Here is a 57,671-nt window from a genome sequence, read left to right as displayed (position 1 = left end):
CGGTGGCGCTCGCGCAGCACCGCGCGCTCCGCCGGGGAGGGGATGCCCTTGACCACGGTTCCGACGAAGCGCTGCGATGCCGGATGCCGGGGCGCCGAGAACACCTCGAACACATCCCCCTGCTCGATCACCCGCCCCCGGTCCATGACGGCGACCTTCGTCGCGATCGTCTGGATCACATCCATCTCGTGCGTGATGACCACGATGGTGACGCCCTGCTCCTCGTTGACCCGTTTGAGCAGGGCGAGCACCTCGTGCGTGGTCTCGGGGTCGAGCGCGCTGGTGGCCTCGTCGGCGAGCAGGATGGCGGGTCGGGTCGCGAGGGCGCGGGCGATCCCGACACGCTGCTTCTGACCGCCCGAGAGCTGCTCGGGGTACGAGCGCGCCTTGTCGCTGAGGCCGACGAACGAGAGCAGCTCGGCGACGCGGGCGTCGATGTCGGCCTTGGACCAGCCGGCGAGCTTCAGCGGATACGCGATGTTGGCGCGCACGGTCTTGGCCGAGAAGAGGTTGAACTGCTGGAAGATCATGCCGATGCCGGTGCGGACCGCTCGCAGCTCCCGCTCGGAGAGCGCGGTGACCTCGACGTCGTCGACCGTGATGCGCCCCTCGGTCGCCGGCTCGAGGGCGTTGATGAGTCGCACGAGGGTGGACTTGCCTGCCCCCGAATAGCCGATGATGCCGTAGACGTCTCCCTTCTCGATGTGCAGGGTGACGTCGTCGACCGCGGTGACCTGGTCTCCCGCGCGCTGCGGGGACGGGTATCGCTTCGACACGTTCTCGAGCGAGACGATCGGCATGGGTGCACTCCGGCTTCGGGTGGGAGGAAGGGGCGGGCGCAGCGCCCGGAAACGGAGAATCGGGCAGCGCGCCTCGCACTGCCCGATTCTCTCAGGAGATCAGCTGTTGTCCGCGACGTCTTTCTGGACGGTCGTGAGCGTCTTCGCCAGCTCCTCCTGGGAGAGCTGCACGGTCACACCGGTTCCGCCCGACGACTCGGCGAGGCCCTTCTGCACGGCCTCGTCGGTCTGGAAGATCTCGATGAGCTTCAGGTAGGTCTCGTTGTCGACGTCTTCCGCACGGGAGGCGAAGATGTTCACGTAGGGGGCGGCGGCCGGGTCGGACGCGTCGTCGGTGAACAGCGCGTCGTCGAACTTCAGACCCGCCTCCTCGACGAAGTCGTTGTTGATGATGGCCGCGGCGACATCGGGCAGAGCCTCCGGAGTCAGCGCCGCCTCCAGCGCGGTCACCTTGACCTTGGACTTCGCCTCGTCGATGTCGGAGAGATCGGAGAACGGCGAGCCGCCGTCCTTGAGCTCGATGAGTCCGGCCGATTGCAGAACGAGCAGACCGCGCGCCTGGTTGGAGGCGTCGTCGGGCACGGCGACGGTGTCGCCCTCCGCGATGTCGTCGACGTCGTCGTACTTCGACGAGTACAGGCCGAGCGGGTATGTCTGCGTGGATCCGATGGCCGCCAGATCCTCGCCGGACGCCTCGTTGTACTGGGCGAGGTAGATCACGTGCTGGAACTGGTTGAGGTCGATCTCGCCCTCGGTGAGCGCCGGGTTGGGAAGCTCGTAGGACCCGAAGTCGACGAGCTCGATGTCGATGCCCTCCGCCTTCGCCGCCTTCTCGAACGCGGCCCACTGCGGGTCGCTCTTGCCGACCACGCCGATCTTGACGGTGTCGTCGGCGCCGGCGGATCCGGCGTCTCCCGCGTCGGCGGAGGCGCAGCCGGCGAGACCGGTGACGAGGACGGGCCCCGCGGCGGCCGCGGCGGCGGCCGCGGCGAGGGTGGTGAAGCGGCGGGACATTTTCGGGTTCTTCCTCTCGTGGGGGACTCCGAAAACGTACGCGGCCGCCGGCGCCCACTCAGAATCGGCTCGTCACACAGCGTCACGCTCGGCGGTGGCCGCCATGGCGTCGAAGAAGTCGGCCACCGTGCGGCGCTGCTCCGGGCTGAGCGCGGCGATGACATCGAAGCGCCTGGCGTGCTCGCGACCGACCGTCGCGCGCGCGGCATGGCGGGTCTCCTCGGTCACCTCGATGACCAGGCTGCGGCGGTCGTCGGGGTGCGCGCGACGCACGACATGGCCGCCGCGTTCCAGACGGTCGAGCAGTTTGGTCGTGGAGGCGGCGGAGATGCCGAGCTGCCCCGCCATCGCGCTCGGCGTCATCGGCAGCTTCTGGTTTCCCGCGGCGATCAGCATGCGCAGCGCCCTCATGTCGCTCGCCCCCAGCCGCATGTACCGCTGCGACGCCTCGCTGTTCTCGCGCTCGGCCTGGCGCCAGCGGCGCATGGACTCGAGCACCTCGAGGACGCTCTCCAGGTCCGCCGGGGCGAGATCGCCGGTGCGCACGAGTTCCTGCGCCGGGTCGTTGAGGCGCGGGTCGTGCAGAACCGGAGCCGGCGAACCGGACCGCGTGAGTTTCGGCATGGTGTCGATTTTACGTCCGGATGTGGATATCTCGTGAGTTGAAAGCTAGCCTGTCTAGCGAATACACAGGAGGCCGAAGTGACCCAGTCCCCCGAGCGCGTGATCCTTCTCGACGACGACGGAAATCCCAGCGGCGTCGCCCGCAAGGACGAAGTGCACCATGAGGCGACCCCGCTGCACCTCGCATTCTCCTGCCATGTGCGCGACGACGACGGGCGCCTGCTGCTGACCCGACGGGCGCTGACCAAGCGCGCCTGGCCCGGCACATGGACCAACGCGTTCTGCGGGCACCCGGCGCCGTTCGAGGCGATTCCCGACGCGGTCCAGCGTCGCGCGCAGGAAGAACTGGGTCTGCGCATCGCCGACGTGGAGCTCGAGCTGCCGGACTTCCGCTACCGGGCGGTGGATGCCTCGGGCATCGTCGAGAACGAGATCTGCCCTGTCTACACCGCGCGCGCCGTCGGCGAGCCGGAGCTGAACCCCGCCGAGGTGATGGACGTCCGCTGGGTGAGCCCGGAGGATCTCGCCGCAGCGCTGACCGCGGCACCGTGGGCGTTCAGCCCCTGGCTCGTCCTGCAGGCGCAGCAGCTGTCGGCCACCGCCGGAACCATCCACGCCGCCGCCTGGCGGAGCGTCGCATGAGACTCGAGACGGCCGTGGATCCGCGACTCGACGAGATCATCGACAGATTCTTCGCCGACCGGATCACCCGCGCCGATGACATGGGTGGGCGATACGGCGACCTGTGGCGTCGCGCGGCGGACGCGACCCAGGGCGGCAAGCGCCTGCGGCCCCGGCTGCTGCTGCTCGCCCACGAGAGCCTCGGCGGTGTGGAGGAGGACTCGGCGCTGCGCGCCGCGGCGGCCTTCGAGGTGCTGCACACCGCTCTTCTCCTTCACGACGACGTGCTCGACCGCGACCTCGTGCGCCGCGGGAAGCCGAATCTCGCCGGCAGGTTCGCGGCCGCCGCGCTCGACGACGGCCACGATCCGGACACCGCGATGGCCTGGGGTGAGGCATCAGCCGTGCTGGCCGGCGATCTGCTGATCAGCGGTGCGCACGTGCTCGTCGCCGACATCGCGCATCCGGTGGCCGCGACCCTGCACCGGGTGATCGACGACGCGCTGATCCTGACCGCGGCGGGAGAGCACGCCGATGTGGGTTACGCGAAGGGCGTCATGCGCGCCGAGCAGGCCGACATCCTGAAGATGATCGAGCAGAAGACCGCCGCGTACTCGTTCGCCGCCCCGCTGCGGGTGGGGGCGCTGCTCGCCGGCGCCACCGACCAGGTCGTGGACGCCCTGGACTGGATCGGATCCCGGCTGGGGCTGCTGTACCAGCTGCGCGATGACGCTCTGGGCGTCTTCGGCGCCGAGAGCAGCACGGGCAAGAGCGTCATCGGAGACCTGCGCGAGGGCAAGCGCACCCTGCTCGTCGCGTTCGCGGAGGGCACCGCCGAATGGGAGGCCGTGCGCCCGCTGTTCGGCCGGGCGCCGCTCGACGCGTCCGACGCAGACCGGCTTCGCGCCGCGCTGATCGCCTGCGGCGCGGTCGAGCGGATGCAGCGGGTCATCGACGGAGTGCTGCACGACGTCCTGCATGCGATCGCCATCGCGCCGCTGCCCACGGGGCTGCGCACAGAGCTGGCGCAGATCGCCGAACGCTGCGCGGAGCGGCAGTCGTGAGGGCGGCGAGCGCACTCGACCTCTACACCCGCACGGCGCACGCGGCCTCGGCGCACGTGATCAGCGGGTACTCCACCTCGTTCGGCTACGCGAGCCGCCTGCTGCCGCGCGAGGTGCGCGGCGGCATCGCCGACGTGTATGCGCTCGTCCGCGTGGCGGACGAGATCGTCGACGGCCCGGCCGCGGAGGCGGGACTGCAGCGCCCTGAGGTGCTCGCGATCCTCGACGCCCTGGAACAGGACACCCTGCGCGCCATGGCCTGCGGGTTCAGCGCGAACCTCGTCGTGCACGCGTTCGCCACCACGGCGCGACGGACCGGGATCGGCGCCGACCTCGTGCGGCCGTTCTTCGAGTCGATGCGCATGGACGCCACCGAGCACGCGCGCTTCGATCACGAGCAGTACCGTCGCTACATCCACGGTTCGGCCGAGGTGGTGGGCTCGATGTGCCTTCGGGTGTTCGCCCTCGAGCAGCCGGGATTCACACTCGACGACCGGCTCGAGGAGGGCGCGCGGCGCCTGGGCGCGGCGTTCCAGAAGGTGAACTTCCTGCGCGATCTGGCCGACGACGCGGGGCGGCTGGGCCGCTCGTACATCCCGGGACTGGACCCGCAGACCTTCACCGACCGCGACAAGGCGGCAGTGGTCGACGAGATCGCCGAGGATCTCGCCGTCGCACGCGAGGCGATCGCGCGGCTGCCGCGCGGGTCCCGCCGGGCGACGACAGCAGCGGCCGCGCTCTTCGGTCGCCTCAACGAGCAGCTGCGCGAGACTCCGGCAGCAGCGCTCCGCACCACTCGCGTCTCCGTGCCGCTGGGCCGCAAGCTCGGCATCCTGGCGAACGCGGCAGCAGGAAGGACCACAGTATGAGACGCGCCGTCGTCATCGGCGGAGGCATCTCCGGCCTCGCCACCGCCGCACTGCTCGCTCGGGAGGGCGCGTCGGTCACACTCGTCGAGGCGCGGGACGACCTCGGCGGCCGCGCCGGCAGCTGGGAGTCCGGCGGGTTCCGCTTCGACACCGGCCCCTCGTGGTACCTGATGCCCGAGGTGTTCGATCACTTCTTCCGTCTGCTCGGCACCTCGTCGGCCGAGCAGCTCGACCTCGTGCGACTCGACCCGGCCTACCGGGTCTACTTCGAAGACGACCACGACCCGTTCGACCTGCCCGCCGAGGGCGCACGAGACGCTCTCGTCGCTCTCGATCCGGATGCCGAGCAGCGCCTCGACCGCTACCTCGCCTCCGCGGCGGACACCTACGATCTCGCGACCTCGACGTTCCTGTACAGCACGTACGAGTCGCTGCGTCCGCTGCTCACGCCGCGCACGCTGCGCGGACTCCCGACCCTGACGCGACTGCTCGCGGAGCCCCTCGACCGACGCATCCGGCGCCACAGCCGCGAGCCGCGCGTGCAGCAGGTGCTCGGGTATCCGGCGGTCTTCCTCGGCACCTCGCCCGCCAAGGCGCCAGGCATGTACCACCTGATGAGCCACCTCGACATCGGTCAGGGCGTGCTCTACCCGCGCGGCGGCTTCGCCGCCGTGATCGAGGCCATCGCCCGCGTGGCGAGAGCCGAGGGCGTCGACATCCGCACCGGATGCCGTGCCCGCCGCATCGCGGTCGACGGCGGCGCAGCCACGGGGGTCGACGTCGAGCTCTCGGACGGCACCCGCGAGCACCTGCCCGCGGACGTCGTCGTGTCGACCGCCGACCTGCACGTCACCGAGCAGCAGCTGCTCGACCCCGAGCACCGCACGAGATCGGACCGGTGGTGGGAGGGGCGCGACCCTGGCCCCGGTGCGGTGCTCGCACTGCTCGGCGTGCGCGGAGAGCTGCCGCAGCTGGCGCACCACACGCTGCTGTTCACCAAGGAGTGGGAAGAGGGATTCGACGCGATCTACGGCAGGGGCCGCCGCGGCGAAGGCAAGCGCATCCCCGATCCCGCATCGCTGTACGTCTGCAAGCCGAGCGCGACCGACCGGGTCGCGCCCGACGGTCACGAGAACCTCTTCGTGCTCATCCCCGTGCCCGCGGACACGTCGATCGGCGCCGGGGGCGTCGACGGCGCCGGTGACGAGCGCGTCGAGCGCGCGGCGGACGCGGCGATCGACCAGATCGCCGCCTGGTGCGACATCCCCGACCTCCGGGAGCGCATCGTCGTGCGCCGCACGATCGGCCCCGCCGACTTCGAGAGCGACTTCGGGGCGTGGCGCGGTGGCGCGCTGGGGCCCGCGCACACGCTGCGACAGAGTGCATTCCTGCGCGGCGCCAACACGTCGTCGAAGGTCGACGGGCTGCTGTACGCCGGCGCCACGACCATCCCCGGCATCGGCCTGCCGATGTGCCTGATCAGCGCCGAGCTGGTCGTCAAGCGTCTGCGCGGAGACGTCTCGGCCGGTCCGCTGGCGGAGCCGCTGTGAGCGCGGGCTACCTGATCGCGCTGCTCGTGTCGCTCGCCGGAATGGTGCTGCTCGATGTGCGCCACCGGCTCTTCCTCGGCCGCGATCCGGGACGGGCGGTGCTCGTGCTGCTCATCGGCACCGTGTTCTTCCTGCTCTGGGATCTGGCCGGGATCGGCCTCGGGATCTTCTTCCGTGACGAGGGCGAGTTCGCCACCGGCATCCTGCTCGCCCCCGAGCTGCCGATCGAGGAGCCGATCTTCCTGCTGTTCCTGTGCGAGCTGACCATGGTGCTCGTCTGCGGCGCCCAGAAGGTGCTCGCCGCGCGTCGGAAGGCGGACGCATGAGCTACGTGCTGCTGTGCGCGGGCTTCCTCCTCGCGGCCGGCGCGATCGCGCTGGTGGTGCGCAGGCGCGACCGGATGCCGTCCGCCGCGTCGCTGCTCATCGCGGTGGCCGCTCTCGTGCTGCTCACCGCGGTGTTCGACAATCTGATGATCGCCGTCGGCCTGTTCGACTACTCGAGCGCGCACATCTCGGGCATCCGGATCGGCGAAGCCCCGCTCGAGGACTTCGCCTATCCGCTCGCCGCGGTGATCCTGCTGCCCGCGCTGTGGTCGCGGCTGCGAAGGGAGCGTGCCGATGATCGGTGATCTGCTGGCCGCATCGCGGCCGCTCAGCTGGATCAACACGGCCTACCCGTTCGCGGCCGCGTACCTGCTCGTCGCGGGCACGCTGGACGCCCGCTGGGTGATCGGCACGCTGTTCTTCCTCGTGCCGTACAACCTCGCGATGTACGGGATCAACGACGTGTTCGACTACGCCTCCGACCTCGCGAACCCCCGCAAGGGCGGAGTCGAGGGGGCGCTGCTGTCGCCGCAGCGGCACCGCACGGTCCTGGTGAGCTCAATCGTGCTCAGCGCGCCGTTCGTCGTCGCGCTGATCGTGCTCGGCTCGCCCCTGTCGTGGCTGATCCTGGCGATCAGTCTGTTCGCCGTCGTCGCGTACTCGGCGCCGCCGTTCCGCTTCAAAGAGGTGCCGGTGCTCGACTCGATCACCTCCAGCATCCACTTCGTGAGCCCGGCGGTGTACGGATTCGCGCTCGCCGGCGGGACGGCCACCCCGGGCCTCGTCGCGGTGCTGACCGCCTTCTTCCTCTGGGGTGTGGCGAGCCACGCGTTCGGTGCCGTGCAGGACGTGGTGCCCGACCGCGAGGGGGGCATCTCGTCGATCGCGACGGCTCTGGGCGCCGCTCGCACCGTGCGGCTGGCGCTGGCCTGCTGGGCGGTAGCGGGAGTGCTCATGCTCTTCACCGGGTTGCCCGGTGCGCTCGCCGCCGTGCTGGCGCTGCCGTACCTGTGGGCGGCAGCGCCGTACCATTCGGTGTCGGATGCCGAATCCGGTGCGGCGAACCGCGGCTGGCGGCACTTCCTGTGGATCAACTACGCCTGCGGCTTCGTCGTCACGATGCTGCTGATCTGGTACGCGATCGCGCGGTGATCCAGACCGCGGGCAGAGCTCAGCCGAGCTCTTCGGTGAGCTCGAACCAGCGCAGCTCGAGCTCCTCGACCTCGCCCTGCTGAGCCTGGATCTGCTGCATCCGCTCCCCCAGACCCGTGTAGTCCGCCTGATCGTGATCGGCGAGCGCGTGCCGGGCGCGATCGATCTGGTCGTTGAGCTTCTGCATGCGTCGCTCGAGTGCGGCGATCTCCTTCTCGGCCGCACGGCGCGCGGCCCCGTCCAGTCCGGATGCCTTCGCCGCGGCGCCCGGTGCGCCGGATCCGCCGGTTCCCCCGGCGGATGAGCCCGCCTGCTCCCGCCTCTCCAGATCGCGCAGCCGCAGGTACTCGTCGATCCCGCCGGGGAGGTGCCGCAGCCGTCCGCGCAGCACGGCGTACTGCTGATCGGTGACCCGCTCGAGGAAGTACCTGTCATGGCTGACCACGAGCAGCGTGCCGGGCCACGAGTCGAGGAGGTCCTCGATGGCGGCGAGCATGTCGGTGTCCATGTCGTTGGTCGGCTCGTCGAGGATGAGCACGTTCGGCTGGTCGAGCAGCACGAGCAGCAGCTGCAGTCGGCGCTGCTGGCCGCCCGAGAGATCCCGCACCGGCGTCGACAGCTGCGCCGACGTGAAGCCGAGGCGCTCGAGCAGCTGCCCGGGCGTGAGCTCTGCCGCCTTCGATCCGCTGCCGAACGTGTACGAGGTGCGCAGACCCTCGATGACCGTGCGCACGGGGTCGTTCCAGTGCTGCTCGAGCTCGGAGGTGCGCTGGGTGAGGGTGCGCACCTGCACGGTCTTGCCTCGCTTGACCCGTCCGCTGGTGGGCTCGACGTCACCCGAGACGAGTCCGAGGAGAGTGGACTTGCCGGCGCCGTTGACACCGAGGATGCCGGTGCGCTCACCGGGCGCGATGCGCCACTCGACGTCCTGCAGAACGGTCTTCTCGCCGTACGAGACCCCGGCGTCGAGCAGATCGACCACGTCCTTGCCCAGACGTGACACGGCCAGCGACTGCAGTGAGACGGAGTCGCGGATGGGCGGCACGTCGGCGATCAGGGCGTTCGCGGCATCGATGCGGAACTTCGGCTTGCTCGTGCGCGCGGGTGCTCCGCGGCGCAGCCAGGCGAGCTCCTTGCGGGCGAGGTTCTGCCGCTTCGCCTCGGATGCCGCGGCCATCCGGTCGCGCTCGACGCGCTGCAGGATGTATGCGGCGTAGCCGCCTTCGAACGGCTCGACGATGCGGTCGTGCACCTCCCACGTCGCCGTGCAGATCTCATCGAGGAACCAGCGGTCGTGCGTGACGACCAGCAGCGCGCCGGCGTTCTTCGGCCAGCGGCCCTTGAGGTGCGCCGCGAGCCAGGTGATCGCCTCGACGTCGAGGTGGTTGGTGGGCTCGTCGGCGAAGATCAGATCCCAGTCCTGGATGAGCAGCTGCGCGAGCTGCACACGACGCCGCTGACCGCCCGAGAGCGATCCGATCCGCGCCTCCCATGGCAGGTCGGTCAGGAGCCCCGCGATCACGTCACGGGTGCGGGCGTCGCCGGCCCATTCGTGCTCCAGCCGATCGCCGACGACCGCCTGCCCGATGCTCATGTCGTCGTCGAGGCTGTCCTGCTGCTCCAGCACACCCACACGCAGGCCACCGCGGCGGGTCACCCGTCCCGAATCCGGCACGAGGACACCGGCGAGCAGCTTCATGAGGGTCGACTTGCCGTCGCCGTTGCGACCGACGATGCCGATGCGATCGCCCTCGTCGATTCCGACCGTCACCGCATCGAGGACGACCTTGGTCGGATACTCCAGGTGCAGGGCCTCGGCCCCAAGTAGATGTGCCATCACCTCAAGGCTATGCGGTACCCGTGCCCCCGTCGCCCATCGTCGACGAGCGCGACGGCCTGGAGTCGGATCAAAGGCGCGCTGACGGGTGCGGATGCTCGGGACTGGCGCTCAGGCGCTCGACGAGCGGCATGTGCGATGCGGGAAAGCCCGCCGCCCGGTGCAGCCAGACGAAGGCCATCAGCGCCATGAAGCCGGTCAGGACCTTGTCGATCACCGAGGTCAGGATGTTCGAGGAGAAGGCCGCGGCGATCAACGGCAGCCCCATCGTCACGATCGATTCGGTGACCGTGTCGGAGCCGTGTCCGCTGAGGCCGCCGAAGAGGAAGACGCCGAGAGGGGCGCCGACCAGAGAGCATGCGGTGGCGGCGAGGAGGTTCAGGGCGAAGAAGCGCCCGATCCCGTCGCCCATCCGCCAGCGCCGGACCCCGTATCCCCAGACGAGTGCTCCCGCCAGATTCACGAGGGCGTAGGGGGCGGCACCGGGAGCGCCGACGGCGAAGCCGAGGAGGTTGCCCGCCGTCGCGACGACGGCTCCGTGCCACGGGCCGAGGATGATCGAGGCGGTGGCGGTGCCCGCCATGTCGAGATAGATCGGCAGGTGGAGGGCCTGCACGACCATGATCCCCAGGAGGTTCAAGACGATGCATCCGAGCAGGAGCACGTAAGGGCTCCACCAGCGCGGCTGCTGCGCGCCCGGGAACCGGTCGATGTCAGCCGGTGCGGGCAACGCGACGGGCCGCGCCGTCGGCGCCACGCGCTGTCTGGCGGTCGGCTCCGTCGGCCGTCTGAGCTGCCGGGCGCGCTGCGCCCACCGCTCCACCTCGGCCTCGTCCCCTCCGAGGGCGGTCACGATGTCGCGCAGCAGGTCGGGGTCGATCCGGGTGCGGCCGGCGCGGAACACGTCGTAGACCGTGCTGCGCGCCGGATAGGCGGCCGCCGCGGGAACGCCGCGGGCGACCCGCTGCTCGCCGATCCGCCGTCCGATCTCGGCGTAGGAGATCGGATTCGCCTCTTTGAGGGCGAGAAGGTCGGCGGCGATGCGGTCGAGGGAATCGGGGCCGGCTCCGGTGGCGTCGCTCACGGGTTCCTCCTCGTCGCCGCGATGGGGCGGAAGCCAGCATATCGGCGTCCGCCCCCGCGGCTCCGCGCACGACTCTGCACCTGCGACTCGTCGCCGGCGACTCGACGCCCGCGGCTAGCGGATGCGCCCGCGGCGGCGCACGACACTCTGCAGCGTGTCGCGCACGGGCGCGCCGAGGACGAGGCCGAGGGACGCACCGGATGCCAGGGCCAGTCCCACCGCGCCCGCCTGCAGCAGGTCGGCGAAGCCGAGGATCAGCGAGATCGGGTCGTCCTGCGCCTCGACGATCCCCAGCAGTCCGCGGTACACGACAGAGCCGGGGACCATGGGGACGATGGCGGCGGTGGTCACTGCGATGGACGGCACGTGCAGTCGGTGCGCGATGAGCGTGCCCACGAAACTCGCGATCAGCGCGCCGGCCGCACTGGCGATGGGCACGCCGAACCCGCCGGCCGCGCCCGCGCTGAACCCGCCCCACGCGATCGCGCCGAGCACCGCCGAGACGAGGATCGTGCGCGTCGTCGCGCCGTTCCACACCGCCACGGTCACGGCGATCAGCACGACGCCCGCTACCTGCATCGAGCCGGGGCCGAGTGCCGGCGGCTCGGTCGAGAGCGTGAAGCCGATCCCCAGCCGCTGCGCGAGGGCCACTCCGCCCACGATACCCACGACGACGCCGAGGGTGAGCAGCGCCAGATCCAGGATGCGCCCGCCCGCGGTGAGCGCGAAGCCGTCGATCGCGTCCTGCGCGGCTCCGACGACCGACATCCCGGCGAGCATGAGCACGATCCCGGCGGCGACGATCACGGCGACGCCGGCCTGGTCGAAGGGTGCGACGCCCTGGCTGCGCAGCACGTTCGCGGCTGCGGCGAACGCCGTGACCACCAGCGCCCCTGCCGCCTGCGAGAAGAAGAACGGCACGTGCATCCGGGCCATCCACCGCTGCGTGAGCGCAGCCCCGCACGCGGCGAGGAACGCGATGAGCGTGGTGATCCACGACGCTCCGTAGAGCAGGCAGACGCCGACGGCGAGCAGCCCCTGCGCGAGCACGATCACGGTCGGGCGGTATCGGAAGGGCATGCGCCGGATGGCATGGAAGCGCACCCGCGCCTCGGGCAGGGCCAGCCCCGCCTCGATGTCGACCACGAGCGCCTGCAGCTGCTGCAGCTTCGCGTGGTCGGGAACGGGCGCGCGCACCACGCGGATCGCCGTGAAGGGCGGATCGGACTCGCCGCCCTGGTACGACACGGCGATCGAGTTGAAGGTGATGTCGACATGCACCGGGCGGATGCCGAGCGCGGCTGCCACTCGCGTGGCGGAGAGCACGACCTCGTTCGCTGCCGCGCCGACGGCGATGAGCGACTCCGCGATGCGCATCGCGAGCTCGATCACGCGCCGGGCGTACATCTCGTCGACCGAGAGGATCGCCTGGGTCTCCGGTCGCGATGCGGCGTCGACGCGGATCGCCTCGACCAGACGCATACGCCAGTTCTTCTGGGCAGCCATCACTCCATCCTCACACGCGGCGAAGCCGGCGGGCCTCCAGGATCAGAGCTGCGACGTCGCGGCGGACGGATCGTTCAGCACGGCCTCGAAGGCCAGCTCGGCGGGCGCGATCTGCATGAGGTGCGAGCGCATGCGGGCGCGCTCGAGTCGCACAGTGCGACCCTCCGACCCCACCGGATGCAGGCGCACCGCCTCGGAGAGCCGCTCGCGGCTGGTGGCCAGCAGCACGCCCAGGTAGCCGGAGAGCACGACCATCTCGGGAGCGAACGCGTTGACGAAGTTCGTCAGCGCCACCGAGAGCACATCGACCTGCCTGGCGACCTCGGCGAGCACGACCGGGTCGCGCGCGACGCTCAGCTCGATGTCGAGCTCGTCCTCGTCGAGTCCCCGGCGGCCGAGAAGCGCGAGCACGGTGGCGGGGTTCACCTCCACCTGCAGGCATCCGCGCCGCCCGCAGCTACACAGGGCGCTGGAGGGGTTGACCACGGTGTGACCGAATTCGCCGGCGAAGCCGGAGGTGCCCCGCAGCAGTGATCCATCGATCACGAGGCCGCCGCCGATGCCGCTCATCGACCCGCTCAGGTAGAGCACGTTGCGCACCCCGCGGGCCACACCGAAGCGCGTCTCGGCCATCGCGCCCACGCTCGCATCGTTGCCCACGGCCACGGGCATCCGAAGCACGTCGCTGAGACGATGCGCGAGCTGCTCGCGCCGCCAGCTCAGCGGCGGCGAGAGCAGCACCGTGCCCCGCGAGTCGACGAGCCCCGGCACCGCGACCCCGGCGCCGACCAGCCGGTAGTGACGATCGATGTCGGCCCGCATCCCGTCGACGAGCGAGGCCACCACGTGCGCGAACCGCCGCGGGCTCGGCGGGGATGCCAGATCGTGCCGCACCCGCGAGTGCACCGCCGATCCGAGCCCGACCAGCGCCACGGAGATCGCGCGTGGATCGACGACGATGCTCAGCGCCACGACGTCGTCGTCGGCGGCGACGCCGAGGGACGGACGCCCGACGCGCCCGGTGGGTTTGACCGACTCCTCCCGCACCAGGCGCAGATCCAGCAGCTCCTGCACGAGAGCGGTCACCGTCGAGCGGTTCAGCCCCGTGACGGCACCGATCTCGGATCGCGACTGCGCACCGGCGGCATGCACGAGGTGCAGCACCGCGGAGAGGTTCTGCGCCCGCACGTCCTCGTTCGTCGTGCGCGTCACGGCGACAGGTGCGGGCGATGCTCCGCGGCCGACCGCGGGGAGGTCGTCGATCATGCTCGTTCGACCGCCATGTGCGACATGAGCAGCTCCTGGGTGGCATCGCGTCGCGCGATCTCGGCGGTGATCCGCCCATGCGCGAGGGTGTAGATGCGGTCGGAGAGCCCGATGACCTCGGGCAGCTCCGACGAGATGACGATGATCGCCTTGCCCTGCGCCGCCAGCTCGTTGATGAACCCGTAGATCTCGTACTTCGCGCCCACGTCGATCCCTCGGGTCGGCTCGTCGAGGATGAGGACGTCCGGGTTGGTGAAGATCCACTTCGACAGGACGATCTTCTGCTGGTTCCCGCCGGAGAGCACTCCCGTCCGCGACGCGACGCTCGGCGCCTTGATGTTGAGCTTGTACCGGTACGCCTCGGCGACCTTGCGCTCGCGCACGTCGTCCACGAGTCCGTGCTCGGAGAGTCGTCCCAGCGCTGCCGCGGACACGTTCGACTGCACGCTGGCGAGCAGGTTGAGCCCGTCGCGTCGACGGTCCTCAGGGGCGTAGACGATGCCGTTGCGGATCGCCTCGCGCACCGAGCGCAGCTCGATGGGCTGCCCGCGCTTGTATGCCGCTCCGGTGATGACCGAGCCGTACGATCTGCCGAACACGCTCATCGCAAGCTCCGTGCGCCCTGCTCCCATGAGCCCCGCGATCCCGATGATCTCCCCGGAGCGCACGGTCAGATGCACGTCGTCGACGACGACGCGGGTGGGGTCGGCCGGATGGTGGACGGTCCAGTTCTCGAGCCGGAAGAGCTCTTCGCCGATGTCGGGCTCGCGCGGCGGGAACAGGTCGTCCAGCGGCCGACCCACCATCGCGCGGATGATCCGCCGCTCGTCTGTCTCCGGATCGTCGGTGCGCATCGTCTCGATCGTCGCCCCGTCACGGATGACGGTGATGCGGTCAGCGACCCGCAGCACCTCGTGGAGTCGATGCGAGATGAGCACGCAGGTGATGCCCTGGGCGCTCAGCTGCTGCACGAGCGCCAGCAGCCGGTCGGAATCGTCCCGGCCGAGCGCCGCAGTGGGCTCGTCGAGGATCAGCAGGCGCACGTCCTTGGCGAGCGCCTTCGCGATCTCGACGAGCTGCTGCTTGCCGATGCCGAGGTCGCCGGTGCGCGCGGCGGGGCTCTCGTCCAGGCCGACGCGCGCCATCACCGCGGCCGCGCGCCGATTCGCGGCATCCCGGTCGAGCAGCCCGTGGCGGGTGACCTCGTTGCCGAGGAAGATGTTCTCGGCGACTGTGAGCTGCGGCACGACCGCCAGCTCCTGGTGCACGATGACGATCCCCTCGGCTTCGCTGTCGGCGAGGGAGCGGAACGCGACCTGGCGGCCCTCGAGCTCGATCGTCCCCTCGAAGCTGCCGTGCGGGTGGACGCCGCTGATGATCTCCATCAGCGTGGACTTGCCGGCGCCGTTCTCGCCGCAGATCGCGTGCACCTCGCCACGGTGGACGTCGATGGAGACGCCGGAGAGCGCGACGACGCCGCGGAATCGCTTCGTCACGCCCGTCATCCGCAGAAGCGGTTCAGCCATCGAGATCACCTCTGCGTTGCTCGGCTTCCGGAATGATATCGAATCGGTTAATTTGTTCGCAGGCGCCACAGATTTATTTGTCCGCAGGCACCTCAATATGCAATGCTCCGAGAGCGGCGTCAGCGCCTCCCGGAGACGACAGTGCAGTCCGCCGCATCAAGCCACCTTTCGAGGAAGAGAGATCGCAATGAGAAACACCGTCCTGCGCACCTTCGCGGCCACCGGCGCCTTCGCCCTGGCTCTGGGTCTTGCCGCATGCTCCAGCAGCGCCGAGCCGGGCTCCGGCTCCGGCGGTGACGGCGCCGCAGAGGACATCCTCGTCGGCGTCGCCATGCCGACCGAGACCTCCGAGCGCTGGATCGCCGACGGCGACGCCGTCAAGTCCCAGCTCGAGGAGCTCGGCTACGAGGTCGACCTCCAGTTCGCGAACGACGACATCCCGCGTCAGCAGCAGCAGCTCGACCAGATGATCACCAACGGCGCCGACATCCTCATCGTCGCGTCGATCGACGGCACCGCGCTGGCGACCCAGCTCGACAACGCCGCCAGCAAGGGCATCCCGGTCATCGCCTACGACCGGCTGATCAACGGCACCAAGAACGTCGACTTCTACGTCACGTTCGACAACTACAACGTCGGCGTGCAGCAGGCGCAGAGCCTGCTGCAGGGTCTCGGATACCTCGACGCCGACGGCAAGGAGACCGACCTCGCCGACAAGAAGATCATCGAGGTGTTCGCCGGTTCGCCCGACGACAACAACGCCGGATTCTTCTTCGACGGCGCGATGGACACCCTGAAGCCCTACCTCGACGACGGTCGCCTGACCATCGGCTCGGGCCAGAAGGACTTCGACACCGTGTCGACGCTGCGCTGGGACCCGGCCGTCGCGCAGAAGCGCATGGAGGACCTGCTGACCAGCACCTACGACGGCGGCTCGAAGCAGCTCGACGGTGTGCTCTCCCCCTACGACGGACTGTCGCGCGGCATCATCACCGCCCTCGAGAACGCGGGCTACGGCTCGACCATCGAGGCGGGCCTGCCGGTCGTCTCCGGTCAGGATGCGGAGATCGCCTCGGTGAAGATGATCGCCGACGGCGTGCAGTACGCCACCATCTTCAAGGACACCCGCAAGCTGGCCTCCCAGGCCGTGACCGCTGCGGAGTCCTTCGCCGACGGTGACAAGCCCGAGGCGAACGACACCGAGACCTACGACAACGGCGAGAAGGTCGTCCCGTCGTTCCTGCTCGAGTCCGACATCGTCGTCAGCGACAACATCCAGTCCCTGCTGATCGACTCGGGCTACTGGACCGAGGCCGAGGTCGCAGCCGGCGTCGCCGAGTAATCACTCGCACGAATACCACGGGGTTCGCCGCGCACCATGAGCGGCGCGGCGGACCCCGTGGGTCCGCGCTTCCAGAGACAGGAGCACCGATGTCCGACGTCATCCTCGAGATGCGCAACATCACCAAGAACTTCCCCGGCGTCAAGGTTCTCAAGAGCGTGAACCTCAGCGTCGAGCGTGGCCGGATCCACGCCATCTGCGGCGAGAACGGCGCCGGCAAGTCCACCCTCATGAAGGTGCTGTCGGGCGTCTACCCGCACGGCACGTACGAGGGCGACATCATCTTCGACGGCGCCCCACAGGAATTCGGAGCCATCAAGGACTCCGAGCGCGCCGGCATCGTCATCATCCACCAGGAGCTGGCTCTCGTGCCCTACCTCTCGGTGGCCGAGAACATCTTCCTCGGCAACGAGATCCTCGGTCGCGGCGGCCTCATCGACTGGCACGAGGTCAACGCCCAGGCCGCCGAGCTGCTGGCTCGCGTGGGCCTGAACGAGAACCCGACGACGATCGTCGGGCAGCTCGGTGTCGGCAAGCAGCAGCTCATCGAGATCGCCAAGGCGCTCACGAAGGACGTCAGCCTGCTCATCCTCGACGAGCCGACAGCCGCACTGAACGACACCGACTCCGAGCACCTGCTGAGCCTGCTGCGCGACCTGCGCGATCAGGGCATCACCAGCATCATCATCAGCCACAAGCTGGGCGAGATCGTCGACATCGCCGATTCGACGACCATCATCCGCGACGGCGAGACGATCGAGACGATCGACATGCACGGGCCGGACGCCACCCAGGACCGCATCATCCGCGGCATGGTCGGGCGCTCCCTCGACAGCCGCTTCCCGGAGCGCACGCCCGACATCCACGAGGAGATCTTCCGCGTCGAGAACTGGTCTGTCATGCATCCGACGCAGGCCGGTCGCGTCGTCGTCGACAAGGCGTCGCTGTCGGTGCGCGCGGGCGAGATCGTCGGCATCGCCGGGCTGATGGGCGCCGGACGCACCGAGTTCATGATGAGCGTCTTCGGCCGCAGCTACGGCCGAGACGCCTCGGGCAAGGTGTTCATGCGAGGCAGGGAGATCTCCACCCGGACCGTGCGCGAGGCGATCGACAACGGACTCGCCTACGTGTCGGAGGATCGCAAGCAGTACGGCCTCAACCTGATCACGGACATCAAGACGAACATCTCGTCCTCGGCTCTGGGCAAGCTCGTCACCGGCGGCGTCTTCGTCGACGGCAACGAGGAGATCAAGGTCGCCGACCAGTATCGTCGCGACCTGAACATCAAGTCGCCGACAGTCGCGCAGGTCGTCGGCAATCTGTCCGGCGGCAACCAGCAGAAGGTCGTCCTCGCGAAGTGGCTGTACACCGACCCGGACGTCCTGATCCTCGACGAGCCCACCCGCGGCATCGACGTGGGCGCCAAGTACGAGATCTACGAGATCATCAACGCGCTCGCCGCCGCGGGCAAGGCCGTGATCGTGGTCTCGAGCGAGCTTCCCGAGCTCCTCGGCCTCTCGGACCGCGTTTACACCCTCGCCTACGGGCGCATCACCGGTGAGCTTCCCGTCGCCGAGGCGACCCAGGAGAAGCTCATGTCGCTCATGACCATCGAACCCAACTCCACGAAGGAGGCAGCAGCGTGAACAACGTCTTCACCGAGGTGAAGGACCTGCTGACGCAGAACCTGCGCACGTCCGGCATCTACATCGCGTTCATCGCGATCGTCGCGATCTTCACGATCACCACCGGCGGCAAGCTGCTCTCGCCCGAGAACGTGACGAACATCGTCCTGCAGAACGCTCACATCCTGATCATGGCCCTCGGCATGATCCTCGTGATCGTCGGCGGCCACATCGACCTGTCGGTCGGCTCGGTGCTCGCGTTCGCCTCAGCGGTCTCGGCCGTGCTCGTCATCAAGAACGGCATGCCCTGGTGGGTCGGCATCATCGCCGCCATCGTCGTCGGCATCATCGTCGGCGTCTGGCAGGGCTTCTGGGTGGCGATCGTCGGCATCCCGGCGTTCATCGTCACGCTGGCCGGCATGCTGCTGTTCCGCGGCCTGACCTGGCTGGTGCTGAACAACGTGTCCCTCTCGCCGTTCTCGCAGGAGTACCGCAACGTCGCCAGCGGCTTCCTCGACAGCCTGTTCGGCTCGATCACCATCGGACAGGGCCAGGGGCTCAAGGCTTTGCCGCAGACCGTCGACATCTTCACGCTGGTCATCGGGCTCGTCGCCGTGGTCGGACTCGTCGTCAGCTCGCTGCGCACCCGTCGTGCACGTCAGGGATACAACCAGCCGGTCGAGTCCGCGTTCCTGTTCATCCTCAAGCTCGTCGTCGTGTCGGCCGTGCTGCTCGCCTTCGCCTGGGCGCTCGCGTACAACCGCGGCTTCCCGATCGTGCTGATCATCGTGGCGGTGCTGATCCTCGTGTACCAGGTCGTCACCAACCGCACCGTGTTCGGTCGTCACGTCTACGCCGTCGGCGGCAACCTCTCGGCGGCGCGCCTGTCGGGCGTGAACGTCAAGAGCGTGAACTTCTGGATCTTCGTGAACATGGGCTTCCTCACCGGCATCGCCGCCGCGGTGTTCTCGTCGCGCTCCAACGGCGCCCAGCCGGGCATGGGGAACATGTTCGAGCTCGACGTGATCGCGGCCTGCTTCATCGGCGGCGCCTCGACCATGGGCGGTGTCGGCCGGGTGGGCGGCGCGCTCGTCGGCGGTCTGGTGATGGCCGTGATGTCCAACGGCATGCAGCTGATGGGCGTGCCGCAGGCCGCTCAGCAGATCGTCAAGGGTCTCGTGCTGCTGCTCGCGGTCGCGTTCGACATCTACAACAAGCGTCGCGCCGGCACCGTCCGCTGACCTGCCGCATGAGAGAGGGATCCGTCCGATCGGGCGGATCCCTCTTCGCGTCTCACCCCACGGGTTCGCGTCACCCCACGAGTCGGGCGCCGGGCACCGGACCGTGCACGTGCAGGGCGCGCCGGCCGGTGCCGAGCAGCTGATCCTGCACCGCACGCGCGTGCTCCGGGCTCTCGCACAGCAGGGCGATGGTCGGTCCGGAGCCGGAGACGAGGCCGCCGAGCGCGCCGAAGCGGATGCCGTCGATGAGCGTGGCCCCGAGATCGGGTCGGTCGATCACGGCCGCGGCCTCGAGGTCGTTGAGCAGGGCAGGTGCCAGCTCCCTGGCGTCACCGGCCCGCAGCGCGTGCAGCACGGCGAGCGGCACGTCGAGCGACATCGGCGGGTCGTCGGCCACGGCGCCCTCCTGCGCGCGCAGCTGGTCGAGCCGGCCGTACACCTCCGGGGTGGACAGGCCCTGCTCGCTGAGCACGAGCACCCAGTCGAAGCGTCCCCTGGCGAGCGCCGGGGTCAGCTCGTCGCCGCGGCCCGCTCCCACGGCGGTGCCGCCGTGCAGGGCGAACGGCACGTCGGCGCCGAGACGCGCGGCGAGGGCGTGCAGGCGATGCGCACCCAGCTCGGTGCCCCACAGGGCGTCGCACGCGACGAGTGCGGCGGCCGCATCCGCAGAGCCGCCGCCCATGCCCCCGGCCACGGGCACGCCCTTGCGGATGCGCAGGTGCACCCCGGCATCCACCCCCGCGGTCTGCGCGAGCAGCTTGGCCGCCCTCATCGCGAGATTGCGGTCGTCGAGGGGGACGCCCGAGACGTCCACCTCGCCGTCGACCTCGAGGGTGAAGCCGGCAGCCGCCGATGCGTACACGTCCTCGTACAGCGACACGGCCTGGAAGACGGTGGCCAGGGAGTGATAGCCGTCGTCATGCCGCGGACCGACGCCCAGGTAGACGTTGATCTTGCCGGGAGCCCTGACGTGCACGGCATCCGGCCTCTGCCCCATCACAGCTCCGACGACACGGACCAGAGGTTGACGTCGATGCCGTGCGCGATCGCGTCGATCGACGTGAGCTCGTCATCGGTGAATGCCGGGCCGTCGACGGCCGCGATGTTCTCGTCGATCTGCTCGGGCCGCGAGGCGCCGATCAGCGCCGAGACGACGACGGGATCGCGCAGGGTCCACTGCAGCGCCATCTGAGCGAGCGTCTGTCCGCGGTCGGCGGCGATGTCGTTGAGCCCGCGCAGCACCGCGAGTCCCTCGTCGGACACCGGACGGTCCGGCATCGAGCGGCGCTTCTGCGCACGGTCGGCGGTGCCGTCGCCGAGGTACTTGTCGGTGAGCAGCCCCTGGGCCAGCGGCGTGAAGGCGATCGCGCCCATGCCGGCCGCTCTCAGGGTGTCGGTCAGGCCGTCCTCCACCCAGCGGTTGAGGATCGAGTACGACGGCTGGTGGATCACCAGGGGGGTGCCGAGATCGCGTGCCACGGCGAGCGCGGCCTCGGTGCGCTCGGCGCTGTACGACGAGATGCCGACGTAGAGCGCCTTGCCCTGTCGCACCAGCGTGTCGAGTGCGCCGATGGTCTCCTCGACCGGGGTGACCGGGTCGACGCGGTGCGAGTAGAAGATGTCGACGTAGTCCAGGCGCATGCTCGTGAGCGATCGCTCCGCGCTGGCGAGGATGTACTTGCGGCTGCCGAGATCGCCGTACGGGCCCGGCCACATGTCCCAGCCCGCCTTCGACGAGATGATCAGCTCGTCCCGGTACGGTGCGAGATCCTCCGACATGATGCGGCCGAAGTTCTTCTCGGCCGAGCCGTAGGGAGGTCCGTAGTTGTTGGCGAGGTCGAAGTGCGTGATCCCGCTGTCGAAGGCGTGACGCAGCAGCGCGCGCTGGTTGTCGAGCGGGATGTTGTCGCCGAAGTTCCACCACAGGCCGAGCGAGATCGGCGGCAGGTAGAGGCCGCTCGCTCCGACCTGACGGTAGGCGAAGCGCTGGTACCGCTCAGCGGCCGCAGCATACGGTCGGTGGATCTCAGGAACGTCGGGGTTGAAGCGCGGTTCGGTCACGCTGTCAGGCTATCGGCACCGGTGTCTGTTCGGGCTGCACCAGCGCGATGCGGTGGTAATCGTCGACGGTGAGATCCTCCCCGCGTGCGGTGGGGGCGACGCCCGCGGCCTCCAGGACGGCGGATGCCGCAGCGGAGCCCCCGTAGAGACCGGACAGCGCCTGGCGCAGCATCTTCCGACGCTGGTTGAAGGCTGCGTCGACGATCTGGAAGGTGCGCCGACGCTCGCCGCCGTCGCCGCGGGGCGTCTCGTCGCGCTCGAAGCCGACGAGCAGACTGTCGACGTTCGGCACCGGCCAGAACACCTGCCGCGACACCGTGCCGCACAGCCGCCACGGGCCGTACCAGGCGGCCTTCACGCTCGGCGCGCCGTAGATCTTCGACCCCGGCTTCGCGGCCAGACGCTCGGCGACCTCCGCCTGCACCATCACGACACCGCGCTCGAGGTACGCGAACGTCTCGAGGAAGTGCAGCAGCACCGGCACCGAGACGTTGTAGGGAAGATTGGCGACGAGCACCGTGGGCTCTCCGGGCAGCTCGGTGACGCGCATGGCGTCGGCATCCACCACCGTCAGCGAGTCGTCCGCCGCGCCGCGCTCGCGCGCCGTCTGCGGCAGCCGCTCGGCGAGGCGGTGATCGATCTCGACGGCGGTGACCGAGGCGCCCGCCTCGAGGATCGCCAGGGTCAGCGACCCGAGACCCGGGCCGATCTCGACCACCCGCTCCCCCGCCTGCACCTTCGCCGCGTGCACGATCTTGCGCACCGTGTTGGCGTCGACGACGAAGTTCTGCCCGAGCTTCTTCGTGGGGGTGACGTCGAGCTCGGCGGCAAGACGGCGGATCTCGGTGGCGCCGAGCAGGGAGACGGTCATGGATCCATTCTCGCGCATCCGGCCCGGCCCCTAAGATCAAGCGGGTGACCGCACTCGGGGAGCTCATCGCGCCGCGCCGCCTGGGCCGGGACTTCCGGTGGCTGATGTCGGCGGCGTGGACGAGCAACATCGGCGACGGCATCGCGCTGGCCGCCTCTCCCCTGCTGATCGCGTCGATGACCTCGTCTCCGGTGCTGGTCGCCTCGGGTGCGATGCTGCAGTTCCTGCCGTGGCTTCTCTTCGGGCTGCACGCCGGTGCGATCGCGGACCGTGTCGAGCGGCGGATGCTCGTGATGCTCGCCCACGGCATCCGGGCCGTCATCGTCGCCGCTCTCGTGGTGCTGCTCGTGACCGGCACCGCGAACATCGCGATCGTGCTGATCGTGTCGTTCCTGTACGGCACGGCCGAGGTGTTCGCCGACACGAGCACGAGCACCCTGCTGCCGATGATGGTCGAGCCCGCCGACCTCGGCGTCGGCAACGCGCGACTGCAAGCGGGCTTCCTCGTGGCCAACCAGCTCGCCGGCCCTCCCCTGGGTGCGTTCCTGTTCGCGGTGGGATCGTTCTGGCCGTTCCTCGCTCAGGTGCTCGCGGTGACCGTGGGGCTCGTCCTCGTGTCTCGGATCGCCCGGCAGCCCGTGCCGCCGCGTGCGGATCCGACCAGGGTCCGCCACGACATCGGGCAGGGGCTGCGCTGGGCGTGGCACACCGAGCCGGTGCGCACCCTGATCGTGATCATCCTCGCCTTCAACGTCACGTGGGCGGCCCCGTGGGGCGTCCTCGTGCTCTACGCCACCGAGCACCTCGGGATGGGGCCGGTCGGCTTCGGCGCGCTGACCACCGCGTCCGCCGTCGGCGGGCTGCTCGGCACCCTCAGCTTCGGATGGCTGGAGCGGCACATCTCGTTCGCCACCATCATGAAGGTGTGCCTCACGCTCGAGGTGCTCATGCACCTCGCCTTCGCGCTGACGACGAGCGGTGTCGTCGCGCTGGTGATCATGTTCGGATTCGGCGCCTACGCCTTCGTGTGGGGCACGATCTCGACCACGGTGCGCCAGCGACTGGTTCCGCACGAGCTGCAGGGCCGGGTGGGCTCCGTGAACATGGTCGGCGTCTTCGGCGGCATGGTCATCGGCCATGCTCTCGGCGGACTCATCGCGCAGGCATGGGGGCTGACCGCACCGTGGTGGTTCGCGTTCGCCGGATCGGCGCTGACCCTGCTGCTGATGTGGCGGCAGATCTCCCACATCGCCGCCGCGAAGCCGGCCCTCGACGACGGCGCTGCAACGCGGTAGCGGCCGAAGGGGTCAGGCGAAGGCGCCGTACACCGCGAGCGTGTTCGCCGCGATCTGCGCGCACAGCTCGTCGACGTCGACGTCGAGCTCCGCGGCCATGAACCGCACGGTGAGCGGCACGAGATACGGCGCATTGGGCCGTCCGCGCAGCGGCACCGGCGTGAGGAACGGCGCGTCCGTCTCGACGAGGATGCGATCCAACGGCGTGACCGCGAGGGCATCCCTCAGGTTCTGCGCGTTCTTGAACGTGATGTTGCCGGCGAACGAGAGCCAGTACCCGGCATCCGCCGCGATCCGCGCCATCGCGTCGTCACCCGAGAAGCAGTGGAAGACGGTCTTCTCGGGGGCACCGACGCGCGTCAGCGTCTCGAGCACATCGTCGTGCGCATCGCGATCGTGGATCTGCATGGCGATGCCGTGCTTCTTGGCCAGCGCGATGTGCGCCTCGAACGACTCGTGCTGCGCGGGCCGGCCCGCCTCGTCGGTGCGGAAGTAGTCCAAACCGGTCTCGCCGATCGCACGCGTGCGCGGGTGCGCCGCGAGCTCGTCGATCACCGCGATCGCCTCGTCGAGGCGCCCCTCGGCAGCGTAACTCGGTGCGTCGTTGGGGTGGATGGCGACGGCGGCGAGCACACGAGGGTCGGATGCCGCGGCTTCCACCGCCCAACGCGACGATTCGATGTCACCGGAGGCCTGGACGACACCGGCGATGCCGACCTCGGCGGCCCGGTCGAGCTGCTCCTCCAGGCTCAGCGGCTCGACGCCGTCGGTGATCTCGAGATGCGCATGGTTGTCGTACACCGGCACCGACAGCGGCTCGGGAGCCGCCGGGTACCGGAGGTCTCCGCGCCCCTCGGCGTCGCGCGCCCGGACGTAGGTGTTCGCCATGCGTTTCGCCTCGCTTCGCTCGATCGACGACCGGAGGGCCTCAGGCGGTCTGCTCCACGCGCGGGAACAGGGGCGCGAGAGTCGTCACGGCGGTGCCAGGCTGCAGCGCACCCCACGCACCCGCCTCGCGGATCGGCTGCGCGGTGAGCGCGCCGAGCGAGCCCTCGACGCCGAGGGCGTCCCACAGCTTCGCGGTCGACTGCGGCATCACCGGCGACAGCAGCACGGCGAGCGCGCGCAGGCCCTCCGCGCAGGTGTACAGCACGGTGCCGAGGCGGCCGCGCTGCTGCTCATCACGCGCGAGCGCCCACGGCTCGTTCTCGGTGATGTAGAGGTTCAGGTCGTCGACGATCGTCCAGATCGCGTCGATCGCCTCGTCGATGCGGAAGTGCTCAATGGCCGCGTCGGCGGCGGCCGCGGCATCCGCCACCTTCTTCTGCACCACCCGGTCGCGCCCGGCGTACTCGGCGGGCGCCGGCACGACGCCGTCGAAGTACTTCTGGATCATCGCGACCGTGCGCGACGCCAGGTTGCCGAAGCCGTTGGCGAGCTCGGCCTGGTAGCGGGCCGACAGGTCCTCCCACGAGAACGATCCGTCCTGCCCGAACGCGATCGCCGACAGGAAGTAGTAGCGGTACGCGTCCGAGCCGAACACGTCGGTGATCTCGGTCGGTGCGATGCCGGTGAGCTTCGACTTCGACATCTTCTCGCCGCCGACGAGCAGCCAGCCGTGCGCGAAGACGCCCTTGGGCACCTCGAGGCCTGCAGCCATCAGCAGGGCGGGCCAGATCACGGCGTGGAAGCGCAGGATGTCCTTGCCGACCACGTGGTACGCGGGCCAGCGCCGGGCGAAGTTCGCGTCGTCCTCGCCGTAGCCGACCGCGGTGACGTAGTTGAGCAGCGCGTCGACCCACACGTAGATGACGTGCGATTCGTCCCACGGCAGCGGGATGCCCCAGTCGAACGTCGACCGCGAGATCGACAGGTCCTTGAGGCCCTGGCTCACGAACGAGACGACCTCGTTGCGCGCCGAGTCGGGGCGGACGAAATCGGGCTCGGTCTTGTACAGCTCGAGCAGGCGATCCTGGAACTCGCTGAGCTTGAAGAAGTAGTTCTTCTCCTGCAGCAGCTCGAGCGGCTTGGAGTGGATCGCGCAGACCTTCAGTCCCTCGAACGGGCCGGTGCCGTCGACGATCTCGGACTCGGGCTTGAACTCCTCACAGCCCACGCAGTACAGCGCCTCGTACTCGCCCGCGTAGATGTAGCCCGCGTCGTAGAGCTTCTGGAAGAACACCTGCACGTTCTTCTCGTGCCGCTCCTGCGTGGTGCGGATGAAGTCGTCGTTCGCCACGTCGAGGGTCGTCAGCAGCGGGAACCAGCTCTCGCCGACCAGCTTGTCGACCCACTCCTGCGGAGTGACGTTGTTCGCCGCCGCTGCGCGCAGCATCTTCTGACCGTGCTCGTCGGTGCCGGTGAGCATCCACGCGTCATCACCCGCCTGGCGGTGCCAGCGCGACAGGGTGTCGACGGCCACCGTCGTGTACCCGTGCCCGATGTGCGGCACATCGGACGGGTAGTAGATGGGCGTGGTGATGTAGAAGGACTCGCCTGCGGGCATGCTCACGATTCTAGGCCGGAACGGTGCCGTGTTCTGATTCGTGACCTGGGGCGGATGCCGCCGAGCTGCCCCGGTCGGGAGAACGCTCCCTTCCCGGACCTCGCGTCACGCGCTTCGGGCGGCGAGCGCGGCCCCATAGAGGTCGCGGGAGCTGAGGCCGGTCGCGGCGGCGACCTCGGCGCACGCGTCCTTCAGGCGGATCCCGGATGCCACCAGCGCCTGCACCTGTGCGAGCGCATCAGCGGCGGAGATGGTGACCGGAGCCGCGCCCTCGACCACCACGACGATCTCGCCCTTCACGCCCTGCTCGGCCCACGCGACGAGCTCCGCCGCGGTACCGCGGCGCACCTCCTCGTACAGCTTCGTCAGCTCGCGGCAGACGGCGATGCGCCGCGCATCGCCGAACACCGCGCCCATGTCGGCGAGCGACGACGCGAGCCGCGACGGCGACTCGAAGAACACCATGGTGCGCCGCTCGCTCGCCAGCGCGGTCAGCACCGAGCGGCGCTCCCCGGGCTTGCGCGGCAGGAAGCCCTCGAAGGTGAATCGGTCGGTGGGCAGGCCCGAGATCGCGAGGGCCATGAGCACGGCGCTCGGGCCGGGGATCGCGGTAACGGTCACACCGCGTTCGACGGCGGCTGCGACCAAGCCGTAACCGGGGTCGCTGACCGCGGGCATCCCCGCGTCGCTGACGACCACGATGTCGTGCTGCTCGGCGAGCTCGGCGAGCTCGGCCGCCTTGTGCTTCTCGTTGTGGTCGTGCAGCGCGATCAGACGCGGGCGGTTCTCGATCTTCAGCGCCTGCAGCAGACGCTGGGTGGTGCGGGTGTCCTCCGCGACCACGATCTCGGCATTGCCGAGCACCTCGATCAGGCGGCGGGACGCGTCGCCGAGATTGCCGATCGGAGTGGCGGCGAGGATGATCACCCGACCAGCTTAGGCGGGTGGCGTCGACCGTTCCGAAGCGCCGATTGCCTAGGCTGAACAGGTGACCCTCCCCGCGCCCCCGACGCCGCCGCCTGCGGCGACGCGCGGGGAGCGACTCGCCGTGTGGGGCACAGCGGATCCGGCTCGCGTGCGAGTGCTGGGCTGGCTCGCCCCGCTGCTGGTCACGCTGCTCGCCGCGGTGCTGCGCCTGACGAATCTGGGGCATCCGCACGAGATCATGTTCGACGAGACCTACTACGTCAAGGACGCGTGGTCGCTGTGGAACCTCGGCTACGAGGGCAAGTGGGGCGACGGCGCCGACGAGCAGCTGCCCCGCGGCGACGACTCCGCGATGCAGACGGCGGGGTCGTATGTCGTGCATCCGCCGCTCGGGAAGTGGATCATCGCGCTCGGCATGGCTCTGATGGGTCCGGGCTCGAGCGCCGGCTGGCGACTCACGACCGCGATCCTCGGATCTCTGACGGTGCTCGTTCTCTATCTCGTCGCCCTGCGCCTGATCCGCTCGCGGGTGCTCGCGACCATCGCCGCCGGTCTGCTCGCCATCGACGGTCTCGGCATCGTGATGAGCCGGATAGCGCTGCTCGACGGCGTCCTCACCTTCTTCATCCTGCTCGGCGTCCTGTTCGTGCTGCTCGACCGCGATCGCTCCCTGCCGCTGCTCGATGCGAGGATCGCGGCCCGGCGCCGAGCGGATGCCGACGGTGCGCGCGTCAGGCTGGCGGGTCCGGTGCTGTGGTCGCGGCCCTGGCTGGTTGCGGCCGGGGTGTCGCTGGGGGCGGCATCGGCCGTGAAGTGGTCGGGCCTGTACGCCCTGGCCGTCTTCGGCCTGTACGTCGTCATCACCGACGCCCTGGCCCGGCGCCGGGCGGGCATCCCGCTGTGGCCGAGCGATGCGGTACTGCGGCAGGGACCCGTCTCGTTCGTGCTGATGGTCGGGCCGGCGATGCTGACCTACCTCGTCTCGTGGTCCGGGTGGCTGGTCACCTCCGGCGGCTATGACCGCGGGGCGGATGCCAATCCGCTGGCCGCGCTGTGGAAGTACCACGCGTCGATGTACGGGTTCCACATCGGCCTGTCCAGCCCGCACTCCTACGCGAGCCCGGCGTGGCAGTGGCCGCTGCTGCTGCGCCCGACAGCGATCTGGGTCGGCTCGGACCCGACGGACTGCGGGGCGGATCACTGCATCGCCGTGATCTCGTCGGTGCCGAACCCGCTGATCTGGTACGGCGGAGTGGCCGCGGCCCTGTTTCTGCTGTATCGCTTCGTCCGGGGTCTCATCGAGCGCCGCCCTGTCGGCCCGATGCACACGATCGCGCTGGTCGGCCTCGTCGCGACCTACGTGCCGTGGCTGCTCGTGCCGAGCCGCACGATCTTCCAGTTCTACACGATCGTCATGGTGCCGTTCCTCATCCTCGCGCTGGTGGTGACGCTGCGCGAGCTCGCCGGACGCCCCTCCGATCCTCCGCATCGACGGACGGCAGGCCGGCGGACGGTTGCCGTCTACCTCGTGGTGGTGGTTCTCGTCTCGGCGTTCTTCTACCCGGTGTGGACGGGCATGAGCGTGCCGTATCCGTTCTGGCTCATCCACAACTGGCTGCCGGGCTGGATCTGACCCGAGCGCGTCGTCGCCCGGCCCGGTGCCATTCGCGCCCGGGGTCCCACCAGGACGGGCCTCGGATCTCGGGAACACCACCGCGCATGCGCACCTGCCACTCGGACAGGTGCAGTGTGCGGTGATGGTGCCAGCACAGTGCCACCCCGTTGTCGGTATGCGTGGCGCCACCCGCTGCGTGCTCGGTGACGTGATGTATCTCGCACCACGTCGCCGGGATCGTGCAGCCGGGAATGACGCATCCCCCGTCGCGAGCGATGATCGCTCGTCGCTGCAGCGCGTTGAAGACACGACCGGAGGTGCCGAGCGAGACGATCCGGCCGCGATCGTCGAACAGCACCCGCTGGATGCCGCCGGCGCAGCCCACCTGCGCCGCGACGCGGATCGGTACGCCCATGTCGACGCCGTCACCGCCGTCGACGTGCGCCCAGCCCGACCCTTCGGCGTAGTCGGCGGCATCGACGGTGATCACCAGGGTCGGCGCCGCTCCCCCGAGATCAGGCAGCTCGCCACCGCGCGCGGCCGCGCCGAGAATGGTCGCGAAAGCGTCATGCATCTTCTGCACGCGCGTGCGCGGATCGATCGGGTCGAGTCCGTCATCGGGGTCCGACTCGGAGGCGACGAAGTGCACGCCCTGCGGCACGGGCGCGCCCTCGATGCGAGGGTTCAGCAGACTATCGGTGAGCCTCGCCAGCTGCGCGGCTACCTCCGGCAGCAGTTCGCCGCGCAGCGGCACCCGCCCATCGCGCAGCCGACCGATCCAGAGTCCCCGAGCACGTGATGCCGCGTCGTCCGTCGGCTCGGCCCCATCGGGGTCGAGGTAGGCGGCGAGCACCTGCGCGAACTGCGCCAGCTCTGCGGGGGTGGGCGCGGGCGAATCCGACGCCGGGGCGCCCTCCCCATCCGCGTCGCGGCCCTGTACGCGCCGCCGCGCGAATGATGCGATCTGCCGGTCGGCCTCGACCAGCGCTTCCGGCGCCACGCGACCCCTGCTCGCCTCGAGCGGAGCCGTGGCGGCGAGGAACCCATCGAGCCCGATCGTCGCTTCGGCGAGCGCCTTTCGCAGCTCGTCGTAGCGCGACGGGAGCAACTCGCCGTCGGTGATGCCGCGCACCTGAGCGGTGAGACCCGCGGCCTTCGCCAACCGCGCGGCGCTCTTCGCGTCCGTTCGCAGCACCATCTGCAGCAGATCGGCCGGGCGATCGCAGCCGTACGACGTCGTCATCCGCTCTCCGCGCAGACCCTCGGACCGCTGACGCACCTGCACCGTAGCCGCGACCTGCAGCGCATCGTTCGATCGAAGCACCCGACCGCTCGCCTCCAGCAGACGCATCACCTCTGCGTCGGGCAGGTCGGCGATGACCGACAGCGCGTCGCCGACTGCCGCGGCGAAGTCCGCCTGCAGCTGTTCGAGTCGATCGATGACGCCGTCCATACCTTGATTGAACCAAGGGCCACCGACATTCGAACATCTGTTTGCCCACAAGACGCGACGAGTGCGGCGCACACGCCGCCGGTCAGCCCTGTCGGACATGGTCTACCGTCCGTGGTCGCTCGAGGGCCACCGGATCCAGCCGGTCGCCCTGGAAGACCCGCTACCCGACATGCGAATCGGGATCGCGTGGGCGCGAGCACAGCCCACGACGGCACCGATGGCAGCCGTGCGGCAGTACTTCGCGGGTCAGCCGACGGGGTGCCGCCCCGCGTGCGCGTCGCCGTGAACCCGGTGCGCCTCGTCGAATGTGGGGCGCTTGCCCAGCATCCGTCCGACGAGCAGCACCACGCCCACCACGACCAGGCCGACCAGCATGCCGGCCACGGCCGACATGACCGTGTTGCCCAGCCAGACGACGAAGCCGCCGAACGACGCGAGCAGCTCGTCGACCCCGTGCAGCAGGTCCGCCGGTGCATGCAGCCCGACCTCACCGAGGTTGACGACCACGAGGTGGCCACCCACCCACAGCATCGCCACGGTGCCGATGACGCTGATCACACGGAACACGTGGGGCATCGACCGCACGATGCGCGTGCCGGCGTGCCGCACCTTGCGCTCGGGGTTCTTCGCCATCCGCAGACCGATGTCGTCGATCTTGACCAGCAGCGCCACCGCCCCGTACACCACTGCGGTCATGAGCAGCGCGATCACGGCGAGCACGCCGAGCGTCTGCCAGATCCCGAGGTTCGGATCGAGACTCGCCAGCGAGATGAGCATGATCTCGGTCGAGAGGATCAGATCGGTGCGGATCGCGCCCCACACCAGTCGCCGCTCATCGCGCGCCCCCTCGTCGGCATGGCCGTGGGCGAACCCGAACCATTCGAGCACCTTCTCGGCGCCCTCGAAGCACAGGTATGTGCCGCCGATGACCAGCAGGTACGGCAGCACCCAGGGGGCGAACGCGGTCAGCACCAGGGCGATCGGGATGATGATGATGAACTTGTTCGCGATCGAGCCGAGGGCGATCTTCCCCACCACGGGAAGCTCGCGCGCCGGGGTGAGCCCCTGCACGTACTGCGGCGTGACAGCGGCGTCGTCGATCACGACGCCGGCCGCCTTGGCGGATGCCTTCATCGCAGCGCTCAGGATGTCGTCGACGACCGCCAGCAGACCAACCGACATTCGAGTCCTCCCCTGCGCGCGGTGTGCGCGCTCCGGCCTGCAACACTACTGTGCTCGTCAGGCGCTCGTGGTGCGGGTGCGCCCGCTACGACGTCTCCGTGCCTTCGGCGCGCGGCGCCGCACCGACCCGAGCGCGCCCCCGCGTCAGGCGAGCGAGACCGAGCAGCGCCGCGGTGAGCGCCAGCGTCAGCAGCAGCTGGACGCGCGCGGTCGGATCGATCATCGCCAGTGCGATGATCACCGCGAGCAGCACGAGCGCTGCCCACGACAGCCAGGGGAAGCCCCACATGCGCATCGGCATCGCCTCGCCGTCGCGGTCGGCACGGCGCCGCAGGATGATCTGCGAGATCACCGTCGCCGTCCAGATCACGAGCACGGTCGATCCCACGATGTTCAGCAGCAGCCCGAGCACCGTCTCGGGGAAGGCCCAGTTGAGCACGACGGTGACGAAGCCGAACGCCACCGACGCGATCACCGCGGCGTAGGGCACCCCCCGGTCGCTGGTGCGGGTGACCGCGAGGGGCGCGAGTCCGCGCTCGCCGAGCGAGTAGGCCATGCGGGACGCGCCGTAGATGTTGGCGTTCATGGCCGACAGCAGCGCCATCACGACGATGAGCGACATGACCAGATCGACCCCGGGCACGCGCAGCGTGGCGAGCACGGCCGAGAACGGTCCCTCGAGCACCTCCGGCGAGTTCCACGGCAGCACCGCGACGATCACGAAGATCGAGCCGAGGTAGAACACGAGGATGCGCACCATGACCTCGCGCACGATCCGCCTGATGTTGCGGGCCGGGTCGTCGGACTCGGCCGCGGCGATCGCGACGACCTCGGTGCCGCCGAACGCGAACACGACGACCAGCAGCGCCGCGGCGATGCCGGCGATGCCGTGCGGCGCGAAGCCGTCGTGCGCGACGAGGTTGCCGATACCGGTCCCCGGCACCCCCGGGATGAACCCCAGGATCGCGCACGCGCCGACGACGAGGAACGCGATGATGGCGAACACCTTGATCGCGGCGAACCAGAACTCGAAGCGTCCGTAGTTGCGCACGCCGAACAGGTTCACGGCGGTCAGTGCGGCGACGAAGATCAGCACCCACGGCCAGGCCGGGATGCCCGGCACCCACCCCTCGATGATCCCGGCGGCGCCGGTGGCTTCCGCGGCGATGACGACGACGAGCTGGATCCAGTACAGCCAGCCCACAGCGCTGCCGGCGCTGCGTCCCATCGCACGCTGCGCGAACGAGCTGAACGCGCCCGAGCTGGGTCGCGCGGCGACCATCTCGGCGAGCATCGCCATGACGAGGATGACGACCGTGCCGGCGATGAGGTACGACACCAGCACCGCGGGCCCGGCGATGCCGATGGCCTGCCCCGAGCCGACGAACAGTCCGGCACCGATCGCGCCGCCCAGGCCCATCATCGATATCTGCCGACGGGTGAGCCCGGGATGCAGCCCCTTCGTCGTCGACGTCGTCAGCGGCACCTCGGTCATCGTGAGACCTCCTCGTCCAGGCCGGGTATGGCCCGTGCCATCATACGGACAGTGCAGACGGGTCCGATGTCGGCAGTCGGCACACGAAGTCTCGACAGTCGTAGGCCACGCCCTCGGCCGCGTCCTTGCCCTCGAAGAGCGAGAAGCCGGCATCCGCGAAGGCACGGGTCTGCGCCGGTGTGACCACGGCGACCACGTCGGCGTCGGCCGCGCGGGCGGCGTCAGCGAGAGCACCGCCGCGCGCCGCGACCGCGACGACCTGGCGTGGCGGGCCGGCCAGCGCTGCCGAGAGGCGCAGCAGCGCGCCGTAGGCGAGCGGATGCTGCCGTGCGCGCTCGACGAGCGGGGCGCAGAGCGCCACCGCCTGCTCGCGGTGCTCCTCCCCCGCCCCCAGCAGCCACGCGCTGAGATGCGCGGATGCTCGCGCCGCCGGCCCGGAGGGCAGGTCGCCGTCGCTGTCGTCGCCGACCGCCGCGAGACCGCGCGCGGCCATCACCGGGTCCTCTCTCAGGGGCTGGGCGAGCACGCCGAGTGCCCGCGTCGCCCACTCCGCATCGCCGGTGGCGAGCGCCAGGGCGAGCAGACCGTCGGCGAGCAGGCCGGTGTCGGCGGCGGTCGCGACCGCGGCGGCCGGGATCCCGTCGAGAGACGACCGCACCAGTTCGCCGGCAGCGCCGCGGTTGACGCGCAGCACGTGTTCGGCCGCTGCGGCCGCGGCGTCCACCCACTCCCGCTCCCCCAGCCGCGCGCCGGCTCTGGCCAGCGCGCCGATCGCGAGGCCGTTCCAGCCGGTGAGCACCTTGCCGTCGACGGCGGGTGGCTGGAGGGATGCCCGCGCCGCGGCATCCACGCGGTAGTAGCCGCCCTCGCTGCGTCGACCGTCGATCCACGACTCGGAGTCCTGCGCGGCGCCGAACGCACCGCCGTCGCGACGCAGCACGCCGAGGAGGAACTCCGCGATGCCGCGCACGACATCCTCGCGCCCTGCGGCGAGCGCGACATCCATCAGCTGAGCGTTGTCGATCAGCATCCGCTCGTAGTGCGGCACCGTCCAGTCGCCACGGGTCGCGTAGCGGAAGAAGCCGCCGTCGACGGGATCGCGCAGCTCCGACGCCGCCATCGCGTCGAGCGCGCGGCGGGCGGCATCCGCCCCACCGGCGAGCGGATGCTGCAGGAATCGCAGCGTCGTCGCCATCGGGAACTTCGGCGCCCCACCGAACCCGCCGTGCCGGTGATCCTCGCGCTGCAGGATCGCGGCCGACGCCGTGGCGATCGCTGCCGCGTCGGGCAGTCCGCCCGCCCCCACCGTCGCCGCCTGATGCAGCGCGTCGGAGACGGCATCCGCCGACTGGATCACCTCGGCTCGCCGGTCGGTCCACGCCTCGCTGACCGCGCTCAGCACGTCGCGGAACGACGGCATGCCCCCGCGCGCCTCGGTCGGGAAGTACGTGCCGGCGTAGAACGTGCGACCGGCGGGCGTGGTGAAAACGGTGAGCGGCCAGCCGAGGCTCTTGGTGAACGCCGATGCCGCCGCCATGAAGGCCGTGTCGACGTCGGGATGCTCCTCGCGGTCGATCTTCACCGCCACGAAGTGCTCATTGATCTGCGCGGCGGTCACCTCGTCGGCGAACGATTCGCGCGCCATCACGTGACACCAGTGGCAGGTCGAGTAGCCGATGGAGATCAGCAGCGGCACGTCGCGGCGGTGCGCCTCGGCGAACGCCTCCTCGCCCCACGGATACCAGTCGACGGGGTTGTCGGCGTGCGCCCGCAGGTAGGGACTGAGCGTGTCGGCGAGCCGGTTGGTCATGCCCCCACGGTACGCCGAGACCCCCTGCCGCGGGCCGCGAGCGGACGGCAGGGGGTCTCAGAGGTGTGTCAGTTCAGGTCGTTCGGGTGCGTGCCGACGCGGCCCGAGCCGTCGAGCGGGTCGAGTCCGTCGATTGCGGCCATCTGGGCGTCGTCGAGGTCGAAGCCGAACACGTCGAGGTTCTCGCGCATGCGCTCGGGTCGCACCGACTTCGGGAACACGATGAAGCCCTTCTGCAGGTGCCAGCGCAGCACCACCTGCGCGGGCGTGCGTCCGGTCGACGACGCGGCGTCCGCGACGGCGGGGGTGCCGAACAGGTCGTACTTGCCCTGTCCCAGCGGGCCCCACGACTCGATGCGCACGCCGTGATCGGCGGCCCAGTCGGTGATCTCACGCTGCTGGTATGGCGGGTGCAGCTCGATCTGGTTGACCGCCGGAGTCACGCCGGTCTCGGCGACGAGGCGCTCGAGGTGCGGCACGAGGTGGTTCGAGACGCCGATCGAGCGGGCGAGGCCGCGCTCGCGGATGCCGATCATCTTCTCCCACGCGTGCACGTAGTTGTCGTTCGCGGGTGTCGGCCAGTGCACGAGGTACAGGTCGACGGCGTCGAGACCCAGCTTCTCGAGGCTCTCGTCGATGGCCCGGTCGGGCTCGTCGCCGTCGTGACGGTCGTTCCAGAGCTTGGTCGTGATGAAGAGCTCGTCCCGCGGGATGCCGCTCTTGGCGATGGCCGCGCCGACGCCCTCTTCGTTCTTGTAGATCGCCGCCGTGTCGATGTGCCGGTAGCCGGCCTCGAGCGCCTCGGAGACCGCCCGCTCGGCGTCGTCGGCGGGCACGAGGAAGACGCCGTAGCCGAGCTGGGGAATCGTGTTTCCGTCGTTCAGTTCCAGAGTGGGGATCGTCATCCCTCCAGCGTAGGGCCGCTCAGCGCGGCGGGCGTGAAACGACCGCCGTGAACCGCGCGAGCAGTGTCTCGAGCGGCCCGCGCCCGCGCACGATCGACCACAGGGACGCCGCGACGAGCAGCACGGCCGCGGACCACGCCCAGACGTCTAACGAGTCGAGGAAGACGCCGGGGCCGGCGATCAGCGCGTACGACAGCACATGCGCGCTGTACGCCGAGAGCGGCATGGATCCCAGTGCCGCGAACGGCAGCAGCAGCCAGCGCAGCGGCCCGCTGGCCAGCAGGCACAGCGCGATCACCGCCACGGCGAATCCTCCCGATCCGATGATCTCGGCCGTTCCGCCGGAGTGGGGTTCGACAGCGACCAGGGCGTGCAGCGCGCTGCCCAGCGGATCCTGTTCGGCGAGCTCGACGAGGTACGACCCCCACCCGGACGTCTCGGGCTCGGGCTCCGTCTCCGCCGTGCCGTCCTCGATCGGATAGCAGCTGATGTAGGCGTCGCCGTAGTCGTCGCAGACCGCACCCGTGAAGTCGATCTCCTCGGGGTCGACACCGAGGAGCGCCTCCGACCCGGTGACGCTCTCGCTGACGGACTCGCTGACGGACTCGCTGCTCGCCGCCGTGCCGCTCACCGTCGAATCCGCATCGGCGCCCGTCGCCCCGACGACACCCAGAGCCCCGATGCCGTATCCCACGGCGGCGAGCACCACCCCGACCACGAGCAGTCGCAGCCGATCGCCGACGCGGTCCAGCCGTGTGCGACCGATCGCCATCCCCGCGAACAGCAGCGAGAGCCAGACGGTCAGCGGATACGTGCCGAACAGCACGAGCCCCGCGCCCGGACCGTTCGCGTGGAATGTCAGCGCCTGCAGCAACGCGAGCAGGGGTGGCCCGGCGACCGCGAGCGCGCCCGCTGCGACGAGCAGATGCGTGACCCGCCACCGCACGAACCCGGCCGCGACGATGTAGAGCGCGCCGTAGAAGGTGAGGATCACGGCGATGGGCGTGCCGAGCAGCTCGAGCACGAGTCCGATCGCGAAGATGGCGGCACCGCGGGTGACGAGGCCGAGTCTGATCGCGGGCAGCTCGGAGACGTCAGGAAACCGCGTGCGTCCGGTCATCAGGGCGATCGAGATGCCAGCCAGCACGGCGAAGAGGATCGCCGACCGCCCGTGCACCAGCGCACCCCACGTCGACGGGTCGAGCGGTGAGAGCTCAGGTGTGGTGAGCAGATGGGCCGCCATCATCCCGAGCACGGCCAGCGCGCGGGCGACGTCGAGCCCCATCAGCCGCGGCGGTCGCCCGAACTCCGTGAGCCAGGCGCGCAGCGCGGAGACCGGTCGTGGCGGGGCGATGTCGCCCTCGATCGTCGTCACCCGCCGAGTCTATGCACGCGCGCGACGGGCGCGCACACGCGGGGATACGATGGAGGGCTATGTTTTCGCCCGTGATCTCCTATCCGCCCGAGCTGCCGGTCAGCGCGGCGCGTGACGAGATCGCCGCGGCGATCCGCGACAACCAGGTGGTGATCGTCGCCGGCGCCACGGGGTCGGGCAAGACCACCCAGCTGCCGAAGATCTGCCTCGAGCTCGGCCGAGAGCGCATCGCGCACACGCAGCCGCGTCGTCTCGCCGCCCGAACGATCGCCGAGCGGGTCGCGGAGGAGCTGAACGTCGAGCTCGGGGACCTGGTGGGCTATAAGGTGCGCTTCACCGATCAGGTGTCGGATGCCACGCGCATCGCGCTGATGACCGACGGCATCCTGCTCAACGAGATCCACCGCGACCGGCTGCTGCGCCGGTACGACACGATCATCATCGACGAGGCGCACGAGCGCTCCCTCAACGTGGACTTCCTGCTCGGCTACCTGCGCCGGATCCTGCCCGAGCGTCCGGACCTGAAGGTGATCATCACCTCGGCGACCATCGACCCCGAGAGCTTCGCGGCGCATTTCGCCGCCCCCAGCGCGGACCCCGCCGTCGAGAGCATCCCGGCGCCGATCGTCGAGGTCTCCGGACGCACCTACCCCGTCGAGATCCGCTACCGGCCGCCCGTCGACGAGAGCGCGGCTGCGCAGGAGGCCGAGGGATCGAACACCGAGCGACCCGACCGCGCAGGTTCCTCGGCGAGGGGTCGCCGCTCTGATCGCGCCGCGGAGCCCGACGACGAGGTCACCGCCATCGTCGCCGCCCTGCGCGAACTCGAGCGCGAGGCTCCCGGAGACGTGCTCGTCTTCCTTCCCGGCGAGGCGGAGATCCGCGATGCGGCGGATGCCGTGCGAGGCGCGTACCGATCGGGGGCCGCCCCTGTCGAGGTTCTGCCGCTGTACGGCCGGCTGTCGGCCGCGGAGCAGCACCGGGTGTTCGAGCCGTCGACGCTCGCCGGCGTCCGCCGGCGTGTGGTGCTCGCCACGAACGTCGCCGAGACGAGTCTCACCGTGCCGGGCATCAAGTACGTGATCGACACGGGCACGGCGCGCATCTCGCGCTACAGCTCGCGATCGAAGGTGCAGCGCCTGCCCATCGAGGCCGTGTCGCAGGCATCCGCCAATCAGCGCTCCGGACGCGCCGGACGAACCAGCGACGGCATCGCGATCCGTCTCTACAGCGAGGACGACTTCGACCGGCGCCCCGAGTTCACCGAACCCGAGATCCTGCGGACCTCGCTCGCGTCGGTGGTGCTGCAGATGCTGTCGCTCGGCTTCGGCGACATCACCGAATTCCCCTTCCTCACTCCTCCCGACTCCCGGGGGGTGAAGGCGGCCCTGGATCTGCTCACCGAGATCGGCGCGGTCGATGCCGCCAGGGGCGAGCGGCCCCGGCTGACCCGGATCGGGCGCGAGATCTCGCGGATGCCGATGGATCCGCGCTTCGCGCGCATGCTCGTCGCCGCATCCGCGGACGGGGGCGCCGTGCTGGCGGATGTCATGGCGATCGTCGCCGGGCTGTCGATCCAGGACGTGCGCGAGCGCCCCAGTGCCGACGCTGCGGAGTCGGTGCGCGACGAGGCCGACCGCATGCACGCGCGGTTCGTCGATCCGACCAGCGACTTCCTCACCCTGCTCAACCTGTGGAACCACCTGCGCGAGCAGCAGAAGGCCCTCGGCTCCAGCGCCTTCCGGCGGATGTGCCGCACCGAGCACCTGAACTACGTGCGCGTGCGAGAGTGGTTCGATGTGCATCGGCAGCTGCGCACGCTCGTCAAGACGGGGTCGCGTACGGCTCCCGAGCGAGGCGCCGAGCGACCAGGCGAGGGCGCGGATGCCGTCCACCGGGCGATTCTGGCCGGCCTGCTCTCGCAGATCGGCATCCTCGACGAGCGGACGGCAGCCGGCAGCGCGAACAAGGCGAAGGGCGAGAAGGGCCGGCGCATCGCGGAGTACCGGGGCGCCCGCGGCATCCGGTTCTCGATCTTCCCCGGGTCGGGTCTGCGCAAGAAGTCCCCGCAGGCGGTGATGGCGGCCGAGATCGTGGAGACGTCGCGCACCTTCGCCCGCACGGTCGCCGCGATCGATCCGGCGTGGGCAGAGGCCCTCGCCGGCGATCTCGCCAAGCGGCAGGTCACCGAACCGCACTGGTCGAAGGACGCGGGAGCCGCCGTCGCCTACGAGAAGGTGACGCTGTTCGGCGTCGAGATCATCCCGAAGCGTCGGGTGCAGTTCGCGCGCATCGACCGCGCCGGCGCCCGCGAGCTGTTCCTGCGGCACGCACTCGTCGAGGGCGAATGGGACCCGCACCGCTCGGACAAGCGGGTGAGTGCGTTCTGGCGGGCCAACGCCGAGCTGCGCCGCCGGCTCGAGAAGCTCGAGGAGCGCGAGCGTCGCCGCGACATCCTCGCCGGCGACGAGTCGGTGTTCGCGTTCTACGACGAGCGCGTCCCGCGCGAGGTGTTCGACGTGCGATCGTTCGAGAAGTGGTGGCGCGACGCGCTGCAGACCACGCCGAAGCTGCTCGTGATGCGTGAGAGCGACCTCGTCGACGGCGACAGCAGGTCCGACCAGAGCGAGTTCCCCACCCGCTGGCAGCAGGATGACCAGGTGCTGGGACTCGCGTACCGCTTCGAACCCGGCGCCGACGACGACGGCGTGAGCGTGGTGGTGCCGCTCGCGCTGCTGCAGCAGATCCGCGACACCGGCTTCGACTGGCAGGTGTCCGGCCTTCGTGCCGAGCTGATCACCGCACTGCTGCGATCGCTGCCGAAGGCGATCCGCCGGCACGTCGTGCCCGCGGCCGACTGGGCCGAGAAGTTCGGAGAGCAGCTGGCGGCCGACGGCCCCGAGCACCACTCCGGCGTGCCGGCGCGCTCGCTCAAGGAGGCGCTGGCGACGCTCATCCAGCCGCTCGCCAATCAGCCGGTCTCCGCCGGCGACTTCGAGGATGCCCGCGTTCCCGGGCACCTGATGATGAACTTCAGGGCCGTCGATGAGAGAGGACGGGTCGTCGGATCCGACCGCCGGCTCACGGTGCTGCAGCAGCGGCTGTCCGACCGGTCGCGGCAGAGCGTGACCCGGTCGCTCAACCGTCCCGAGCAGGCCCGCACGCCTCGCCCTGGGCCCCTGAGCGCGTCGACGGGCGAGGCGTCCGCCCGCGGACCGATCGAGCAGGACGACCTGACCGACTGGACCTTCGGCGATCTTCCCGAGCGGCTCGACACGAAGGTCGCGGGCGGCACGGTGCGCGGCTACCCCGCGGTCGTCGACCGCGGCCGGTCGGTCTCGCTCCGGGTCGAGGCGACGGCGGATGCCGCGACGGATGCCATCCGCGAGGGCGTGCTCCGCCTCGTTCTGCTGACCGTGCCGTCTCCCGCGTCGTACGTGCAGAACCACCTGACGGCGCCCGAGAAGCTCGCGCTCGCGGCCTCTCCCTACCCGAACGTCGCGAACCTCATCGAAGACGCCCGCACGGCGGTCGTGCGGGCCCTCATCGACGAGCGCGTGCCGGGCGGTGTGATCCGCACCGAGACGGAGTTCCGTCGTGTACGTGACGAGGTGAACGCCCAGCTCGTCGATCGCCTCTTCGCGTGCGTGTCGCTCGTCGCGAAGATCCTGACGAAGAGCCGCGACGTCGAGCGCGGCATCAAGTCGCAGAACTCGCTCGCGCTGCTCGGTCCGCTGAACGACATCCGCTCGCAGCTGAGCGGTCTGATCCGCTCCGGGTTCATCGCGGCCACGGGCGTCGAGCGGCTGGCGCACCTGCCCCGGTACCTGGATGGGATGCTCGAGCGGCTGAAGACCCTCGCGAACGAGCCGGGCAGGGACCGCGCGCGGATGACCGAGTACGAGCGGGTCGCGACGGCGTTCGCTGACGCGGGCGGCAGCATCCCCCTCGACCCGGGAGCACCGGCAAACCTCGTTGAGGCGCGCTGGCTGCTCGAGGAGTACCGGATCAGCGTCTTCGCGCAGCGGCTGGGCACCGCACAGCCGGTCTCGCCGCAGCGCATTCTGAAGGTCCTGAGCAGCTCGAGCGGGTCCTGACGAGTCCGGGTAGCGTGGGCGGCATGGCTCACGCAATCGTCTACTCCGAGATCGGCACCCCCGACGTCCTGCGGCTGACCGAGATCCCGGATCCGGTCGCCGGCCCCGGCGAGGTCGTGGTGCGCATCGAGGCGGCCGGGGTGAATCCGCTGGATGCCAAGCTGCGCCGCGGCGCACGCCCCTCCCCGCCGATCGTCGAGCCGCGTCGCGTGGGCTTCGACGGTGCCGGCGTCGTGGCGAGCCTCGGGGAGGGCGTCACCGGATTCGCGATCGGCGATCGCGTCGTCATCGACAACGTGCTGGGCACCTACGCGAGCGCACTCGCCGTGCCCGTGTCGAAGCTGTTCCGCCTCTCCGACGGCGTCACCATGGCCGAGGGCGCGAGCCTGGGCATTCCGGTCGGTACGGCATATCAGTGCCTGCGCTCGCTCGACGTCACGAAGGGCGACACGCTGCTCGTGCACGCCGGCTCGGGGGCGGTCGGTCAGGCCGCGGTGCAGTTCGCCGTGCTCTGGGGGGCGCGTGTCATCGCGACGGCACGCCCCGAGCGCTTCGATCAGCTGCGCTCGCTCGGCGCCGATCCGGTCGCCTACGGAGAGGGGCTGACCGAGCGTGTGCGCGAGCTCGCCCCCGAGGGGGTCACCGTCGCGCTCGACTGCGCCGGCACCGACGAGGCGATCCAGACCTCCCTCGCCCTCGTCGACGACCGCGAGCGCATCGCGACGATCGTCCGCGGTCCGGACGCCGCCGATTTCGGCATCCGCGCCTTCTCCGGTGGCAGCCCCGTCCCGCTCACCGACGAGGAGCAGAGCTGGCGGCAGGACGCGATCCCGCTGACGATCAACCTCATCGAAGCCGGCGACTTCCAGGTCGAGCTGGGCCCCGAGCTCCCGCTCGCCGACGCCGCCAGAGCGCACGAGCTGATCGAGCGGCACGCGGCGAACGGCAAGATCGTCCTCGTTCCCTGATCAGGCACGATGCCAGGCACGCGCGCCGGGCAGGTCGCAACAGTTCGACACACGAGGGGCGTCCGCGCGGCGCCGCAGAGCATCATGAGCACATGACTTCCCCGTGTAGCGCGACTCCGCAGGGCTTCGCGACCGCCCAGGTGCAGGCCGGGTACCAGCCCACCGGCGTGGTCAGCGCCGTGCCGCCGATCCACCAGACCGCTGCGTACGAGTTCGCATCGCTGGCCGAGGCCGCCGACCTGTTCGCCCTGCGCCGTCCCGGCATCATCTACAGCCGCAACGCCAACCCGACGCAGCAGATCCTCGAGGAGCGGGTCGCGCTGCTGGAGGGCGGGGCGAGCGCGGTGGCCGTCGCGTCGGGGCAGGCCGCGGTCGCGGTCACCATCCTCGCGCTCGTGCACCGCGGCGGGCACGTGGTCGCCGCCGACCAGCTGTACGGCGGCACCATCGATCTGCTGCAGGAGACGCTCGACGACTTCGGCATCTCGGTCACCTTCGTCGACCAGGACGACATCGCCGCGTGGCGGGCTGCCGTCACACCGCGCACCCGCCTGCTGTTCGCCGAGTCCGTGGCCAATCCGATCGCCCAGGTGCTCGACATCCGTGCGGTCGCCGACGTGGCGCATGCGGCCGGGGTGCCCCTCGTCATCGACAACACGGTCGGCACCCCGCACCTGGTGCGCCCGGGCGAGCACGGCGCGGACTTCGTCGTGCACTCGGCCACGAAGTTCCTCTCCGGTCACGGCAGCTCGCTGGGCGGTGTGGTGGTCGACCAGGGCACCTTCGACTTCGGCGCCGAACCCGCACGGTGGCCGCAGTTCACCGCGCCGTACACCCGCTTCGGCGACCTGATCCTGTGGGATCGGTTCGGCAGCGGCCAGGCCTTCGCGGCACTCGTGAAGTCGAAGTACGTGCACGACCTCGGCCCGTCCCTGTCTCCGTTCAACGCGTGGCAGATCCTGCAGGGCATCGAGACGCTCGATCTGCGCGTCTCCCGGCAGTCGGCGACGGCGCGTCTGATCGCGGAGCATCTGGCCGGGCATCCGGCGGTCGCCCGCGTGCACCACCCTGCGCTCGCCGACAACCCGTGGCACGGCGCCGCAGCACGCTACCTGCCGAACGGCGCGCCCTCGGTGTTCTCGTTCGACATCGTGGGCGCCGAGGACGACGGGTCGTTCGACCGCGTCGCCGCGGTCGTCGACGAGCTGCGGGTGTTCCGGCTCGTCGCCAACATCGGCGATGCCCGCAGCATGGTGGCGCACCCCGCGTCGATGACCCACTCGCACCTGACCGCCGATCAGCGAACGGCGGCCGGCATCTCGGTGAACACCGTCCGAGTCTCGGCAGGCCTCGAAGACCCGGCCGACCTCATCGCCGATCTCGACCGGGTGCTCGCGCCGCTGCTCGAGGACGCGCTGGTGGCAGCCCGCTGACCTGAGAGCCTCCTGGCCGTCGATGTCGCTCGCCCCGATACGCTGATGCCATGACCGGACTTCGATGGGGCATCCTCGCCACCGGCGGCATCGCCGCAGCCTTCACCTCCGACCTGCGCACCGCAGGCCTCGACGTCGTCGCGGTGGGCTCACGCACTCAGGAGTCAGCCGACGAGTTCGCCGCGCGCTTCGACATCCCCCGCGCGCACGGATCGTACGTCGACCTCGCCGAAGACCCCGAGGTCGACATCATCTACGTCGCGACCCCGCACCCGATGCACCACGAGGATGCCCGTCTGGCGCTGCAGAACGGCAAGCACGTGCTGGTCGAGAAGGCGTTCACCGTCAACCGCGCCGAGGCCGATGACCTCCGCTCGCTCGCCGCGGAGAAGGGCCTGCTCGCCATGGAGGCGATGTGGACCAGATATCTGCCGCACATGGTGCGGCTGCGCGAGGTCATCGCCTCGGGCACGCTCGGCGAGATCCGCTCGGTGTCCGCGGACCACACCCAGAGCCTTCCCACCGACCCCGCGCACCGCATCAACGCCCTCTCGCTCGGCGGCGGTGCGCTGCTCGACCTCGGGATCTACCCGATCTCGTTCATCTGGGACGTGCTGGGCGCGCCGACGCAGATCACCGCGGTCGGGCGCCTGCTGGGCACGGGGGCGGATGCCGAGGTCGCCACCATCATGACCCACGCGGGCGGGGCGATCTCGACCTCGCTGTCCTCGTCGCGCACCGTCGGGCCGAACACGGCCGTCGTGCTGGGCACCGAGGCTCGCATCGAGATCGATCGGGTCTGGTACACGCCGACGTCGTTCCGGGTGATCGCCGCCGACGGCACCGTGCTCGAGGAGTACGAGTCGCGCGTCGAGGGCCGCGGCATGCAGTACCAGGCTTTCGCCGCGGAAGGTGCTGTCGCCGCGGGCGACATCGCCGGCGCGCTGCTCCCGCTGTCGATCGCCGAGTCGGTCGAGATCATGGGCGCCCTCGATGAGATCCGTCGCCAGATCGGCGTCGTCTACCCGAGCGAGAGCTGACATGGCAGAGACCACCGGCCGCGTGGCGGTCTATCTCGACTTCGACAACATCGTCATCTCCTGGTACGACCGGGTGCACGGGCGCAATGCGTACGGCAAGGATCGTCAGCGGATCACCGACAACCCGAACGACGCCGAGGTCGCCGAGCGGCTCAAGCAGGCGACGATCGAGGTCGGAGCGATCATCGACTACGCCTCGTCCTTCGGCACGCTCGTGCTCACCAGGGCATACGCCGACTGGTCGTCTCCGGTGAACGCCGAGTACCGCTCGCAGCTGGTCGCCCGTGCCGTCGACCTCGTGCAGCTCTTCCCGGCCGCGGCGTACGCGAAGAACGGCGCCGACATCCGCCTGGCGGTCGATGCCGTGGAAGACATGTTCCGGCTGCCGGATCTCACGCACGTGGTGATCGTCGCCGGCGACAGCGACTACGTGCCGCTCGCGCAGCGATGCAAGCGCCTGGGCCGATACGTGATCGGCGTCGGGGTCGCCGGGTCCACGGCGAAGTCGCTGGCCGCGGCCTGCGACGAGTTCGAGTCGTACGACTCGCTTCCCGGTGTCGTGCGCCCCACGGCGGATGCCCCGGCCGAGGTGTCCGCGAAGGACAAGCCCGAGCCGAAGAGCACCACCCGAAGCCGTCGTACCCGCACCGCCGCTCCCAAGCAGGACGACCAGTCCGAGGCGACCTCGCTTCTCGTGCGAGCGCTGCGTCTCGGCCACGACAAGACCGACTCCGATGAATGGCTGCACGCCTCGGCCGTGAAGACGCAGATGCGCCGGATGGACCCCTCGTTCAGCGAGAAGGCGCTCGGATACCGGTCGTTCAACGACTTCCTGCGCTCGCGCGACGACGTCGCCGCTCTGGAGGAGAGCGGACACGAGCGTCTGGTGCGCCTGCAGGAGGCCTGACCGGCGGCGGGGCGGCGCGGCCCCGTGCGCGTCGTCCACCGTGCGAGGGCTCAGTCCTCGCTGACGCTGTCGCCGCGTTCCTGCTTGCGCTTCTCGATCTCCTGACGCAGCCGCCATTCCTCGATCTCACGATCGAGGTCGGCGATCTGCTGCTCGGTCGATCGGGTGTCGACCGGCGGTGCGCTCACCACCGGCGAAGCGGGCGCCGTCCGGTGCCGTGCGGGACGCCCGAGCCGGATGCCGCCCTCGGGGTACTCCCGACCGATCGCGAACCAGAGCGCGCTGCCCAGCAGCGGCAGCAGCACGACGAGCAGCAGCCAGACGAGCTTCGGCAGGAACCGCACCTGGCTGTCGTCGCGACGGATGATGTCCACGAGCGCGAACACCATCAACGCGATGGTGATCAGGGTGAACAGGAACGGCATGATCTCAGATTAGACGACCGGTGAGACGGTGTCGCCGTCACTCCACGCCGGTCGCGATCGGCAGTCCCGGTGTGTTCGACCACGCGCTCCACGAGCCGGGATACACGCTCACCTCGCGGCCCGCTATGGCCCCGGCGAGCGCGAGCTGCGCCGCGGTGATGCCCGAGCCGCAGTAGGCGGCGATCGGTGTGCCCTCCGCCGCTCCGACGGCGTCGAATGCGGCGGCGATGTCGGTCGCCATCCGGAATCTGCCGTCCTCGGTGAGCACGCGGGCGATCGGGAGGTTCTTCGCACCGGGGATGTGACCTGCGACCGGGTCGATCGGCTCGACCTCGCCGCGGTAGCGCTCGGCGGCGCGTGCGTCAAGCAGCACTCCGGCATCCGGCCAGCTCGCCGCGGAGCGCGTGTCGATGACACCGGCATCACCGGGCGCGAGGAGGTCGACGTCCCCGACTGCAGCCGTGGTCTCGCCCGTCTCGACCGCTCCGCCCGCCGCAAGCCATGCACGCCAGCCGCCGTCGAGCACCCGCACCTCGATCCCTGCGCGCCGCAGCGCCCACCAGGCGCGTGACGCCGGCAGCATCCGGTCGTCGTCGTAGACCACGACGGGCACGCCCTGACGGAGTCCCCACCGGCGCGCGGCGCCGGCGAGCGCCGCGTCGTCGGGCAGCGGGTGACGACCTTCATGCGGTTCGCCATGGCGGGTGAGGTCGCGCTCGACATCGACGAACACCGCGCCGGGGATGTGGCCGGCGACGTACTGCTCGTGTCCGTCGCTGCGACCCAGCAACCAGCGGACATCGAGCAGGTGGAACGCGCCGAGCCGGTCATGCAGGTCGGCGGCGGAGATCAGCGGATGCACGGGTGGGTCCTCGTCAGGGAACGATGTGGCCGCCGACGCGGAGCAGCTCGTACCATTCGGGACGGGTCAGCTCGATGTCGGCGCCCGCCGCCGCATCCGCCACCCGCCGCGGTGTGGTCGTGCCGAGCACGACCTGCATGTTCGCCGGGTGGCGGGTGATCCACGCCGTGGCGATCGCCGTCGGCGTGACCTCGTACTTCGCTGCGAGGCGGTCGATGACGGCGTTGAGCTCGGCGTAGGCGGGGTTGCCGAGGAACACGCCGTCGAAGAATCCGGCCTGATACGGCGACCAGGCCTGCACCGTGATGCCGTTGATGCGGCAGTAGTCGACGATGCCCCCTCCGTCGAGGACGACGCTCTGCTTCTCCCCCGTCATGTTCGCCGCGATCCCCTGGGCGATGATCGGCGAGTGCGTGATCGACAGCTGCAGCTGGTTCGCCACGAGCGGCTGCGTCACCGCCGTGCGCAGCAGGTCGATCTGTCGGGGCGTGTGGTTCGAGACGCCGAACGCGCGCACCTTCCCGGCGGCCTCGAGCTCGTCGAACGCGCGCGCGACCTCGTCGGGCTCGACCAGGGCATCGGGGCGGTGCAGCAGCAGCACATCGATGTAGTCGGTCTGCAGCGCCGAGAGCGACCCCTCGACCTGGGTCATGATGTGCGCATACGAGAAATCGAACATCTGCTGCGACGGCACGATGCCGCACTTGGTCTGCAGCACGATCTCCTCGCGCTCGGCGGCGCTCAGCTGCAGCGCAGCCGCGAAACGGTCCTCGCAGACGTGCATGGCGCCGCCGTAGATGTCTGCGTGATCGAAGAAGTCGATCCCCGCCGATCGGGCGGTGTCGTACAGCTCGCGCACCTCGGCATCCGTCTTCTCGCGGATGCGCATCATCCCGGCGATCACCGCGGGTGCGGTGCGGGTTCCGAACGGGATGGTCTTCATCGTTCCTCCTGAGGTCGCTGACCACGCTACCGGCAGGCGGCCGCCACGTCATCGACCGCGTCGAGATGCGGTCGCGGCGCTAACGTTGCTTGCATGAGCGCACCGATCGACCCCACCTCCACGTCCGCCTGGGCTGAGCTGTCGGCCATCCGGGATTCGTTCTCGCCCGACCTGCGCGGCTGGTTCGCGGCGGATGCGACGCGCGTCGAGCGCCTGTCGCTGCCGCTCGCGGATCTGCACGTCGACCTGTCGAAGAACCTCGTGACCGACGAGATCGTCGGCGCGCTGGTGCGGCTGGCGGAGCAGACCGGGGTCGCGGAGCGCTACGCCGCGATGCTCGAGGGAGCGCACATCAACACCACGGAGGATCGTGCGGTGCTGCACACGGCCCTGCGTCGGCCGGAGGGCGCGTCGCCCGAGCTCGTCGTCGACGGGCAGGACGTGGATGCCGACGTGCAGGACGTGCTGGCATCGCTGTCGGCGTTCGCCGACCGGGTGCGCTCTGGCGATTGGCTGGGCACCACCGGCAAGAAGGTCACGCACGTCGTGAACATCGGCATCGGCGGGTCCGACCTCGGGCCGGTGATGGTCTACGAGGCGCTCAAGCCCTACGCCGACGCCGGTATCGAGGCGCGCTTCGTGTCGAACATCGACCCGACCGACATCGCGCAGAAGACCGCGGATCTCGACCCCGAGACCACTCTGTTCATCGTCGCGTCGAAGACGTTCACCACGCTCGAGACCCTGACCAACGCCCGCCTCGCGCGCGAATGGCTGTGGGCGGGCCTTTCGGCTGCGGGTGCGATGGACGACGACGACGCGAGCCGAAAGGGAGCCGTCGCGCACCACTTCGTCGCCGTCTCGACCGCGCTCGACAAGGTCGAGGCGTTCGGCATCGACCCGAAGAACGCCTTCGGCTTCTGGGACTGGGTGGGCGGTCGCTACTCGGTCGACTCGGCGATCGGACTGTCGCTCGCCGTGGTCTTCGGCCCGCACGCGTTCCGTGAGCTGCTCGCGGGCTTCCACGCCGTCGACGAGCACGTCCGCACGACCCCGCTCACGCAGAACGTGCCCGTGCTGATGGGTCTGTTCAACATCTGGTACACGAACTTCCTCAACGCGCAGACCCACGCCGTGCTGCCGTACGCCCAGCAGCTGAGCCGCTTCGCCGCGTATCTGCAGCAGCTGACCATGGAATCGAACGGCAAGTCGGTGCGCTGGGACGGCACACCCGTCACGACCGACACCGGCGAGGTGTTCTGGGGCGAGCCGGGTACCAACGGTCAGCATGCCTTCTACCAGCTGATCCACCAGGGCACGAGACTGATCCCCGCCGACTTCATCGCCTTCGTCAACCCCGCCTATCCGCTCGCCGACGACGGGCGCGACGTGCACGGGCTCTTCCTCGCGAACTTCCTTGCGCAGACCAAGGCGCTCGCGTTCGGCAAGACCGCCGAGGAGGTCGAGGCGGAGGGCACGACAGGCGCTCTCGTCGCCGCGCGCACGTTCGGCGGCAACCGTCCGACCACGTCGATCTTCGCGCCGTCGCTGACGCCCGCGGTTCTCGGTCAGCTGATCGCGCTGTACGAGCACATCACCTTCACCCAGGGCGTGATCTGGGGCATCAACTCCTTCGACCAGTGGGGCGTCGAGCTCGGCAAGCAGCTCGCGCTTCAGATCGCTCCCGCGCTCGAGGGCGATGCGGATGCGCTCGCCGCGCAGGACCCATCCACCAATGCGCTGCTCGCGTACTACCAGGCCAACCGGAAGCACTGAGTCACCCGCGGTCGTCGTCTCCTCGCGCCAGCCGCTCGAGGAAACGTGCGACGACGTCGCGCTCGCCCGGCGTGAGCTCGGCGACCGCGGCGAACCGGTCGGCGTGCACCCTGCCGACACTGTCGCGCACCTGCTCGTGCGTGTCGGGGGTGATGCTCACCGTCACCGCGCGCCGATCCGTCGGGTGCGGGGTGCGGGTGACGTGCCCCGCCCTGGCGAGGCGGTCGAGCATCTTCGTCGTCGAGCTCGTCGAGATGCGCAGATGATCGGCGAGCATGCCTGCGGTCACCAGGACGCCGTTGTTGAGCGATGCGACGAGGAAGCGCAGTGCTTCCATGTCGGTCTCGTTGAGCTTCATCTCGGTGCGCGATTGCCAGCTGATGCGCTGCTCGGTCTCCCGCCAGCGGCGCAGAGCCGACAGCACGCGCACGACCTGGTCGATCTCGCTGTCGGACAGGCCCTCGACGCTGACCAGCTGCTGGCCGGGGTCGATCACGCGCGGATCGATCATGGCGCTTGCGCGCGCGGCAGCACCTTCCCTGCGCGAGTTCATGCGCACAGCATATCGGTGCGCCTGCAAGCAAGCCAGGCTATTTGCTTGCTCGGCTAGGTAAACCGTGGGATTCTTGCTCGGTGACCATCGCACCGAACAAGTGGCTCAGCCTCGTCTTCATCAGCGTCGCCGTGTCGCTGATCATCGTCGATTCCACGATCGTCAACGTCGCCATCCCCTCGATCGTCGACGAGCTCGCGATCAGCTCGACGCAGGTGCAGTGGGTGCAGGAGAGCTACACGCTCGTGTTCGCCGCACTGCTGCTGGTCTTCGGCACGCTCTCCGACCGGTATGGACGCCGACTGATGCTCCTGGTCGGCATCGCCGTCTTCGTCGTCGCCTCTGTGCTCATCGCCCTCGCGCCCACGGGTGATCTCCTGATCGGCGCACGGGTGATTCAGGGAGTCGGCGGCGCCATGGTGCTCCCGACGACGCTGTCGCTCATCAACGCGGGCTTCCGCGGGCGCGAACGCGGCATCGCCTTCGCGGTGTGGGGGTCGACGATCGGCGGCATGGTCGCCCTCGGCCCGCTCCTGGGCGGCTGGTTGACCACCTACTTCTCATGGCGGTGGGCGTTCGGGATCAACATCCCCCTCGGTCTGATCGTCGCCGTGGGCGTGCTCCTCACCGTCGCGGAATCGCGCGATGCTCACGACGGCCGCCGCATCGACGTGGTCGGCGCCGTGCTGTCGGTGCTCGCCAGCGCCGGACTCGTGTTCGGCCTCATCGAGGGCCGCACCTACGGGTGGTGGCTCAGCGAAGGCGAGCGTCGGCTGACGATCGGCGACTGGACCTGGCCGTTCGGCCTCTCCCCCGTTCCGGTGTCGTTCGCCGTCGCGGCGCTCTCGACGGCGCTGTTCATCTGGTGGGGTGTCCGGCGCGCCCGCCGAGGGCAGCCGACGCTGCTCGCGCTGTCGCTGTTCGCGATCCCGTCCTTCCGCAACGGCAACATCGCGGCGCTCATCGTCTCGCTCGGAGAGTTCGGCATCGTGCTGTCGCTGCCGCTGTGGCTGCAGAACGTCGTGGGCTACGACGCCCTGCAGACGGGTTTCGTCCTGCTCGCTCTCGCCGGCGGCTCGTTCGCGGCGAGCGGATTCTCTGCGGCCGTCAGCTCCCGGGTCACTCCGATCATGCTCGTGCGTGCCGGCATCGCGGCCGAGATCGTCGGCGTCGCAGGCCTTGGGCTGGCGATCAGCGCGACGGCGTCGTGGCTGCAGGTGGTGCCCTTCCTCTTCCTCTACGGCATCGGGCTGGGCCTGGCCACCGCGCAGCTGACCGGCGTCGTGCTGAAGGACGTGCCGGTGAGCTTCAGCGGCCAGGGCTCGGGCACGCAGAGCACCGCGAGGCAGATCGGATCGGCGCTGGGAATCGCGGTGCTCGGAACCGTCCTGTTCACGTCGACCGGCGCAGCCCTCGACACACGCCTCGCAGACATCCCGACCCTCCCCGACTCCGCGCGGACGCAGATCGTCGATGCCGTCGTCACGAGTGCGGGCGGCGCGATCCCCGCCCTCGCCGCGCGCGACGCCGCCGTCGGCGCCGCCGCGCGCGAGGCGTTCAGCGACGGCACGCGGGCCTCGGCCTTCGCGGCGGCGGGGTTCCTCGCCCTCGGGCTGATCGCGACCCTGCGCCTGGGGTCCGGCTCACGGCGCGACGACGAGAGATCGGATGCCGAGGCCGGGCCCGACCTGGCCGAGACGCAGGACGTCTAGCTCATCCCCGTGCGGTACGAAAGCCCCTCCCGCGCCTCGCGGATGGCTGGTTTGGTGCCTCTCATGGACCAGAAGCTCACCGCACTTCTCATCAACTGCACCCTCAAGCCCTCCCCTGCCGGATCGAGCACAGAGGTGCTCGGCGAGCAGGTGCTCGACGCTCTCGCCGAGCACGGCGTGACCGCCGACCGCATCCGCGCGGTCGACCACGACATCCGCCCCGGGGTGCAGGCCGACATGGGCGACGGCGATCAGTGGCCGTCGCTGCGAGAGCGGGTGCTCGCCGCCGATATCCTCGTGTTCGCCACGCCGACCTGGATGGGGCAGCACTCCAGCGTCGCGCAGCGGGTGCTCGAGCGGCTGGATGCCGAGCTGAGCGAGACCGATGAGCAGGGCCGGCCGACCCTGTTCGACAAGGTCGCGCTCGCGGTCGTGGTCGGCAACGAGGACGGCGCGCACCACATCGCCGCCATCGTCTTCCAATCGCTCAACGACGTGGGCTTCACCATCCCCGCACAGGGCTCGATCTACTGGAACGGCGAGGCGATGGGGTCGACGGATTACAAGGATCTGCCCGAGACGCCCGAGAAGGTCGCCCAGACCATCACGACGGCCGCGTCGAACGCCGCGCACCTCGCTCGTGCCCTGAAGGCGTCCGCGTACCCGAAGGCCTGACCCGAGACTGCGTCGGCGATATCGAACGTTACGCTCCGGGGGCCGACACGCCACATGTCGGACGCTTCTTGCCAATGCGTCCGACATCTGGCGTGTCGGCCCCCGCTTCGCACACGACCGCGCGCGAAGCGCGATCGTGTGCGACGTGCGATCGACCGTCAGGCGCGGCGGAAGCTCGTGGCTGCGGGGCAGTCGAACGGATCGGCGCCGGCTGCGAGACCGACCCGGTTCAGGTACTCGATCACGATCGCGTAGGAACGGCCGAGGCTGGTCTCGGTGTACGGCACGTTGTTCGACGCGCAGTAGTCGCGGACGATCGCGCGCGCCTTGGCCAGGTGCGGACGCGGCATGCTCGGGAAGAGGTGGTGCTCGACCTGGTAGTTGAGACCGCCCATGAGCGCCGTGGCCCACCATCCGCCGCGGATGTTGCGCGAGGTGAGCACCTGCTTCGAGAAGAAGTCCAGGCGGGCGTGGGGATCGATGATGGGCATGCCCTTGTGGTTCGGTGCGAACGAGGCCCCCATGTAGACGCCGAACACAGCCAGCTGCACACCCATGAACGCGAACGCCATGCCGAGCGGCAGCATCGTGAACACGGGGATCAGGATGATCGCGAAACGGAGGGCGATGATGCCGAGCTCGGTCCAGCGTCCCTTGACATTCTTCTTGGTGAAGAGGTGCTTCAGTCCGATGTAGTGGAGGTTCAGACCCTCGAGGGTGAGCAGCGGGAAGAACAGCCAGCCCTGCTTGCGGGTGATCAGACGCACCAGGCCGCGCGATTTCGCAGCGTCCTCCTCGAGGAACGAGATGGTGTCGACCTCGATGTCGGGATCCTTGCCGACCTGGTTGGGGTTGCCGTGGTGCTTCGTGTGCTTCGAGTCCCACCACGAGTAGCTCATGCCGATGCTGCCCGCGAGGATGCGCGCGAGCTTGAAGTTCGCCGGTCCCGAGGTCAGGATCTGCCGGTGAGCCGCCTCGTGCGAGAGGAAGGCGATCTGCGTGAAGATGATGCCGAGCGCCGCGGCGATCAGCAGCTGGAACCAGCTGTCGCCGAGCAGGATGAAGCCGGTGACGGCTCCGCCCAGCGCCAGCGCGATGCCGGCGGCGACGAAGATGTAGAACCACGAGGTGCGCTGCAGCAGCCCGGTCTCACGGACCACCTGCGACACCTGCTTGTACGCGTGGGCCATCGGAGGGAACTCCGCGGTGCCGGAATACGTCTGCCGAATCGGTCCGAGAGTCGCTGCTGCGGTGTCGACGTCGGTGTCGATGTGCGTGGAAGTCATGATGCTCTCCTGCCGTTCGGATGCCCTTGAGCTGTGTAGCCAAGGGCGGATGCCGATCGCTGGTGCCCACGCTACGCCGGTCGGTATACGGCGGACGGCATGTAGCGGACGACGCAGGCGGCGGCTGTCGTCGCGCACAGAACCGCGGAGAGGGACCGACGCCGAACTGCATCCGTCCCTCTCGCCTCGCTGAAGCGGTTACGAGCTGATGACCGGAGCCCAGGCTCCGATGCCCACCTCCGCGAGCTCGCCGCCGGAAGTGAAGCGCTCCAGCCGGAAGGCATCAAGCACCGGGGACGGCTTTCCAGTAACGATCTCCTCTGCAAGCAGTTCGCCCAGGATGAGCCCGAGCGTTGCACCCGAATGCGTGAACAGGGTGAACAGGTTTGCGATCGGCGACACCGGTCCGACAACGGGCTCACCGTCGCCCGGAATCGGCTTGAGGCCGGCTGCGACTCGCTCGGCGACCAGCGCGGGATGGCCCGCGAGCACACGAGAGCCCTCCTCCAGCAGCCCGCGCACCGACTCATCCGGCACCGTGAGCGACCCATCCGGCTCGACGACGACCGACTTCTCGGCCCAGTCCGCATCGAGCACGAGGCGTCCATCCGGCATGGGACGCACGGCCACTCGCGGAGTGTTCAGCACGGTCTTCACCCGAGGCTCGACCGGTTGCGTGACGACGACGAAAGCAGCGGGAGTGGCGTCCGGTACCGTAACGCCGAGCGCCGCGAGCTGAGCAGGCACATCGCCGCCGGTCGCCAGTACCACTCGGTCGGCCGCGAGTCCGGTGCCATCGCCGAGCGTGACGCCGACAGCGGCACCGTCCCGCACGTCGACCCGCACGTCTCCCGCGTTCTCGATGACCTCCGCGCCGTCGGCCGACGCCTCGCTGAGGAGAGCGTCGATGAGATCCGGAAGGTTCACCCAGCCTTCACCCCTGTTGAAGATCGCTCCCTCGTCAGATACCGCATCCGCATCCACGTCGGGGGTGAGCGCGGCCACCTGCTCGCGGTCGAGCCACAGCGAGTCGTAACCGCCCGCTCGCTCGTAGTCGAACGTGTCACGGAAGCTCTCGTCTTCCCCGCCCCACTTCAGTGCGCCGTCGAAGCGCAGGTACGAAGCGCTGTCCGGATGCCGTTCACGCCAGGTGCGGTACCGATCGAGGCCAATCAGGCGCAGGTACCGGTACTCCGTCGAGCGAGCGCCCGACGAGTTCAGCCAGGCGATCGAGCGGCCGGACGCGCCGTCCGCGGGCTTCCCCGACGTGACGAGAGTCACGCGGGCGCCGCTGCGCGCGAGGTGGGCTGCCGTGGACGTGCCGAGGATACCGGCACCGATCACGACGACGTGGAGAGGTTGCGAGTTGGTCATCTTTGTCCTTCGTTGTGTTCATGGAGTTCAGCTCGACGCAGCGGCGTGCCGGCGTGCAGTCGCTCGATGATCTCGAGGACGGCGACGGCGTCCGTCGGATCGACCGGAACCGGAGCATGGCCGCGGATCGCGTCGGCGAGGGCGCGGTAGAAGGCGCCGTAATCGCCGCGGAGCGTCGGCAGCGGCTCAAGCGAGCCCTCGATGCCGAAGACCCCCCAACGTTCGGGGGAAGTGAGGCCGTAATCCTCATCAGAGGGCAGGACCCCGGCGTCCAAAGCCGCCTCCTGCCCATCCAACCCGTGGCTCGTGTACCCGTTGAGAGAGCCGAGCACGTGGAATCGCGGGCCGAACTGCGGTGCAAGCGAGTTCATCCACAGGTGCGAGATCGTGCCGGACTCATGCTCCAGCGCGACGAATGCGTCGTCGTCGGCCAGGCCGCCAGGCCTGTTCACCGCGAGCTCGGCGCGCGCCTCGGCAACGGGCCCGAACAGCTGCACGGCCTGGTCGATGAGGTGCGTGCCCAGATCGAACAGGATTCCGCCCCCCTCGGCCACTGACGCCTCGGCCTTCCAGCTCGCTCGGACCTCCGGCTTGTACCACTCGAAGCGCGACTCGAAGCGACGCACCGCCCCGAGCCGGCCGGTCTCGACAAGATCGCGGACAGTCCGAAAGTCGCCGTCCCAGCGCCGGTTCTGGAACACCGTGATCCGGCGTCGGAGCCGCTCGGCATGCGCGATCAGCGCCCGCCCCTCGTCCGAAGCGACCGTGAACGGCTTGTCCACGACCACGTCGAGTCCAGCGTCGAGCGCAGCGGTCGCGATGCCGGCGTGAGTCGCCGGCGGCGTTGCGATCACGACGAGGTCTAGATCGCTGGCCTGCGCCAGCATCTCCTCGACCGTCGCGACCACGGATGCGGACGGATGCCGCCGCGCCGCTTCGCTCGCACGTCCGGTATCGGCCGTGACGATCACGTCGACCGAGTACGCAGGGTCGGCTTGCAGGAACGGCGTGTGGAAGACCCGGCCGGATACTCCGTATCCGACGACGGCGGTGCGGAGGCGGTTGCTTGCAGCTGTCGCCATCACAGCACCTCCGAGAGGAACAGACGCAGGCGGTCGCTCCGCGGATCGTCGAAGATCTGCTCGGGGGTGCCGGCCTCCACGACTCGGCCCTCGTCCATGAAGACGACCTGGTCGGCGACCTTGCGCGCGAAGCCCATCTCGTGCGTCACGACGAGCATCGTCATGCCGCGCTGAGCGAGTTCGGCCATGAGATTGAGCACACCCTTGACCAGTTCAGGGTCGAGAGCGCTCGTGGCCTCGTCGAAGAGCATTACCTCCGGCTCCATGGCGAGTGCGCGCGCGATCGCAACCCGCTGCTGCTGTCCGCCGGAGAGATCGCGGGGACGGTGATCAGCGCGCTCGGCGAGACCGACCTCGGTGAGCCGAGCCAGGGCGATCCGCTCGGCCTCACCCTTCGGCATCCGCTTCACGTTGCGCAGCGCAAGAGCGACGTTCTGCTGGGCGGTGTGGTCGGGGAAGAGATTGAAGTGCTGGAAGACGAGCCCGACCCGGCGGCGCAGTACGTCCGGCTTGAGGGTGAGTGCGTCGTCGTCTGCCAGAAGGACCCTCCCCGCCTTGGGCTCGTGAAGACGGTTCACACCGCGCAGGAGAGTGGACTTGCCGGATCCGGACGGCCCGATGATGCAGGTCGTCGTGCCGGGCTCGACGGTGATCGAGACGTCGTTGATGACGTCGATGTCGCCGTAGGCCATGCGGAGGTTCTCGATCAACAGCCGGGAGCCCTCGTAGAAGCGGCCCTCGGTCACGGGCAGGGGCGACGTGTACGTCATGTGTTCTCTCCTCGGGTGTAGACCGGGCTGAGGGACTGCTCGGCGACCTCCTCGAGGCCGCTCTTCGGAGGGGTGGGCTTGCGGCGTCCCGTGCGGAACCGGTTGTCGAAGTAGTTCACGAGGTGCGTGAGCGGAACCGTGATCACGAGGTAGAAGACCCCTGCCATGACCAGGGGCGAGAGGTTGCCGGTGAGCACCGCCGCGTCCTGTCCGACGCGGAACAGCTCGCGCTCGGAGACCAGCAGGCCCAGGAAGTAGACCAGGGAGGAGTCCTTGACGATCGCGATGAACTGGTTGACCAGCGCGGGCAGAACTCGCCGGATGCCCTGCGGGACGACGACGAGGCGCATGGCGGACCCGTAGGTCATGCCGAGGGCCCGGCACGCCTCGAGCTGCCCGCGTTCGACGGACTGGATGCCCGCGCGGAAGATCTCGCCGATGTATGCGCCGGCGATCAGGCTCAGCGCGAGGATGCCGAGCGGGTACGGTGAGGGGCCGAACATCTGTCGGCTCAGCCACGCGAAGCCCTGGCCGATGAGCAGGATGGTGAGGATCGCGGGCAGTCCGCGGAAGATGTCGGTGTAGATGCGTGCCGGCACGCGCAGCCAGGCTGTGCGGGCGACGCCCATCACGGCGAGGATCATGCCGATGACGATGCCGAGCACTGTCGCCGCCACCGAGATGATCAGCGTGTTCACCAGGCCGGTGCCCAGCAGCTGGGGCATCACATTCCACATCGCCTCGAAATCGAGGAACGTCTTGATGATCTTGTCGAGCCAGTCCATGAGGATCTCCTGTTCGGGGTGCGGGACGGATGCCTCGGCAT

49 protein-coding genes (1 of these 49 only partly in view) are annotated in these 57,671 nt (G+C 69.7%); 20 read left to right on the top strand and 29 right to left on the bottom strand.

All coding sequences use genetic code 11. The features are described from left to right. From H9633_RS10545 to H9633_RS10535, 3 genes are all read right to left on the bottom strand, one after another. A protein-coding gene (locus tag H9633_RS10545) for a methionine ABC transporter ATP-binding protein (RefSeq protein ID WP_191713147.1) crosses the window boundary here: on the bottom strand, positions 1-800 show its 5' portion. Its footprint begins 244 nt before the window's first position; only the first 800 of its 1,044 coding nucleotides appear in the window; the start codon lies at positions 798-800; its stop codon lies beyond the left edge, outside the window. Positions 801-899: 99 nt separating this feature from the next. Further along, positions 900-1,814, bottom strand: coding sequence for a MetQ/NlpA family ABC transporter substrate-binding protein (locus H9633_RS10540; RefSeq protein WP_191713146.1), 915 nt, complete (start codon positions 1,812-1,814; stop codon positions 900-902). A gap of 72 nt (positions 1,815-1,886) precedes the next feature. Beyond that, positions 1,887-2,438 (bottom strand): MarR family winged helix-turn-helix transcriptional regulator, encoded by a 552-nt coding sequence (locus H9633_RS10535; RefSeq protein ID WP_071644504.1) that lies wholly within the window; start codon positions 2,436-2,438, stop codon positions 1,887-1,889. A 78-nt stretch (positions 2,439-2,516) separates the two neighbouring features. Here H9633_RS10535 and idi point away from each other — a divergent pair, with 78 nt between their 5' ends. The 7 genes from idi to H9633_RS10505 are packed head-to-tail and all read left to right on the top strand — an operon-like array spanning position 2,517 to position 8,020. Further along, a complete protein-coding gene (gene idi / locus H9633_RS10530; RefSeq protein WP_191713145.1) occupies positions 2,517-3,080 on the top strand; it encodes an isopentenyl-diphosphate Delta-isomerase in 564 nt (187 codons plus the stop codon). Continuing rightward, complete coding sequence (locus tag H9633_RS13050; protein WP_225211404.1) at positions 3,077-4,123, top strand: polyprenyl synthetase family protein; 1,047 nt, start codon at positions 3,077-3,079, stop codon at positions 4,121-4,123. Before idi ends, H9633_RS13050 begins: the two co-directional genes overlap by 4 nt. Further along, complete coding sequence (locus H9633_RS10525) at positions 4,120-4,992, top strand: phytoene/squalene synthase family protein (protein ID WP_071644507.1); 873 nt, start codon at positions 4,120-4,122, stop codon at positions 4,990-4,992. Before H9633_RS13050 ends, H9633_RS10525 begins: the two co-directional genes overlap by 4 nt. Continuing rightward, positions 4,989-6,542, top strand: a complete 1,554-nt coding sequence (gene crtI, locus H9633_RS10520; protein WP_191713143.1) for a phytoene desaturase family protein — start codon at positions 4,989-4,991, stop codon at positions 6,540-6,542. Before H9633_RS10525 ends, crtI begins: the two co-directional genes overlap by 4 nt. After that, on the top strand, positions 6,539-6,868 hold the full coding sequence (locus H9633_RS10515; RefSeq protein WP_191713142.1) for a lycopene cyclase domain-containing protein: 330 nt from the start codon (positions 6,539-6,541) through the stop codon (positions 6,866-6,868). Before crtI ends, H9633_RS10515 begins: the two co-directional genes overlap by 4 nt. Further along, on the top strand, positions 6,865-7,173 hold the full coding sequence (locus tag H9633_RS10510) for a lycopene cyclase domain-containing protein (protein ID WP_191713141.1): 309 nt from the start codon (positions 6,865-6,867) through the stop codon (positions 7,171-7,173). The genes H9633_RS10515 and H9633_RS10510 overlap by 4 nt, the downstream gene beginning before the upstream one ends. Continuing rightward, positions 7,163-8,020, top strand: a complete 858-nt coding sequence (locus H9633_RS10505; RefSeq protein WP_191713140.1) for a prenyltransferase — start codon at positions 7,163-7,165, stop codon at positions 8,018-8,020. Before H9633_RS10510 ends, H9633_RS10505 begins: the two co-directional genes overlap by 11 nt. 19 nt (positions 8,021-8,039) lie before the next feature. Here H9633_RS10505 and H9633_RS10500 read toward each other — a convergent pair whose 3' ends face one another. From H9633_RS10500 to H9633_RS10480, 5 genes are all read right to left on the bottom strand, one after another. Next, on the bottom strand, positions 8,040-9,857 hold the full coding sequence (locus tag H9633_RS10500; RefSeq protein WP_191713139.1) for an ABC-F family ATP-binding cassette domain-containing protein: 1,818 nt from the start codon (positions 9,855-9,857) through the stop codon (positions 8,040-8,042). Positions 9,858-9,927: 70 nt separating this feature from the next. Next, entirely contained in the window at positions 9,928-10,941 is a 1,014-nt protein-coding gene (locus H9633_RS10495; RefSeq protein WP_191713138.1) for a hypothetical protein, read from the bottom strand. 114 nt (positions 10,942-11,055) lie between these two features. Continuing rightward, positions 11,056-12,447 (bottom strand): threonine/serine exporter family protein, encoded by a 1,392-nt coding sequence (locus H9633_RS10490; RefSeq protein WP_191713137.1) that lies wholly within the window; start codon positions 12,445-12,447, stop codon positions 11,056-11,058. Positions 12,448-12,489: 42 nt separating this feature from the next. Next, positions 12,490-13,713, bottom strand: a complete 1,224-nt coding sequence (locus tag H9633_RS10485) for an ROK family transcriptional regulator (protein WP_191713136.1) — start codon at positions 13,711-13,713, stop codon at positions 12,490-12,492. Next, positions 13,710-15,239, bottom strand: a complete 1,530-nt coding sequence (locus H9633_RS10480) for a sugar ABC transporter ATP-binding protein (RefSeq protein ID WP_191713135.1) — start codon at positions 15,237-15,239, stop codon at positions 13,710-13,712. The genes H9633_RS10485 and H9633_RS10480 overlap by 4 nt, the downstream gene beginning before the upstream one ends. Positions 15,240-15,426: 187 nt before the next feature. Between H9633_RS10480 and chvE the strand changes: the two genes are divergently transcribed. The 3 genes from chvE to mmsB all read left to right on the top strand — a co-directional run bounded on the left by chvE (position 15,427) and on the right by mmsB (position 19,447). After that, positions 15,427-16,581: a multiple monosaccharide ABC transporter substrate-binding protein gene (gene chvE / locus H9633_RS10475; protein WP_071644952.1), complete on the top strand. Its 1,155-nt coding sequence runs from the start codon at positions 15,427-15,429 to the stop codon at positions 16,579-16,581. An 89-nt stretch (positions 16,582-16,670) separates the two neighbouring features. Next, a complete protein-coding gene (gene mmsA / locus H9633_RS10470) occupies positions 16,671-18,227 on the top strand; it encodes a multiple monosaccharide ABC transporter ATP-binding protein (protein ID WP_191713134.1) in 1,557 nt (518 codons plus the stop codon). After that, positions 18,224-19,447 carry a multiple monosaccharide ABC transporter permease gene (gene mmsB, locus H9633_RS10465; protein WP_071644301.1) on the top strand — a complete coding sequence of 408 codons (1,224 nt, stop codon included), beginning with the start codon at positions 18,224-18,226 and terminating at the stop codon, positions 19,445-19,447. The genes mmsA and mmsB overlap by 4 nt, the downstream gene beginning before the upstream one ends. Before the next feature lie 70 nt (positions 19,448-19,517). On the opposite strand, the gene H9633_RS10460 is transcribed toward mmsB, so the two are convergent. From H9633_RS10460 to rsmA, 3 genes are read right to left on the bottom strand one after another with little or no spacing between them, the layout of a single operon-like run. Then, complete coding sequence (locus H9633_RS10460; RefSeq protein ID WP_191713133.1) at positions 19,518-20,444, bottom strand: 4-(cytidine 5'-diphospho)-2-C-methyl-D-erythritol kinase; 927 nt, start codon at positions 20,442-20,444, stop codon at positions 19,518-19,520. Further along, the gene (locus H9633_RS10455; RefSeq protein WP_313480378.1) at positions 20,444-21,508 is read right to left on the bottom strand and encodes an aldo/keto reductase; all 1,065 of its coding nucleotides are present in this window, start codon (positions 21,506-21,508) and stop codon (positions 20,444-20,446) included. The genes H9633_RS10460 and H9633_RS10455 overlap by 1 nt, the downstream gene beginning before the upstream one ends. 4 nt (positions 21,509-21,512) lie before the next feature. Beyond that, the gene (gene rsmA / locus H9633_RS10450) at positions 21,513-22,379 is read right to left on the bottom strand and encodes a 16S rRNA (adenine(1518)-N(6)/adenine(1519)-N(6))-dimethyltransferase RsmA (RefSeq protein ID WP_191713132.1); all 867 of its coding nucleotides are present in this window, start codon (positions 22,377-22,379) and stop codon (positions 21,513-21,515) included. 44 nt (positions 22,380-22,423) lie between these two features. Between rsmA and H9633_RS10445 the strand changes: the two genes are divergently transcribed. After that, entirely contained in the window at positions 22,424-23,674 is a 1,251-nt protein-coding gene (locus tag H9633_RS10445) for an MFS transporter (protein ID WP_318247262.1), read from the top strand. A gap of 12 nt (positions 23,675-23,686) precedes the next feature. Here the strand turns inward: H9633_RS10445 and H9633_RS10440 are convergent, their stop codons facing one another. From H9633_RS10440 to rsmI, 3 genes are all read right to left on the bottom strand, one after another. Then, positions 23,687-24,562: a TatD family hydrolase gene (locus H9633_RS10440; RefSeq protein ID WP_071644291.1), complete on the bottom strand. Its 876-nt coding sequence runs from the start codon at positions 24,560-24,562 to the stop codon at positions 23,687-23,689. A 40-nt stretch (positions 24,563-24,602) separates the two neighbouring features. Beyond that, positions 24,603-26,180, bottom strand: a complete 1,578-nt coding sequence (gene metG, locus H9633_RS10435) for a methionine--tRNA ligase (RefSeq protein WP_191713131.1) — start codon at positions 26,178-26,180, stop codon at positions 24,603-24,605. Between the two features lie 105 nt (positions 26,181-26,285). After that, positions 26,286-27,107 (bottom strand): 16S rRNA (cytidine(1402)-2'-O)-methyltransferase, encoded by an 822-nt coding sequence (rsmI, locus tag H9633_RS10430; protein ID WP_191713130.1) that lies wholly within the window; start codon positions 27,105-27,107, stop codon positions 26,286-26,288. 61 nt (positions 27,108-27,168) lie between these two features. On the opposite strand from rsmI, the gene H9633_RS10425 reads away from it, so the two are divergent. Continuing rightward, the gene (locus tag H9633_RS10425) at positions 27,169-28,740 is read left to right on the top strand and encodes a dolichyl-phosphate-mannose--protein mannosyltransferase (RefSeq protein WP_318247261.1); all 1,572 of its coding nucleotides are present in this window, start codon (positions 27,169-27,171) and stop codon (positions 28,738-28,740) included. On the opposite strand, the gene H9633_RS10420 is transcribed toward H9633_RS10425, so the two are convergent. The 6 genes from H9633_RS10420 to H9633_RS10395 all read right to left on the bottom strand — a co-directional run bounded on the left by H9633_RS10420 (position 28,709) and on the right by H9633_RS10395 (position 36,942). Next, the gene (locus H9633_RS10420; RefSeq protein ID WP_191713129.1) at positions 28,709-30,175 is read right to left on the bottom strand and encodes an HNH endonuclease signature motif containing protein; all 1,467 of its coding nucleotides are present in this window, start codon (positions 30,173-30,175) and stop codon (positions 28,709-28,711) included. The genes H9633_RS10425 and H9633_RS10420 overlap by 32 nt on opposite strands. Positions 30,176-30,421: 246 nt before the next feature. Then, the gene (locus tag H9633_RS10415; protein WP_071644280.1) at positions 30,422-31,357 is read right to left on the bottom strand and encodes a DUF808 domain-containing protein; all 936 of its coding nucleotides are present in this window, start codon (positions 31,355-31,357) and stop codon (positions 30,422-30,424) included. A gap of 85 nt (positions 31,358-31,442) precedes the next feature. Beyond that, the gene (locus H9633_RS10410; RefSeq protein ID WP_191713128.1) at positions 31,443-32,852 is read right to left on the bottom strand and encodes an amino acid permease; all 1,410 of its coding nucleotides are present in this window, start codon (positions 32,850-32,852) and stop codon (positions 31,443-31,445) included. 40 nt (positions 32,853-32,892) lie between these two features. Further along, positions 32,893-34,662, bottom strand: a complete 1,770-nt coding sequence (locus tag H9633_RS10405; RefSeq protein ID WP_191713127.1) for a thioredoxin domain-containing protein — start codon at positions 34,660-34,662, stop codon at positions 32,893-32,895. Between the two features lie 68 nt (positions 34,663-34,730). After that, positions 34,731-35,567 (bottom strand): aldo/keto reductase, encoded by an 837-nt coding sequence (locus H9633_RS10400; RefSeq protein WP_191713126.1) that lies wholly within the window; start codon positions 35,565-35,567, stop codon positions 34,731-34,733. A gap of 19 nt (positions 35,568-35,586) precedes the next feature. After that, complete coding sequence (locus H9633_RS10395; protein ID WP_191713125.1) at positions 35,587-36,942, bottom strand: heparan-alpha-glucosaminide N-acetyltransferase domain-containing protein; 1,356 nt, start codon at positions 36,940-36,942, stop codon at positions 35,587-35,589. Between H9633_RS10395 and hrpA the strand changes: the two genes are divergently transcribed. The 5 genes from hrpA to H9633_RS10370 all read left to right on the top strand — a co-directional run bounded on the left by hrpA (position 36,909) and on the right by H9633_RS10370 (position 45,387). Further along, positions 36,909-41,039 (top strand): ATP-dependent RNA helicase HrpA, encoded by a 4,131-nt coding sequence (gene hrpA / locus H9633_RS10390; RefSeq protein ID WP_449843653.1) that lies wholly within the window; start codon positions 36,909-36,911, stop codon positions 41,037-41,039. The genes H9633_RS10395 and hrpA overlap by 34 nt on opposite strands. 23 nt (positions 41,040-41,062) lie before the next feature. Beyond that, on the top strand, positions 41,063-42,007 hold the full coding sequence (locus H9633_RS10385; protein WP_191713123.1) for a quinone oxidoreductase family protein: 945 nt from the start codon (positions 41,063-41,065) through the stop codon (positions 42,005-42,007). Positions 42,008-42,099: 92 nt separating this feature from the next. Further along, complete coding sequence (locus tag H9633_RS10380) at positions 42,100-43,440, top strand: O-acetylhomoserine aminocarboxypropyltransferase/cysteine synthase family protein (protein ID WP_191713122.1); 1,341 nt, start codon at positions 42,100-42,102, stop codon at positions 43,438-43,440. 50 nt (positions 43,441-43,490) lie between these two features. Beyond that, entirely contained in the window at positions 43,491-44,480 is a 990-nt protein-coding gene (locus H9633_RS10375) for a Gfo/Idh/MocA family protein (protein WP_191713121.1), read from the top strand. A 1-nt stretch (position 44,481) separates the two neighbouring features. Next, positions 44,482-45,387 (top strand): NYN domain-containing protein, encoded by a 906-nt coding sequence (locus H9633_RS10370; RefSeq protein WP_071644206.1) that lies wholly within the window; start codon positions 44,482-44,484, stop codon positions 45,385-45,387. 50 nt (positions 45,388-45,437) lie between these two features. Here H9633_RS10370 and H9633_RS10365 read toward each other — a convergent pair whose 3' ends face one another. From H9633_RS10365 to H9633_RS10355, 3 genes are read right to left on the bottom strand one after another with little or no spacing between them, the layout of a single operon-like run. Next, positions 45,438-45,812 (bottom strand): PLDc N-terminal domain-containing protein, encoded by a 375-nt coding sequence (locus H9633_RS10365; protein WP_071644204.1) that lies wholly within the window; start codon positions 45,810-45,812, stop codon positions 45,438-45,440. Between the two features lie 37 nt (positions 45,813-45,849). Further along, the gene (locus H9633_RS10360; protein WP_191713120.1) at positions 45,850-46,674 is read right to left on the bottom strand and encodes a sulfurtransferase; all 825 of its coding nucleotides are present in this window, start codon (positions 46,672-46,674) and stop codon (positions 45,850-45,852) included. A gap of 13 nt (positions 46,675-46,687) precedes the next feature. Beyond that, entirely contained in the window at positions 46,688-47,617 is a 930-nt protein-coding gene (locus H9633_RS10355; protein ID WP_191713119.1) for an aldo/keto reductase, read from the bottom strand. A gap of 93 nt (positions 47,618-47,710) precedes the next feature. Between H9633_RS10355 and pgi the strand changes: the two genes are divergently transcribed. Beyond that, positions 47,711-49,393 (top strand): glucose-6-phosphate isomerase, encoded by a 1,683-nt coding sequence (gene pgi / locus H9633_RS10350; RefSeq protein WP_191713118.1) that lies wholly within the window; start codon positions 47,711-47,713, stop codon positions 49,391-49,393. 1 nt (position 49,394) lies between these two features. On the opposite strand, the gene H9633_RS10345 is transcribed toward pgi, so the two are convergent. Further along, positions 49,395-49,946 (bottom strand): MarR family winged helix-turn-helix transcriptional regulator, encoded by a 552-nt coding sequence (locus H9633_RS10345; protein WP_071644228.1) that lies wholly within the window; start codon positions 49,944-49,946, stop codon positions 49,395-49,397. 80 nt (positions 49,947-50,026) lie between these two features. Here H9633_RS10345 and H9633_RS10340 point away from each other — a divergent pair, with 80 nt between their 5' ends. Together H9633_RS10340 and H9633_RS10335 are read left to right on the top strand one after the other, a co-directional pair. Further along, on the top strand, positions 50,027-51,658 hold the full coding sequence (locus tag H9633_RS10340; RefSeq protein WP_191713117.1) for an MFS transporter: 1,632 nt from the start codon (positions 50,027-50,029) through the stop codon (positions 51,656-51,658). A gap of 63 nt (positions 51,659-51,721) precedes the next feature. Then, positions 51,722-52,333, top strand: a complete 612-nt coding sequence (locus H9633_RS10335; protein ID WP_191713116.1) for a flavodoxin family protein — start codon at positions 51,722-51,724, stop codon at positions 52,331-52,333. A gap of 158 nt (positions 52,334-52,491) precedes the next feature. Here the strand turns inward: H9633_RS10335 and H9633_RS10330 are convergent, their stop codons facing one another. The 5 genes from H9633_RS10330 to H9633_RS10310 all read right to left on the bottom strand — a co-directional run bounded on the left by H9633_RS10330 (position 52,492) and on the right by H9633_RS10310 (position 57,630). Then, the gene (locus tag H9633_RS10330; RefSeq protein ID WP_191713115.1) at positions 52,492-53,619 is read right to left on the bottom strand and encodes a fatty acid desaturase family protein; all 1,128 of its coding nucleotides are present in this window, start codon (positions 53,617-53,619) and stop codon (positions 52,492-52,494) included. A 198-nt stretch (positions 53,620-53,817) separates the two neighbouring features. After that, positions 53,818-54,993, bottom strand: coding sequence for an NAD(P)/FAD-dependent oxidoreductase (locus tag H9633_RS10325; RefSeq protein ID WP_071644192.1), 1,176 nt, complete (start codon positions 54,991-54,993; stop codon positions 53,818-53,820). Further along, the gene (locus H9633_RS10320) at positions 54,990-56,075 is read right to left on the bottom strand and encodes a Gfo/Idh/MocA family protein (protein WP_191713114.1); all 1,086 of its coding nucleotides are present in this window, start codon (positions 56,073-56,075) and stop codon (positions 54,990-54,992) included. The genes H9633_RS10325 and H9633_RS10320 overlap by 4 nt, the downstream gene beginning before the upstream one ends. Continuing rightward, positions 56,075-56,845 carry an amino acid ABC transporter ATP-binding protein gene (locus H9633_RS10315; RefSeq protein WP_191713113.1) on the bottom strand — a complete coding sequence of 257 codons (771 nt, stop codon included), beginning with the start codon at positions 56,843-56,845 and terminating at the stop codon, positions 56,075-56,077. Before H9633_RS10315 ends, H9633_RS10320 begins: the two co-directional genes overlap by 1 nt. Further along, positions 56,842-57,630 carry an amino acid ABC transporter permease gene (locus H9633_RS10310; protein WP_191713112.1) on the bottom strand — a complete coding sequence of 263 codons (789 nt, stop codon included), beginning with the start codon at positions 57,628-57,630 and terminating at the stop codon, positions 56,842-56,844. Before H9633_RS10310 ends, H9633_RS10315 begins: the two co-directional genes overlap by 4 nt. Positions 57,631-57,671: the final 41 nt, after the last annotated feature.

Origin of the sequence: Microbacterium commune (assembly GCF_014836945.1) — a bacterium.
In the GTDB taxonomy this organism is placed as follows: domain Bacteria; phylum Actinomycetota; class Actinomycetes; order Actinomycetales; family Microbacteriaceae; genus Microbacterium; species Microbacterium commune.
This window is presented reverse-complemented; position numbering and strand designations above follow the sequence as displayed.

Bases quoted from the DNA above. Each gene is read 5' to 3' on its own strand.
- H9633_RS10540 (WP_191713146.1), bottom strand. From the start codon at position 1,814: ATGTCCCGCCGCTTCACCACCCTCGCCGCGGCCGCCGCCGCGGCCGCC.
- H9633_RS10535 (WP_071644504.1), bottom strand. From the start codon at position 2,438: ATGCCGAAACTCACGCGGTCCGGTTCGCCGGCTCCGGTTCTGCACGAC.
- H9633_RS13050 (WP_225211404.1), top strand. From the start codon at position 3,077: ATGAGACTCGAGACGGCCGTGGATCCGCGACTCGACGAGATCATCGAC.
- crtI (WP_191713143.1), top strand. From the start codon at position 4,989: ATGAGACGCGCCGTCGTCATCGGCGGAGGCATCTCCGGCCTCGCCACC.
- H9633_RS10510 (WP_191713141.1), top strand. From the start codon at position 6,865: ATGAGCTACGTGCTGCTGTGCGCGGGCTTCCTCCTCGCGGCCGGCGCG.
- H9633_RS10505 (WP_191713140.1), top strand. From the start codon at position 7,163: ATGATCGGTGATCTGCTGGCCGCATCGCGGCCGCTCAGCTGGATCAAC.
- H9633_RS10500 (WP_191713139.1), bottom strand. From the start codon at position 9,857: ATGGCACATCTACTTGGGGCCGAGGCCCTGCACCTGGAGTATCCGACC.
- H9633_RS10490 (WP_191713137.1), bottom strand. From the start codon at position 12,447: ATGGCTGCCCAGAAGAACTGGCGTATGCGTCTGGTCGAGGCGATCCGC.
- H9633_RS10485 (WP_191713136.1), bottom strand. From the start codon at position 13,713: ATGATCGACGACCTCCCCGCGGTCGGCCGCGGAGCATCGCCCGCACCT.
- H9633_RS10480 (WP_191713135.1), bottom strand. From the start codon at position 15,239: ATGGCTGAACCGCTTCTGCGGATGACGGGCGTGACGAAGCGATTCCGC.
- chvE (WP_071644952.1), top strand. From the start codon at position 15,427: ATGAGAAACACCGTCCTGCGCACCTTCGCGGCCACCGGCGCCTTCGCC.
- mmsA (WP_191713134.1), top strand. From the start codon at position 16,671: ATGTCCGACGTCATCCTCGAGATGCGCAACATCACCAAGAACTTCCCC.
- H9633_RS10460 (WP_191713133.1), bottom strand. From the start codon at position 20,444: ATGGGGCAGAGGCCGGATGCCGTGCACGTCAGGGCTCCCGGCAAGATC.
- rsmA (WP_191713132.1), bottom strand. From the start codon at position 22,379: ATGACCGTCTCCCTGCTCGGCGCCACCGAGATCCGCCGTCTTGCCGCC.
- H9633_RS10440 (WP_071644291.1), bottom strand. From the start codon at position 24,562: ATGGCGAACACCTACGTCCGGGCGCGCGACGCCGAGGGGCGCGGAGAC.
- metG (WP_191713131.1), bottom strand. From the start codon at position 26,180: ATGCCCGCAGGCGAGTCCTTCTACATCACCACGCCCATCTACTACCCG.
- H9633_RS10420 (WP_191713129.1), bottom strand. From the start codon at position 30,175: ATGGACGGCGTCATCGATCGACTCGAACAGCTGCAGGCGGACTTCGCC.
- H9633_RS10415 (WP_071644280.1), bottom strand. From the start codon at position 31,357: ATGTCGGTTGGTCTGCTGGCGGTCGTCGACGACATCCTGAGCGCTGCG.
- H9633_RS10410 (WP_191713128.1), bottom strand. From the start codon at position 32,852: ATGACCGAGGTGCCGCTGACGACGTCGACGACGAAGGGGCTGCATCCC.
- H9633_RS10405 (WP_191713127.1), bottom strand. From the start codon at position 34,662: ATGACCAACCGGCTCGCCGACACGCTCAGTCCCTACCTGCGGGCGCAC.
- H9633_RS10400 (WP_191713126.1), bottom strand. From the start codon at position 35,567: ATGACGATCCCCACTCTGGAACTGAACGACGGAAACACGATTCCCCAG.
- H9633_RS10385 (WP_191713123.1), top strand. From the start codon at position 41,063: ATGGCTCACGCAATCGTCTACTCCGAGATCGGCACCCCCGACGTCCTG.
- H9633_RS10380 (WP_191713122.1), top strand. From the start codon at position 42,100: ATGACTTCCCCGTGTAGCGCGACTCCGCAGGGCTTCGCGACCGCCCAG.
- H9633_RS10375 (WP_191713121.1), top strand. From the start codon at position 43,491: ATGACCGGACTTCGATGGGGCATCCTCGCCACCGGCGGCATCGCCGCA.
- H9633_RS10370 (WP_071644206.1), top strand. From the start codon at position 44,482: ATGGCAGAGACCACCGGCCGCGTGGCGGTCTATCTCGACTTCGACAAC.
- H9633_RS10365 (WP_071644204.1), bottom strand. From the start codon at position 45,812: ATGCCGTTCCTGTTCACCCTGATCACCATCGCGTTGATGGTGTTCGCG.
- H9633_RS10355 (WP_191713119.1), bottom strand. From the start codon at position 47,617: ATGAAGACCATCCCGTTCGGAACCCGCACCGCACCCGCGGTGATCGCC.
- pgi (WP_191713118.1), top strand. From the start codon at position 47,711: ATGAGCGCACCGATCGACCCCACCTCCACGTCCGCCTGGGCTGAGCTG.
- H9633_RS10345 (WP_071644228.1), bottom strand. From the start codon at position 49,946: ATGAACTCGCGCAGGGAAGGTGCTGCCGCGCGCGCAAGCGCCATGATC.
- H9633_RS10335 (WP_191713116.1), top strand. From the start codon at position 51,722: ATGGACCAGAAGCTCACCGCACTTCTCATCAACTGCACCCTCAAGCCC.
- H9633_RS10330 (WP_191713115.1), bottom strand. From the start codon at position 53,619: ATGACTTCCACGCACATCGACACCGACGTCGACACCGCAGCAGCGACT.
- H9633_RS10325 (WP_071644192.1), bottom strand. From the start codon at position 54,993: ATGACCAACTCGCAACCTCTCCACGTCGTCGTGATCGGTGCCGGTATC.
- H9633_RS10320 (WP_191713114.1), bottom strand. From the start codon at position 56,075: ATGGCGACAGCTGCAAGCAACCGCCTCCGCACCGCCGTCGTCGGATAC.
- H9633_RS10315 (WP_191713113.1), bottom strand. From the start codon at position 56,845: ATGACGTACACGTCGCCCCTGCCCGTGACCGAGGGCCGCTTCTACGAG.
- H9633_RS10310 (WP_191713112.1), bottom strand. From the start codon at position 57,630: ATGGACTGGCTCGACAAGATCATCAAGACGTTCCTCGATTTCGAGGCG.